A 56,123-nucleotide genomic window follows, 5' to 3' on the forward strand; every position below is an offset into this window, starting at 1 on the left:
ACCTCTTCATTAACCACCACAAAACCATCTTCGCGCTTGTGCATTGCCCCGCTCGGGCAGACCTTGGTGCACGCCGGGTCTTCGCAGTGGTTACAAGCGATGGAAAGGTAGTAGGCAAAAACGTTCTGATTCCAGACGCCGTTGTCCTCCTGCCAGTCGCCGCCGGCATACTCGTAGATACGACGGAAGCTGACGTCCGGCGTCAGGTTCTTGTAGTCTTTACAGGCCAGCTCGCAGGTTTTGCAGCCGGTGCAACGGGCGGAATCGATAAAAAATCCGTATTGAGCGCTCATGGTTTACTCCTTAAACCTTCTCGATTTCGACCAGGTTGGTATGCTGCGGGTTTCCCTTCGCCAGCGGTGAAGGCCGCTGGGTGGTGAGGGTGTTCATGCAGGCGCCGTAGTCGACGCGATCGCCGGCCATATTGGCATCGTGCCACGCTCCCTGACCCATCGCCGTTACCCCTGGCATAATGCGCGGCGTGACCTTTGCCGGAATACGCAGCTCGCCGCGCTGATTAAAGACGCGCACCATGTCGCCGTTTTTAATTCCGCGTTTTTCAGCATCGATGGGGTTAAGCCACACTTCCTGACGGCAGGCCGCTTGTAAGACATCGACGTTGCCGTAGCTGGAGTGGGTACGCGCCTTATAATGAAAGCCAAACATTTGCAGCGGGAACTGGTTGCGTAACGGATCGTCCCAACCTTCAAAGGTGGAGGCATAGACCGGCAGCGGGCTGATGACTTCGCCTTTTTCCAGTTGCCAGCGGGCGGCAATCTCGGCGAGGCGGCTGGAGTAAATCTCAATTTTGCCGGAAGGTGTTTTTAGCGGATGCGCTTCAGGATCGCGACGGAAATCGCGATAGGCGACGAAATGGCCGTTCGGATCTTTACGCTTGTAGATGCCCATTTTTTTAAGCTCGTCATAGCCCGGCAGCGCTGGGTCTTTGGCGACCATTTTGGCGTACAGATACTGTAACCACTGCTCCTGAGTCCGTCCTTCGGTGAAGCGCTGATGCACATCGTCGCCAAGGCGTTTTGCCACTTCACTTAAGATCCAGTAGATAGGCTTGCGTTCGAACTTCGCCTTAGTGGCGGGCTGGATGAAAATCAGATAGCCCATATTGCCGGCATAGTCGTTAGGAATAATATCTTCCTGTTCTACGGTCATCAGGTCCGGCAGCAGAATATCGGCATATTTTGCCGACGAGGTCATAAAGTTTTCGATAACCACGATCGTCGAGCATTTGCTCTCGTCCTGCAGGATATCGTGGGTTTTATTGATGTCGGAATGCTGATTAATGATGGTGTTGCCAGCATAGTTCCACAGAAATTTGATAGGGACCGTCAGCTTCTCTTTGCCGCGCACGCCGTCGCGGGTTGCGGTCATCTCCGGCCCACGGGCGATAGCGTCGGTCCAGCTAAAGCAGGAGATGGCGGTTTTTACCGGATTCTCCAGTACCGGCAGGCGCTCAATGGTGATGGTATAGGTCGATTCGCGGGCGCCGCTGTTGCCGCCGTTAATGCCGACGTTGCCGGTTAAAATCGGCAACATGGCGATAGCCCGCGCGGAGAGTTCGCCGTTCGCCTGGCGCTGCGGGCCCCAGCCCTGGCAGATATAGGCGGGTTTGGTCATACCGATTTCGCGCGCCAGCTTAATGATGCGATCGGCGGGAATACCGGTAATACGCGAGGCCCACTGCGGCGTCTTGGCGGTAGCGTCGTCCCCCTGGCCGAGAATATAGGCTTTATAGTGGCCGTTGGCCGGGGCATCGGCCGGCAAGGTTTTCTCATCGTAGCCGACGCAGTATTTATCGAGGAACGGCTGGTCTACCAGATTTTCATTAATTAATACCCAGGCGATACCGGCGACCAGCGCGGCATCGGTACCGGGACGAATCGGGATCCACTCATCTTCACGCCCTGCCGCGGTATCGGTATAGCGTGGGTCGATGACGATCATACGGGCGTTGGAGCGCTCACGCGCCTGCTCCAGGTACCATGTAATGCCGCCGCTCATGCGGGTTTCCGCCGGGTTATTGCCGAACATCACCACCAGTTTACTGTTTTCAATATCCGAGGTGCTGTTGCCGTCGTTGCTACCGTAGGTATAGGGCATGGCGCAGGCGATCTGCGCCGTACTGTAGGTGCCGTACTGGTTGAGCGATCCGCCGTAGCAGTTCATCAGCCGCATCACCGGCGAGGCGGAAGGGGAAGAGCGGGTCATATTGCCGCCGACAATTCCGGAAGAGTAGTTAATATAGACCGCTTCGTTGCCGTACTCTTTAACCACGCGTTTCAGACTTTCTGCGATGGTATCCAGCGCTTCGGTCCAACTAATGCGCTCGAATTTTCCTTCGCCGCGTTTGCCGACGCGTTTCATTGGGTAGTTTAGGCGATCGGGGTGGTTGATACGCCGGCGAATAGAGCGCCCGCGCAGGCAGGCGCGAACCTGATGATCGCCGTAGATATCGTGGCCGGTATTATCGGTTTCCACCCACACCACTTCGTCGTCGCGGACGTGCAGGCGCAGCGCGCAGCGGCTGCCGCAGTTAACCGAGCAGGCTCCCCAGACGGTTTTTTCTTCTGCCCAGGTGGCTTGCTGCACGGCGGCGGCCGCGGCGCGTAGACTGAAAGGCAGGGACAGGCCGCCGGCGGCCAGGGCCAGTGAACCGATTGCTGAGGATTTTATGAGGGTGCGACGGCTGACGCCGCCGGGATGTTCAGGGTTGGACATTGTGCTCACTCCATGATTTTTATTATGCAAAATGCCGCTGGCAACCGCGGGGCTGCTGGCGCATGGGTGAGGAATAATACTTAAATAGGGGTAGGCGAATCTTATCTCCGGTCAACCAGAGATAAGATCCTTCACTCGAAAGCGGCGGTTATTGCCCGTCTGAATCGGTCGCCGCCGCGTCGCCGCTGCGGGTATAGATTATCTTGAAGGTGTCGTTAGCGCAGTGGCCCACCACCTGAGCGCCGGGTTGGTCAGGCTGATCGTTCGGCACTATGGCCAGGCTAAAACCGTCGGCCGGTACGCCGTTGTTGATAATCTTCTGCTGGATCTCGCCTTTTACCCGCTCGCAGGAGTCCGGCGCTGCCAGTGCGGATGCCGAACCCAGCAGCAGGGCCGCGCACAACCATGGGGATAGTTTCATCATAAGCTCCTTATTGATGTCATCCAGTTTTAAGCATAGCAGAATTGGTGTAAACAATTGTATTTGCTAAAATGATTGGAATGTTCCCAAAAAGGTAGCGGCTGTGAATAAACTGTTTTTGCTGATCCCGGCGGCGTTGCTGCTCAGCGCCTGTGACAAGCCGTCAACGCCGGCGGCGTTTACCCCGGAGATGGCCAGTTTTTCCAATGAGTTTGAGTTCGACCCGCTGCGCGGCCCGGTTAAAACCTTTACCCAAATTCTGTTTGATGACCAGGGGGAAATGGTGAAGCGGGTGCGTGCCCAGGTGTCGGCAGAAGGCTGTTTCGATCTGCTGGATTTTACCGACCTCGAAAACAAAACCGGCGCCACGCTAGTACTGGACGCGAATTACTATCTCGATGCGCAAACGCAGGAGAAACGCCTGCGGCTGCAGGGGAAATGCCAGCTCGCCGAGATGCCGGCGGCGGGCGTCAGCTGGGAGACTGATGACAACGGGTTTGTGGTGAAGGCTCTTGGGAAAGAAAGCACTTCCAGCTATCGCTACGACAGCGAAGGCTATCCGCTGGGCAAAACCACCACCGCGAAAGATGAGCGCTTCAGTGTCGTATCGACGCCGTCCACCGATCCGCGTAAAAAGCTCGATTACAGCGCGGTGAGTGTATTTAACGATCGCGCGTTAGGTAAGGTGAATCAAACCTGTGACTATGACGATCACGACAACCCGATCCGCTGCGAGATGCAGGTTGTCGATGAAAGCGTCCAGCCGGCGGTGACGCGACACTACAGCATCAAAAACACTATCGACTACTACTGAGCCGTGGGCTTGAGTAGCGTCTGGCCTTGAGGACGATGTTTCTCAAGGTACTGATGCTGGAACAGGCACATGCGAATGGTATTGCGGTATTCGCCGTTGATAAAGAACTCGTGAATCAGCTCGCCTTCGACCATAAAACCGAGTTTGCGGTAGATGTGGATCGCTTTTTCGTTTTCTTTATCGACAATCAGATACAGCTTATACAGATTCAGAACGGTAAAGCCGTAGTCCATTGCCAGCTTAGCGGCGCGCGTCGCCAGCCCTTTGCCCTGATATTCCGGGGAGATAATAATCTGGAACTCGGCGCGACGGTGAACGTGGTTTATCTCCACCAGTTCAACCAGCCCGGCTTTTTCGCCATCGCATTCGATGACGAAACGGCGTTCACTTTGATCGTGAATGTGTTTGTCGTAAAGGTCAGAGAGTTCGACGAAGGCCTCGTAAGGTTCTTCAAACCAGTAACGCATTACGCTGGCGTTATTATCAAGCTGGTGGACGAAGCGCAGGTCTTCGCGCTCAAGCGGGCGGAGTTTGACGTGAGGGGCGTCAGACATGGGAAATCCTGTGTGCATTAATAGAGGATGGCGCCCACGGGCGCCGGGGAATTATGGCGTAATAACGCGACCGGTGCGGCGGTCAAGACAGCGCAGGGTGTTGGGTTCCCAGTAGGCGTTGACGTTGGCGCTCTTCTGGCAGTTATCCTGCGCATCGAAGGCGACGTCGGTTTTGTCCCACTCTTTCTCCGCGCGTTTATTTACCTTCTGCCGTAGCGAGCGGGTATCGTTCCACTGCTCTTTTTCCATTGCGGCTTGCTGACGGCTCTGCGCGCTGTCGCCGGACTCGATCACCAGTTTGTCGGTTTGCGCGAAGGACGAAGCGGTATAGACCATTGCGCTTGCCGCCAGCAGGGCGGTCAGGCACCAGCGTTTATTGCGTGTCATTTTCATCACGATTTCCTTTGAGTGATAAAAAGGGTTAACCAGTTGGACAAGTTTACTACAACTCGCTACCCGCGCCTACCGGACAAAATGGCATGGGTGCCTGCGCATTATCGCGTACACTAGTGCAACAAATTGTCTCATTTACCAAACTTTAATGCTGAAAACCACGTTACTTTTCTTTGCTACCGCGCTGTGCGAAATCATCGGCTGTTACCTGCCGTGGCTATGGCTGAAGCGGGGAGGTTCGCCGCTGCTGTTGATCCCAACCGCGATGGCGCTGGCGATGTTCGTCTGGCTACTGACCCTGCACCCGGAGGCCAGTGGCAGAGTGTATGCCGCTTATGGCGGCGTCTACGTCTGCACCGCGCTGCTGTGGCTGCGTTTCGTCGATGGTGTGAAGCTAAGCCACTTTGACTGGGCGGGGGCGGCGATTGCGCTATGCGGCATGCTGATCATCGTTGCAGGCTGGGGGCGGGCTTAACGTCGCGCATCAGGATAAAAAATCGCCCTTTGTGATCTTCCACGCTAATTTTAACCTTGATTCTTGTATGGTAGCCGACTAGTTGCCTTACTTACTCTAACCGCATCGTGCTGTTTATCGTAAGAGGCAATTATGGCTACACAAACCCTTGCCAGCGAAGCTGGCGCCAAACCCGTGCGCATTGGCCGGGTGCAAAAAGTCACCCTGACGCTGCTGTTCATCGCCGGTATCGTCAACTTCCTCGATCGTTCGTCATTAAGCGTTGCCGGTGAGGCTATTCGCGGCGATCTCGGGCTTAGCGCGACGGAATTCGGCGTGCTGCTGTCGGCGTTCTCTCTGTCATACGGCTTTGCTCAACTGCCCTCGGGTATTTTGCTCGATCGCTTCGGCCCGCGAATTGTATTGGGGGCAGGGCTGATTTTCTGGTCACTGATGCAGGCGCTAACCGGGGTGGTGAACTCCTTTAGCCACTTTATTTTGCTCCGTATTGGCCTCGGGATTGGCGAAGCGCCGTTTATGCCGGCGGGGGTAAAATCCATTACCGACTGGTACGTACAAAAAGAGCGCGGTACCGCGGTCGGCATCTTTAACTCCTCAACGGTGCTTGGCCAGGCGATCGCGCCGCCGGCGCTGGTGCTGATGCAGATAGCCTGGGGCTGGCGCACCATGTTCGTGGTTATCGGCCTTGCCGGGATCGTTGTGGGCCTGTGCTGGTACGCGTGGTATCGCAACCGCGCGCAGTTCGATCTGCAACAGGAGGAGCGCCAGTATCTGGCGGCGCCGGAAAAAGCGCGCCCAACGCTGGTATTCAGCGAGTGGCTGGCGCTGTTCAAACGACGCACCACCTGGGGCATGATTTTAGGCTTCTCCGGGGTTAACTATACCGGCTGGCTGTATATCGCGTGGCTGCCGGGTTATCTGCAGGCGCAGCAGGGATTGAGCCTGGCGAAAACCGGCTGGGTGGCGGCAATCCCGTTTCTGGCCGCGGCGGTGGGCATGTGGGTCAATGGGCTGGTGGTCGATGCGCTGGCGCGCCGCGGTTACGATTTGGCGAAAACGCGCAAAACGGCCATTGTGGTTGGCCTGACGCTTTCTGCGCTCGGCACGTTGCTGGTGGTGCAATCTAACTCGCCGACCCAGGCGGTGGCGTTTATCTCCATGGCGCTATTCTGCGTCCACTTTGCCGGAACCTCGGCCTGGGGGCTGGTTCAGGTGATGGTTAGCGAGAATAAAGTCGCGTCGGTGGCGGCGATCCAGAACTTCGGCAGCTTTGTTTTCGCCTCTTTTGCGCCGGTTGTCACCGGTTGGGTAGTGGATACCACGCACTCCTTTAACCTGGCCTTAGTCATCGCCGCCTGTGTGACCTTTACCGGCGCGCTGTGCTATTTCTTCATCGTAAAAGACCGCATTAATTAATCGCTAACGGGGGGCGCCTGGCGCCCCCCGCAACCACATCCGTTTGTGATCCTTCGCATCTTTTTTAAATATCATACTTGTATGGTAGTAGGTCTGGTGATTTAATTTTGATCACTAACCGCACAGATGTAAGGAATTACCCATGAAGATCGTTGCTGCCGACGTGTTCGTTACCTGCCCAGGGCGTAACTTCGTCACCTTAAAAATCACCACCGATGACGGGATTGTCGGCCTCGGTGATGCCACGCTCAACGGCCGTGAATTGTCGGTCGCCTCATACCTGAAAGATCATCTTTGTCCGCAGCTGATTGGCCGTGATGCTCACCGCATCGAAGATATCTGGCAGTTCTTCTACAAAGGCGCCTACTGGCGCCGCGGCCCGGTGACCATGTCGGCTATTTCCGCCGTTGATATGGCGCTGTGGGATATCAAAGCCAAAGCCGCCGGAATGCCGCTTTACCAACTGCTGGGCGGCGCCTCGCGCGAAGGGGTGATGGTCTACTGCCACACCACCGGTCATTCCATTGATGAAGTGCTGGACGACTACGCCCGCCATCAGGAAATGGGTTTTAAGGCGATCCGCGTGCAGTGCGGTATTCCGGGGATGAAAACCACCTACGGCATGGCCAAGGGCAAAGGTCAGGCATACGAGCCGGCGACCAAAGGCGTGTGGCCGGAAGAGCAGCTGTGGTCGACGGAAAAATATCTCGATTTTACCCCGCGGCTGTTTGCCGCCGTGCGCGAACGATTTGGTTTCAACGAGCACTTACTGCACGACATGCACCATCGCCTGACGCCGATCGAGGCGGCGCGCTTTGGTAAAAGCGTTGAGGAGTATCGTCTGTTCTGGATGGAAGATCCGACACCGGCAGAGAATCAGGACTGCTTCCGCCTAATTCGCCAGCATACCGTCACGCCGATTGCCGTCGGCGAAGTCTTTAATAGCATCTGGGATTGCAAACAGCTTATTGAAGAGCAGCTCATTGATTATATCCGTACCACCATTACCCACGCTGGCGGGATCAGCGGCATGCGGCGTATCGCCGATTTTGCTTCGTTGTACCAGGTACGTACCGGTTCTCACGGGCCGTCCGATCTCTCTCCGGTATGCATGGCGGCGGCGCTGCATTTCGACCTGTGGGTGCCAAATTTCGGCGTGCAGGAGTACATGGGCTATTCCGAACAGATGCTGGAGGTCTTCCCGCATAGCTGGCGTTTTGACAATGGCTATATGCATCCGGGCGATAAACCGGGGCTGGGCATCGAATTCGACGAGAAGCTGGCGGCGAAATACCCCTATGAACCCGCCTGTCTGCCGGTGGCGCGCCTCGAAGATGGCACGCTGTGGAATTGGTAAGGAGAGAAAAATGAAAAGCATTGTTATCCAACAGCCAAACGCGCTGGCGATTGAAGAACGGCCGCTGCCGCAGCCGGGAAATGGAGAAGTACGGGTAAAGGTGAAACTGGCGGGAATTTGCGGCTCAGATAGCCACATCTATCGTGGACATAACCCGTTCGCCAAATATCCGCGGGTCATCGGCCACGAGTTTTTCGGCGTGATTGATGCCGTGGGCGAGGGCGTGACGGATAAAATCGTAGGCCAGCGGGTGACGGTTGATCCGGTTATCAGCTGCGGCCACTGTTATCCCTGCTCGGTCGGTAAGCCCAACGTCTGCGCTTCGCTGGTGGTGCTGGGCGTCCATCGCGATGGCGGGTTTAGCGAATACGCGGTGGTACCGGCCAAAAACGCCTGGCCGGTACCGGAGAACGTGAGCGACCATCACGCGGTAATGGTGGAGCCCTTTACCATTGCGGCGAATGTCACCGGCCAGGCTAAACCACGCGAACAGGATATCGCGCTGGTCTACGGCGCCGGGCCAATGGGGCTGACCACCATTCAGGTGCTCAAGCGCGTCTATAACGTGCAGCAGGTGATCGTCGCCGATCGGATCCCCGAGCGGCTGCAGATGGCGCAGCAAAACGGCGCCGACTGGACCATCAATAATCATGAACAGCCGCTGGCGCAGGCGCTGGAAGCGCAGGGGATCCGACCGACGCTGATTATCGACGCCGCCTGCCACCCGGCGATTTTCGCAGAGGCCATCGCACTGGCCTCGCCGGCGGGCAGGATCGTACTGATGGGTTTTTCTACCGAACCTTCAATGGTGGCTCAGCAGGGGATCACCGGCAAAGAGCTCACTATTTATTCGTCCAGGCTCAATGCCAATAAATTCCCGCTGGTTCTTGAATGGTTGGCAAACGGATTAATTAATCCGGATCGGCTAATCACCCATCAGTTTGCTTTCGAGCATGTTGTCGATGCCATGACGTTATTTGAAGAAGACCGCAAGCATTGTTGTAAGGTGTTATTAACCTTCAACGCATAAATATAAATAACCTCGCTGTATCCTACTTTAGAGATTATTATTATGACGACAGCTAAAAATGAGAGAAGTACCACGGATCTTATCCGCGCCGCGGTATCCGGTTGGCTTGGCACGGCGCTGGAGTTTATGGATTTCCAGCTTTATTCTTTAGGCGCCGCGCTGGTCTTTCATGAGATATTTTTCCCGGAACAGTCGGCGGCCATGGCGCTGATATTAGCGATGGGAACCTATGGCGCAGGATATATTGCGCGGATCGTCGGCGCTTTTATATTCGGTAAAATGGGGGACCGCATCGGGCGTAAAAAAGTTCTGTTTATTACCATCACCATGATGGGAATTTGTACCACGTTAATCGGCGTTTTACCTACCTATGCGCAGATTGGCATTTTTGCTCCAGTGTTACTGGTGACCCTGCGTATTATTCAGGGGCTGGGGGCGGGTGCTGAAATTTCCGGCGCCGGCACCATGCTGGCGGAGTATGCGCCAAAGGGCAAACGCGGCATCATCTCTTCTCTGGTGGCGATGGGCACCAACTGCGGGACGCTGAGCGCCACGGCCATCTGGGCGATAATGTTCTTCCTGCTCGATCGCGAACAGCTCATCGCCTGGGGCTGGCGTATTCCGTTCCTCGCAAGCGTCGTGGTAATGATCTTTGCCATCTGGTTGCGTTTGAATCTGAAAGAGAGCCCGGTATTTGAACAGGTCAATGAAGCCGATGAAATTCAGGCTAAAGCCGCCGCCGCGCAAAACACGTTCGGCGCGATGTTAAAAAGCAAATCATTCTGGTTGGCGACCGGGTTACGCTTTGGACAGGCCGGTAATTCCGGTTTGTTGCAAACATTTCTCGCTGGATATCTGGTACAGACTCTATTATTTGATAAGGCTATTCCGACCGATGCCTTAATGATTAGCTCAGTGATTGGTTTTATTACTATCCCGCTGTTAGGCTGGCTGTCGGATAAAGTTGGGCGCCGTCTTCCTTATATTATCGTGAATATTTCCGCCATTATTCTGGCCTGGCCGATGCTGGCTATTATTGTCGATAAAAGTTATAGCGCCAGCACGATTATGCTATCGCTGATTGTCATTCATAACGTGGCGGTGCTGGGCTTGTTCGCGCTGGAAAATATCACTATGGCGGAAATGTTCGGCTCGCGTAATCGCTTCACCAGAATGGCTATCTCAAAAGAGGCCGGCGGTCTGGTGGCGGTGGGATTCGGGCCGGTACTGGCCGGTATCTTCTGTAACGTAACCGGTTCGTGGTGGCCGATTGTCGCGATGCTGATTTGCTATTCAGCTATCGGTCTTATCTCGTCATTACTGATGCCGGAAGTGTGCGACCGTGACCTGAGGCTGGACCATGATGCGGCGGACGCCGGTACACGTCAGGCGCTGAGCGCGAACCGCCAATACGCGAAATCATAATCATATCGTTAACCCTTGATAGCCGGGTTTACTCCCGGCTCCTTCCCGCCATTGCGCGCAGGATCACGAAACGCGACAGCGCTGAATCTTCTTGTATGGTAGTTGATGGAAATCAAAGATGTCATACCAATTGCGTGCGATGGTTTACCTCACCAAAACATTCTGTTTGAGAATGATTTATCAGTCATCATAAAAATGAGAGACACCATGGAAAACACGCTTTTAAACGCCAGGGCAACGCTTCCTTCTTACGATCGCAGCAAGCTGGTTTCTCGCATCGTTCATCTCGGTTTTGGGGCTTTCCACCGCGCCCATCAGGCGGTATATGCTGATATCCTTGCCGCCGAACACGGCAGCGACTGGGGCTATACCGAAGTGAACCTCATTGGCGGTGAGCAGCAGATTGCCGATTTGCAGCAGCAGGACCTGCTCTATACGGTGGCTGAAATGTCCGCCGATGCCTGGACCGCGCGCGTCGTTGGCGTGGTGAAGCAGGCGATGCATGCGCAGGTCGACGGCCTGGAAAGCGTGTTGGCAAAAATGTGCGAACCGCAGGTGGCGATTGTCTCGCTGACCATCACCGAAAAAGGCTACTGCCACTCTCCGGCCACCGGCCAGCTGCAGCTCGATAACCCGCTGATTGCCGCCGATCTGCAAACTCCACACCAGCCGAAATCGGCTCCGGGCGTGGTGGTAGAAGCGCTGGCGCGCCGTCGCGCCGCCGGTCTGCCGCCTTTCAGCGTCATGTCCTGCGATAATATGCCGGAAAACGGCCACGTAATGCGCAACGTAGTTTGTGCGTTTGCCCGCGCCGTTGATGACGAACTGGCGCAGTGGATTGAGCAAAACGTAACGTTCCCTTCCACGATGGTTGACCGCATCGTTCCGGCCGTGACCGCAGATACGCTGGATAAAATTGAACAACTCACCGGAGTGCGCGACCCGGCCGGTGTGGCCTGTGAACCGTTCCGCCAATGGGTTATCGAAGATAACTTCGTGGCTGGTCGTCCGCAGTGGGAGAAAGCCGGTGCAGAGCTGGTCACTGACGTAGTGCCGTTTGAGGAGATGAAGCTGCGTATGCTCAACGGCAGCCACTCGTTCCTCGCTTATCTGGGCTATCTCGCCGGTTATCAGCATATTAATGATTGCATGCAGGATGATAACTACCGCCGCGCCGCGCAGGCGTTAATGTTGCAAGAGCAAGCGCCGACGCTGAGTGTACAGGGCGTGGATCTGGCGCGTTATGCGGGTTTGCTCATTGAGCGTTATAGTAATCCGGCGCTTAAGCACCGCACCTGGCAGATTGCGATGGACGGAAGCCAGAAGCTCCCGCAGCGTATGTTGGATTCCGTGCGCTGGCACCTGGCGCATCACAGTGATTTCAGCCTGCTGGCGCTGGGTATTGCCGGCTGGATGCGCTACGTGAGCGGCGTCGATGATCAGGGGCAGGCAATTGAAATCAGCGATCCGCTGCTGCCGGTCATTCAACAGGCGGTGCAGGGCAGTAAAGAGGGGAGCGAACGCGTGCAGGCGCTGCTGGGTATTAAGGCCATTTTCGGCGAAAGTCTGCCGCAGGAACCGCGTTTTGTCGATGCGGTGACGGCGGCGTATCTCTCTTTACAGATTCACGGCGCGAAGGCGACCGTTGCCGAATGGGCTAAAGGCCAGTAAAAACGTCCGACGATGAATAGCCCGGCAACGTATTGCGTGCTGGGCTATTTTTGTATTAGCAATACGAATATCTTGTGATATTCCCCGCCTGTACATAACTCTAAATATCTATAATTAATTATATATTGTTGAAGTTTATTTTTATTACTGAAGTATTTATTTGGGTGATTGATCGTATTCCCATACGTTTAAATATGGCAGAATAAAATCATCCCAACGGTTTCTTCAGGACTAAGGAGCTCAGGCTATGTACAAAAAAATACTGTTGCCGGTCGATGTTTTTGAAATGGATTTAAGCGATAAGGCCGTTCGTCACGCGGATTTTTTAGCATCTGCCGAAGAGGGTGAAATCACGTTGCTGAACGTGCTGCCAAACAGCACCAGTTCCCTGCTGCGCGGCTTCACGGCGGATATTCGTAAATTTGAAGCCTTCATGAAAGAGGAGTCGGAAAAGAAAATGCGCGATCTCTCGCGGTTGTTTTCTACCCCGGCTTCGCGGATCCATACCCGCATTGTTTTTGGCAATGTGCGCGATGAAATATTAGCGCTGAGCGAAAAAGAGAATTTTGACGTTATCGTTATTGGCTCTCGCAAACCGGGTATTTCAATCCATCTTCTTGGTTCAAACGCCGAATCCGTTTTACGCTATGCCAAAGTTCCGGTGTTAGTGGTGCGGTAATCTATTTTACGGCAGCTGACGCAACGTTGGCTGCCGTTTATCCCATTATTCTTCGCTGAACCACTCGCTATTTTCCTGACGAATCAACAATACCGACTCGCTAATTTCATGTAGATGGATATTCATCGCCTGTTCGACGGCATCAAGATCGCGTTTTTCCAGCGCTTTAAAGATATCGAGATGTTGACGCAGCAGCATATCCGGCGGGGTCACGTGATCGAGACTCATATAGCGCACCCGGTCGATGGTTGCTTTGATATTTTCAATGGTGTCCCACGCCAGCTGGCAGTCGGCGATAAGGGACAATTTCTGGTGAAATTCGTCATCGAGCTGGAAAAAATCATTGAGCTGCTGACGCTCTACCGCCACCCGCTGCTGATTGAGGTTTTGCTCCAGCTGATAGAGCTGTTCATCGTTTATCATCGATCCCGCGCGGCGCACTACCGCGCACTCAATGGCCTGGCGCACGAAACAGCCGTTACGCACCTGGGCCATCGAGATTTTATTCACATAGCTGCCGCGCTGTGGGCGGATCTGAATCAGCCCGTTTTCCGCCAATTTGATAAAGGCTTCGCGTACCGGCTGGCGGGAGACATCAAATCGCACCGACACCTCTTTCTCCGACAGCGGGGTTCCCGGCGGGATCAGGCAATGGACAATATCCCGGCGAAGGATGCGATAGATTTGCTGATTGACGGGCTGGGTCGGATTCAGTTGCGTTTCTGCGGCCATTGATGATTACTTTTTAATGGGTTATGAGCATTATTTTACTCGTTTTTTGCCGTTCCGCCCAGACCTGGCCCGCAGGCCAGGCCGCAGAGGACGTTAGCCCTCACGATGGACGCTGAGACCGGCAAAGCTCTGGCTGACCGGCATCATTTCCAGCGTGTTAATGTTGACGTGTTTCGGCAGATTCGCGACCCACCACACCGCTTCGGTGACATCTTCCGGCGTCAGCGCCTGGGTGTTCTCATAAGTTTTACCGGCTTTCGCATCGTCGCCTTTAAAACGCACGTTGGAGAACTCGGTGCCGCCTACCAGGCCCGGCTCGACATCGGTGACGCGAATCGCGGTACCGTGCAAATCGGTGCGCAGATTCAGACTGAACTGGCGCACGAACGCTTTGGTCGCGCCGTAGACGTTACCGCCAGCGTAGGGCCAACTGCCGGCGGTCGAACCGATATTAATAATATGGCCGCGATTACGCTCAACCATCCCCGGCAGCACCGCGCGGGTCATGTACACCAGGCCTTTATTATTGGTATCGATCATGTCTTCCCAATCTTCAACGCTGGCGCGATGGGCGGGTTCCAGACCTAACGCCAGGCCGGCGTTATTCACCAGAACATCGATAGCCTGCCACTGTGCAGGCAACCCGGCGATCATCTCTTCGATGGCGGCGCGATTACGCACGTCGAGTTGCGCGGTATACAGGTTATCGCCAAGCTCCTCTTTGAGCGTCTTCAGGCGCTCTTCACGACGCCCGGTGGCGATAACTTTGTGGCCATTAGCGATAAAACGACGAGTAATACTTTCGCCAAATCCAGCAGTTGCACCAGTCACCAGAATAATCATCTTACTGTTCCTCAACGCTTTTTGTGTTGTCATAACATAGCACGCGATAACGCCGCGCGGTAAAGGAAAATCGTATCGTCATCTGTTGGTATAACGCGCTGGCTGGATAAATCATTGCGGCCAATCAATGAGTTGCCTAATCTTAGTGGATACCCGCGTTCAGGAGAGAATGATGTCGGACAATAACCCCTTTTTACACGTCAGCCTGCTGCCGTACCAGGCGCCGCATTTTGATTTGATTGAAGATAGTCATTATCGCCCGGCTTTTGATGAGGGCGTACGGCGCCAGCGCGAGGAGATTGCGGCGATAATCAATAACCCGGCGCCGGCGGATTTTGACAATACCCTGGTTGCGTTGGAACAGAGCGGCCAACTATTAGGCCGGGTAACCCGAGTCTTTTTCGCCATGGCCGGGGCGAATACCAATCCGCTGATACAGCAACTGGACGAACAATTCTCAGCCGAGCTCGCCGAGCTTGGCAACGATATCTGGCTTAACGAGGCGCTGTACCAGCGTGTTAAACAGGTCTGGCAGCAACGCGACGCCCTGAGTCTGGATCCGGAGTCGCGTCGTCTGCTCGAGGTGAGCTGGCAGCGTTTTCAGCTGGCGGGAGCCGCGCTGGCGCAAGAGCAGAAAACCGCGCTAAAAGCGTTGAATACCGAGGAAGCGTCACTGCAAAGTCAGTTCCAGCAGCGTCTGCTGGCGGCGGTGAAGTCCGGCGGTCTGGTCGTTGATTATCAACACCAGCTTGACGGACTGGCCGCGGATGAGATTGCCGCCGCCGCCGATGCCGCGCGCGACAAAGGCCTGCAAGACCGTTGGCTGCTGGCGCTGACCAATACCACCCAGCAACCGGCGCTGCAGGCACTTGCCGATCGCCAGACCCGGCGCAATTTGTTCGCCGCGGGCTGGACGCGTAACCAGAAGGGCGATGCCAACGACACCCGTGAACTGGTTTTGCGGCTGGCGGAAATCCGCGCGCGTAAGGCTGAATTGCTGGGCGTCGCCGATTACGCGAGCTGGTCGATGGCCGACCAGATGGCGAAAACGCCGTCTGAGGCGCTTGCCTTTATGCGCCGCATCGCGCCTGCGGCCCGCCGCCGCGCCGAACAGGAGCTTGCCGACATCCAGCGGGTTATTGATGAAGAGGGCGGCGATTTTCAGGCTGCGGCCTGGGACTGGTTATATTACGGCGAGCAGGTGCGGCGCGCTAAATTCGCCATCGATGAAGCGCAGCTAAAACCCTATTTCGCTCTGGACCGGGTGCTGGAAGATGGCGTTTTCTGGACCGCCTCCCAGCTGTTTGGCATCCGTTTTGTCGAACGTTTTGATATTCCGCTTTACCATCCCGATGTGCGGGTATGGGAAATCTTTGATGCCAACGGCGAAGGCATGGCGCTGTTTTACGGCGATTATTTCTCGCGTGACAGCAAAAGCGGCGGCGCCTGGATGGACGTGTTCGTCGAGCAATCGACGCTGCGTGCCCAGCGTCCGGTAATTTACAACGTTTGCAACTACCAGAAACCAAAAGCCGGCGGCTGCGCGCTGCTATCGTGGGATGACGTCATCACGCTGTTCCACGAATTTGGCCATGCGCTGCACGGCCTGTTCGCTAACCAGCGCTATGCGAGCCTTTCAGGCACCAACACGCCGCGCGATTTCGTCGAGTTTCCGTCGCAGATTTATGAACATTGGGCCCGCGAGCCGCAGGTCTTCGCCCATTATGCGAAGCACTACCAGACCGGCGACGCTATGCCGGACGATCTGCGCGACAGCATGTTCCGCGCCTCAACGTTCAATAAGGGTTATGACATGAGCGAACTGCTGGCGGCGGCGCTGCTGGACATGCGCTGGCACAGCGTCATCACGCAGGCGCTGCCGCAGGATGTCGATGCTTTTGAACAGCAATCGCTGCGCGAGGAGCAGATGGATCTGGCGGCGGTTCCACCGCGCTATCGCAGCAGCTATTTCTCACATATTTTCGGCGGCGGTTATGCGGCGGGCTACTATGCCTATCTGTGGACGCAAATGCTCGCCGACGACGGTTATCAGTGGTTTGTCGAGCAGGGGGGATTAACCCGGGAAAACGGCCAGCGCTTCCGCGAGGCGATCTTATCGCGCGGTAACAGCGGCGATCTCGACGCGCTGTATCGCGACTGGCGCGGGCACGATCCGCTGATCGAGCCGATGTTGAAAAATCGCGGCTTGTAGATACTGTGCGACCCGTCGCCGCCAGGGTTTTTCCCCGGAGGCGACGCTTTGCGCCTTGTACGGGCTATCAAAACGCACGGCATGCCACTGTAACCAATGTACATTTTGCGACCATTCTCAATGCCCGGCGCAACAAATAAGAGTTGTTAAGATTCACAATTCCACTTTTTTCCTTCATCATTTGTCGGCCTTTACTACTAATAATGCGTGCTTACAAAGTGCAATTTGTTTTTTTTTATATTCCAGGCCGCTATGAACTATAAAAAAGTACTTACGACGATGTTTTTTCCTGCGACGCTTGGGCGTGGCCTGGGACTTGTTCAATGACATTTTTGACCCCACTCGGGAGGAACACTGTGCACCCGTTAATTAAGGTCATGCTGGTAGGCGGCAAAGCAGATGGTCTGCTGGTCAGCGTCGCCGACACCGCGACGGAAGTTTCCGTCACCCCTGCGCAGTACGGCGCGCCATCCGGGCTGCCGCTGAACTACCGGGTGGTGTCGCAGGTTATTGATAATGAACGTCTGTTTTTTGGCGTATTTAGTGATTCACATCTGGATGCCGATAAGCTCGCCAGAGTCGCGCTAACGCGTGGGATGAAAAAATCGCTCAGTTGAGCGTCGGCGCGCCTGAGGAATGGCATGATTAACCGTATTCGTATTAACAACTTCCGTTCAGTCAGAGAGATTGAACTGGAACTGGGGCCGCTGAACATTGTGTTCGGCCCTAACGGTTGCGGAAAATCGAATATCTACAAAGCGATCCATCTGTTAACCGCCTCGGCTGACGGCCAGTTTTCCAGCTATGTCAGCGAGGAGGGCGGACTGGAGAATATCATGTGGTCGGGAAAGCAGGCGCCAACCGATCGCCATCCGCGGCGTCTGCAAATCGCCTGCCTGACCGATGAATTTGAATATGAATTGCAGGTCGGATTTCCGGAAAAACTGCCGTATCCGACGCAATTCATGCTCGATCCGATCGTTAAAGAAGAGAATATCTGGCTGTCGGGCTTTAACCGCCGGCCGTCGTCGCGTGTACTGCAGCGGAAAAACCAGGCGGCGTTCCTGGTCGACGTCAACGGTGAAAAAAGTACCTTCACCGATACTATTTACGAAAACGAGTCTATTTTCGGCCAGCTAGGCGAGCCGCATCGTTTCCCGGAAGTGTCGCGCGTGCGGGAGACCATGCGCCGCTGGCGTTTTTACCATGAGTTTGCCATCGGTAGGCTTTCACCGCTACGCCAGCCGACGGTCGGCTATCGTTCGCCGGTGCTCGATAGCGATGGCGGCAATCTGGCGGCCGCCTTTCAGACTATCGTCGAAATCGGCGCTGAGGAGTTGCTGCATGAAATCCTCGGCGAAGCGTTTCCCGACTGTACCTTTTTCTGCGAGAACGAAAACTCGCGTTTCGTGATGAAGATGCGCCGGGAGGGGATTTATCGGCCTCTGCTGGCGGCGGAGATGTCTGACGGCACCCTGCGTTTTTTGTGCCTGGCGGTAGCTTTGCTCAGCCCACGGCCGCCGGCGTTTCTCGCCATTAATGAGCCGGAAAACAGCCTGCATCGCCAGATGTTCCCGGCGCTGGCGCGACTGATTGTCGAAGCATCACGCTATAGCCAGATCTGGCTCACCAGCCACTCGGCGGAACTGGCGCAATTGATCTCGGCGCGTGCGCAGAGCCGCCTCTACGAACTGGAAAACAACGGTGGGCAAACGCAAATTAAAGCGGCGTTGCCGTCATCCCTGACGGAACGTTAATCTCTCAGGCCGCGTTGTTATACTCTGCCGCGGGTAGCAGCGTCTTACCGCCCTTTAAGGTAAACAGCGATATCAGGGTAAAGCTCAGGGTGATTGAGCCGAGGATAAGGTAGGCCTGGTGAAAACCCACGGTGTCGTACATCCTCCCGACCCAGGCCGAAAGCACTACGCCGGAAAGCTGTTTCGACAGGTTAAAGCCGATTAAAAATAGGGTGGCGGAAAGCTTAGGGTTAAATGCGGAAGATATATATTTGAAGGTCCCGACCAGCAGGAACGGTAATTCAAACATGTGCAGCATTTTTAAAATGACCACTTCCACCGCCGAAGTCGCAAATGAAGATCCGAGAATGCGCATCGACATAATTATGCCGGCCGTCAGCAGGGCGTTTTTCGCACCGATACGGTTAATAATTGCCGGGGCGCAGAACATAATCATCGCGTTGAGTAATTCACCGCCGGTGGTGACAAAGCCGAAGACCTCGGTCCCGCGCTGCGGCGTGGCGAAAAAGCCTTTAAAAAAGTTTGCGAACTGCTGGTCGAAAACGTCATACACGCTGGCGACGCCCACCACATAAATAATAAATCCCCAGAAGCGCGGCATTCGCAGCAGTTCGGCCGCCGTACGTAGAGAAAAGGCCTGGCGGTTGGCGCCGATGGCGTCAATAACCTGCGCGCTGCTGCTGGCTTCCGGACGCGATAGCCATAACAACACGCCAAGCACCAGCGCAAAACCGGAGGCTATCCAGAAGGTAATATTCGGGTCGATGCCGAATAAGATACCGGTAATTGACGCGCAAAGCGCCCAGCCGACGCAGCCCGAGACGCGCACTTTGCCATATTCAAAACGGTTGGCGCGGCTGACGCGTTCAATATAGGCCTCGACAGCGCCAGAACCGCTGGAAAATACCACGCCTAAATAAACGCCCCCCACCAGAGCGCCGGCGATAATGTTTATTTGCAGCAGCGGCGAGAAGACAAAAATAAAGAACGGGGCGAATAAAATAAGCAGTACGGTAATGGTCCACAGCAGATGTTTACGCAGCCCGAGCTTATCGGAAATCAGGCCAAACACCGGTTGGAAAATTATCGCGAACAGCGAAATGGAGGAGAAAACAATCCCTGTTTCGGTTTTCGTTAAATGGTTTACTTCCGCCAGCCACACCGGAAAAAAGGGAAAGTAAGCCGACATAATGAAATAGTAAAAGAAAAAGAACAGCATGAAATAGATAAAATTGTGCCGTTCGCGGGGCGTGAGTTCAGAGAGTTTCATATCTTATTATACCTGTGCGGTGGGGGCCGAAGCCCCCGTTATTAGTGACAATGAAGCGTAACCTGATAGCGCCATTGGGCCTCGAGCAGCAGCCACTGTGGCAGAACGCTTGGTGTCCAGGAATCATCGCCGCCCACGCCCATATGCTGGCCGTCGAGCGTGATCCAGACGCCTTTTTCCGGCGCCATGCGATGCCAGTGATCGGTCGTCATCAGCTGTTCCGTACTGTACGGCTGCACCGAAAAGTGGAACTGGCCTGCGACGTGCCAGCGTCCCCAGTCCAGCGCTTTGCAATCGCAGCGCAGACCGTTTTCGCTGGGGAAGATATAGGGCGTGCTCATCTCGCGCAGCGGCTGTTGCCAGCGTGAAAAACAGGCGCTACTTTTGCGATCCGGATAGTTTTCGTGCGGCCCTAATCCCAACCAGCTGACCTCAGCGTGCTGATCGGCGACCTGGAAGCGCAGCCCGACGCGCGCCAGCGGCGGTAACGTTGCGGCTCGTTCGCCATCAACGGTGAGCTGGAGCTTGCCGTCGGCGGTGAAGGTCATGCGCCAGTGGCTGGCAATGACGGTCTCTTCGCCGCGCAGATAGTGCCAGTAGCTATCAACTATCACCTCCCGCGCCAGCTGTTGCGCCTCGCATTTCGCACAGCGGGTCGTCGACTGGTACAGACCGGCGCTCTTCCAGCGCTCGACCCAGGCGTTCGGATCGATACGTTCGACTTCGCTGACGCCAATATCATTGTCCAGCGGCGCACGGACAAACTGATCCTCCAGCGGCGTCAGCAGCTGCTGTTCTCCCGCGCAATACCATTCGCTTAAACGTCCGCTTTGGCGATCGATAACCCAGCGCTGGGATCCGACGCTGACCTGATAGAGCGTGGGCTCAATCGTCAGGACGGGCGCCGGGCCTTCGGCGGAGGTCTCTGATAGCGCCAGCGGCGCGGCAAGCGTTAGCTGCTGCCAGGCGACGCGATGACCGGGCACAGACCATGACGTCGCCTGTGGCTGGATCACTTCGAGCTGCAGCCAGACATCGCGGGCGCCGCGCGGCAGGGACAGGCTGTCGCTAAGGGTGAATTCCGCCCGTTCTTGCGGCGCCAGCGTCAGCGCTAAGTCGCCGCTGGCTATCGTTTCTCCGGCGCACTCTACGCGCCAGCGCAGCGTTTCGTTATCGGTGGCGCGGAACAGGTATTCGCTGGTGATAGCAATCCGCAGCGGATTTTGTTCGAGCAAGACGAATTGGAAATACTGTTGCGCATGTTTGGCCTCGATAAGCGAAGGATGGGCGCGCCGGTCGGGGAATACCAGGCCATTCATGCAGAACTGCCGGTCGTTAGGCTTATCGCCGAAATCGCCGCCATAGGCCCAGCCGACGCTACCATCCGGGAATGTTTTCTCGATTGCCTGGTCGGCCCAATCCCAGATAAAACCGCCCTGCAGGCGAGGATAGTCGCGGAAGGCTTGCCAGTAATCGGCGAAATTGCCCAGGCTATTGCCCATCGCGTGGGCGTATTCGCAGAGGATCAACGGACGCTGCTCGCCAGGCATCCCGATCCACTTTTTAATCGACCATTTGGGCACCGCCGGGAAGGGCTGGTCGCGCTCTACGCGGGCGTACATCGGGCAGATAATATCGGTGGCGCTGCTGTCGGCGCCGCCGCCTTCATACTGTACCGGCCTCGAAGGATCGTTGTGCTTCAACCATTGGTACATGGCCTGATGGTTGTCGCCGCAGCCGGACTCATTACCCAGCGACCAGATAATGATCGAGGGATGGTTGCGGTTGCTTTGGACCATACGGGTGACGCGCGCGCTGTAAGCGGCAAGCCAGGTCGGATCGTCAGACAGCCGATTCATCGGCACCATGCCGTGAGTTTCGATATTGGCTTCGTCTACCACGTACAGGCCGTAGCGGTTGCATAGCTCGTACCAGCGCGGGGCGTTGGGGTAGTGCGAACAGCGCACGGCGTTGAAATTGTTCTGCTTCATCAGCAGAATGTCCTGCACCATATCCTCTTCGATGACCACCTGGCCGCGCTGATGATGATGTTCGTGGCGGTTGACGCCGCGAATCAGCAGCGGCTTGCCGTTGAGCAACAGTAGGCCATCACGGATTTCGACCTGGCGAAAACCCATGTCCCAGGCTTCCGCTTCCAGAAGCGTCTCGCCGCGCCATAGCGACACCACCGCGCGGTAGCAATGCGGCTGCTCGGCGCTCCACAGTCGCGGGCGCTCGACGTCGAGATTGACGATTGCCCGCTCGGCGTAGCTGCCGCGTTCATCAACAATCGGCGTACCCAGCGGCTGGCGCTGGCTGGCAATCCGTGTCTCGCCATCCCACAGCGCGACCTCCACTTCCAACGCCGCCAGCGCTTCAGGCGCGGCCTCGACGCTAAGTTTGACCTGCAATTGCGCGTCGCGATATAGAGCATCGAGCTGCGGGGTTAATTGCACATCGCTGAAGCGGGCCCGCGGTTTATGCAACAGCCAGACTGAACGGAAGATACCGCTCATGCGCCACATATCCTGATCTTCAAGCCAACTGCCCGCGCTCCAGCGCATCACCATCACGCACAGGCGGTTGGCGCCTGGCTGCAGATACGGGCTTAAATCAAAGGCGGCGGGCAGGCGGCTATCCTGGGAGTAGCCGACCCACTCGCCGTTGCACCACAGATGAAAGGCGGAGTTGACGCCATCAAAGATAATTTGCGTTTGCCCTTCGGCCCGCCACCCCTCATCGACGGTCAACTGTAACGAATAGCAGCCGGTAGGGTTGTCTTCGGGCACCCGCGGCGGCACGGTATCAATCGGATAGCGGACGTTGCTGTATATCGGCGCGTCATAACCCTCCATTTGCCAGTTTGAAGGCACCGGCGTCGGGCGGCTGTCGGGCAGGTCATGCAGTAGCCAGCTGGCATCCACCTGAAATGGACTGCGGGCATAGGAAAATTGCCATTCGCCGTCCAGTTGACGACGGCGGTCAGAAGGGCGGTTGTCGCGCGCCGCATCGGCATCGCGCCAGCTGGCAAAAGAGGGATGAGCGGGCAGTCGGTTGAGGTGAGTGATAGTCTGGTTCTGCCAGTCCTGGCGGGCCAGAACTTCGTGAAAAGCGGGGCCGCGAGCGGCGCCTGAATCATATCGTTGCATACGCATACCTGACGGATAATGGTAATAAATGTTATTCGCTAAACAATCTCATCGGGTTATCGGGTATTTTTCACCGGCCCGCAATATTGGTGAAAATGAAACCCCTTCACGATCACGAATCACGGCTGAAATAGCAGATTTCTGTCGTAAGGAAGACATAAAATGTTAGCGTTAGACATTAAGCCTTTTCACTGACAGGAGTATGCGATGCAGCGCCGTTCAGCCACTTTAGAAGATGTCGCCCGCGAGGCGGGCGTATCGCAGCAGACGGTTTCGCGGGTGGTGAATAACCCGCAGATTGTGGCGCAGCGCACCCGTGAAAAGGTGCTGCGTGCGATGCAGACGCTGCACTATGTGCCTAACCGTTCGGCACAGCTATTGGCGGGCAAAGCGGCGGCATCGATAGGGCTTATCACCGCGTCGTTGACCTTACACGCGCCGTCGCAAATTGCCGCGGCGGTGAAACGGTATGCCGGTGAGCAGGGGCTGGAGGTCGCCATTGCCATGCCGGCGCAAAGTGATTATCCGGCGCTGCAGGCGCGGCTGGATGAGTTTCGCGCCCAGAATATTCGAGGCGCCATTATCAGCCTGCCGCTTGAGAGCAGCGTCGCCGAACGGCTGGCCGCGGAAAATACGGATATCGCCTGTCTGTTTCTCGATGTCTCGCCGGAGACGGATGTCTCCTGTGTGCGTTTCGATCATCGTGATGGCTGCGGCGCCTGCGTGCGCCACCTTTGGGAATTAGGACATCGCGAGTTCGGCCTGTTGGCCGGGCCGGAAAGCTCGGTGTCGGCGCGGATGCGCCTTGGCAGCTGGCGCGAGACGTTGCACCGGCTGGGGGTCAGTCAATCGATCACGGTATTCGGCGACTGGAGCGCCGCAAGCGGCTGGCAAAAAACCTTCGAGTTGCTGCATAAAAACCCGAAATTAAGCGCGATTGTGGTCGCCAACGATCAGATGGCGCTTGGGGTGTTAAGCGCGCTGGCGCAGCTTAATCGACGCGGCAGCCAGGCGATTTCGGTGACCGGTTATGACGATACGGCCGATAGCCTTTACTTTCAGCCGCCGCTTACCACTGTCGCCCAGGATTTTGATCTGTTAGGCCGCCGGGCGGTGGAATTACTGATGCAGCAGATGGCGGCGCCGACCGGCCGCCTGCGCGAACTGCTGCCGGCGCGGCTGGTGGTACGCCAGTCGACGTGGCCGCTCGGGACGCAGGATAATACCGCGCCGCTGATCGCGGAACTTAAAGCGCTGGTGGAGAAGCTATGAGTACGTCTGCGGTTTAAGATTTATTGAACAAGGGCGTGCTAGCCTGCGAGTCAGACGTAGGAAGTCCCGACGCTTTTCTACGAAAACGCTAAATACAATCTACGATCTATCCATGCAAGCATTTATTCACCGCCAGTCACATGGCGGTTTTTTTTTGCCCATTCGCCCCGGTCTCGTCGCTTGTCGATTTTATTATCTTCTGCTGGTTGCCGGTAATTTGCGCTGATAGCAGCGTAAACACGTTGTTTTTTATGGCGTAGGTCTCGGGTTTTCCGCGGGCTGTATTTTTGCAGGCAGCATAAAATGCTGATAGCTATTGGGATGGAAAAAACGGCCAGTGCTAACCATACTGATGACAATGTAACAGGAGGTGGTGCTCTCAATGAACGATGATTTTCAGGCGATTAAGAACGAATTTGCTAAGTATGCCGATACGGCGCAAGGGACCGCGGTGGCTTTCGCCATGTATGAAGATTTAGCCCGACGGCTGGCAAATTACTTCCACAACCTCGATCAGCTCAATAAACGCCGTTTTCTGCTGAAGCTGGAGGAGGGGGAACGCGAAATTGGTACCCAGGGCAGCTATGACTGGTATGGGGCGCTGACGCGCTTTTCATCTGCTGCTCATTAATCCCGCCACCTGATTTTTTCGCTTTATTGCAATGAGGTTTTATGAAATTCCCTGGCGTACCGGAAAATGAAGAAGAAAGACTGAAATCGCTGTATCTGGCGGACCTGCTGGATACCCGTGATGATGAGCGTTTCGAACGCCTCACCCGGCTGGCTAAAAAAATTTTTCAGGTGCCGGTGGTACTCATCAGCCTGCTCGACCGTGAACGGCAGTGGCTGCTCGCCTGTCAGGGATTGGGGATTCGCCAGACCCGGCGCGATATCTCTTTTTGCGCCCACGCCATCTTGCAGGACGGCGCCTTCATCGTTAACGATGCGGTCAATGACGATCGTTTTTATGATAACCCGCTGGTGACGGGCGAACCCTATATCCGCTTCTACGCGGGCTATCCTGTCCATCTGCCCGATGGCGCCGTGGCCGGCACGCTATGTCTGATTCATACCACGCCGCGCGATTTTAACGATGAAGAGATCGCCGTACTCAAGGATCTGGCGTATATCGTCGAGGATGAGTTCCAGGTGATTGGCATGGCGATGACCGACAGTCTGACCGGCATCGCTAACCGACGCGGCTTTTACCGCATCGGCGATAAACGTTTCCGTACGCTTACGAGTAACTCAACCCCGTTTAGCCTGGTCTTTTTTGATCTCGATAAATTCAAACCCATTAACGATCTGTGGGGGCATGCGGAAGGTGACGAGGTGCTAAAAACCTTTGCGGCGTTTCTGGCGCAACATCTGCTGCCAGGCGAGGTTGTCGGCCGTTTAGGCGGCGATGAGTTCGCCGCGATGATTACCCGCAACGGGCGTGCCGACACATTCTTGCAAAAGCTGCGTGAGAGTGTCGATCATTACAACCAGACGTCAGGTAAGCCCTATAACATTAATTACTCTTACGGCGAGCTACAGAGCGATGCCAGCCGTTATCCGACGCTTGGGGATATGCTTAAACAAAGCGATGAAGTGATGTATTCGCGCAAGCGTAGAAAAACCTTATAAGCGGCAGTAAACAGGCGGTGGGGATGATGTGGCAGGCGTTCGAAGAAGTGACTTAAAGCAGAACGCCCCCTGGTGCAACAGCAGCAGGGGGCGCTTACGGGTGGGGATTATCGTCGTTCATCAGTCATCCCATTTGTGGCTTAGATACGCGGCCAGAAAACCAAAGAACAGGATTGTTCCCAGTACGGCCATAAAAACATGCATATTTCCCAGCATGGTCTACCTCCATCTTATTTATGCGCTAATGTTGTCCTCATTGAACAGGGTTTACGGTTGTTGGATAGATAGTATCCTGGTCAATCTAAACAAACGATTAACCAGAATGGCGTTATGTTATATGAAATAAATTAACGCATCAGATGGCGCGTTCGAGCACAAATAAATACGCTTCGCGCGACCAGAACAGGGCGCTGCGGCGGCGTTCGACCGCCATGGTTTTGACTTCCCAGCCCTGCTGCGTGTACTCAGTGAGGAACCGGCTCATTTTATCGGGATCGGCCTTGGCTTCGCCGAAAAACATACTGCCCAGCAGCCCCTCTTTATAGATAACGACGCGGCACTCTTTTTTCATCAGCTTAATCCTTGCAGGTGTAATTCAACGACGCGAATTATTGTCGCAGGCCATCTTAATATTACCACTGACCGGTGGAAAACTTTTTTCGATATTGCAGCGGGCTCACGGCGAATTGCTGGCGAAAGTGATGACGTAGCGTACTGGCATTAGCGAAACCGCAGATTTCGGCGATTCTGTCGATGCTGAGACGGCTATCGGTGAGATGCTGGCGGGCGCGAAGCAAGCGCTCATCAAGCAGCCAGCGGGCCGGTGATTTGCCGGTCGCCTGCTGAAAACGGCGCAAGAAAGTACGCGGGCTCATATCCATTCGCTGCGCCAGCGAGGCAAGGGTATGGCTCTCAGCGAGATGCTGATGCAGGTAATCAAACAGCTGGCCGAGGCGCTGGCTTTCACGCGCTGTCGCCACCGGGCGAATCACCTGCTGCGCTTGCCCACCGTCGCGGTGCGGCGACACCACCAGCCGCCGGGCGACGATATTCGCCGCTTCATGGCCGAAATCTTCACGCACCAGATGCAGACAGAGATCGATGCCCGCGGCGCTGCCGGCGGAGGTCATCAGCCGCGCATCGCCGACGTACAGCACGTCTTCCACCACCTCAATCAACGGAAAACGCTCCTGCAGCCGGGCAGTATAACGCCAATGGGTGGTGGCCTGCCGTCCATTGAGCAATCCGGCGGCGGCGAGCACAAATACACCGGAACAGATAGAGACGATTCTGCAGCCGCGCGCATACGCTGCCGCCAGCGACTGGCACAAAGCCTGAGGAACATCGCTTTCTATGCCTCGCCAGCCGGGTACGACGATGGTGTCCGCTTCATCAAGCAGCGCCAGTCCGCCATCGCTGACGATACGGATACCACCGGTGGCGCGAAGCTCGCCATCATCGACGGCGGCGACCGCGAACCGATACCAACTTTCGCCCATTTCCGGGCGCGGGAGGCCAAAAATCTCCACCGCCACGCCGAACTCAAAGGTACACAGGCCGTCATAGGCCAGAACGACGACTTTTGGTGGTGACAGTGTCACATTGTGGGTTGTCAGGATTTCAGCGTTTTCTGTCATCAATGGGGGCGGTGGTCCGGGTACGGTGGTGGTTAAAGTAGTGTTACCACAGACAAGGAGAATACGCCATGAGTGTTGTAAGCCAATTTACGCCAGCCGCCCCGGCCGATGCCGCTGCCTGGTTTGCCCATAAACTGAGTGTCGAAACCGACTGCGCGGATGTCCATCACGCCATGCAGCATGGCGAACAGGACTTTGTGCTGCTGCACGTCATCGGCAGTCAGGATGTTTTCGCCCGTCGCCACCTGCCTGGCGCGCTGCATCTGCCGCATCGCGAGATCAATGCCGCGCGAATGGCGCAGTGGCCTGCGGAAACGCTGTTTGTTGTCTATTGCGCCGGGCCGCACTGCAACGGCGCGGATATTGCCGCCTTAAAGCTGGCGCAGCTTGGCCGACCGGTAAAAATGATGCTCGGTGGACTGACCGGTTGGGCGGATGAGGGGTTCGCATTTAGCGTCAGCGAAACGAGCAACATGAAATAAATTCAATAGCCATGAATTTTTCTCGTTTGCTGATGCTCCCTCTGCATGACAGTATCTGGACATATAGACATCCAGAAGTCTAAAAATTCAAATAATGAATTATCACGGCGGGCAACTACCTGTCTGCCGTTAAGGAGAGAACATGCAACGTCACCAGGCCCCGTTCCGCGCAGATATCGTCGGCAGTTTTTTACGTCCTAACGCCATTAAGCAGGCGCGCCTGCAGCTGGCGGAAGGCAATATTGATGCCGGCCATCTGCGTGAAATTGAGAATGAAGCCATCCGCCAACTGGTTCAGCAGCAGTGCGATTGCGGCCTGCACGTGGTGACCGACGGTGAGTTCCGGCGCGCGTGGTGGCACTTCGACTTCTTCGACGGTCTGGAAGGCGTTGAACGTTACGATTCAGAGAAAGGTATTCAGTTCAACGGCGTACAGACTAAAGCGCACGGCGTACGCGTGACCGGTAAACTGGGCTTCGGCAACCATCCAATGCTGGAAGATTTCCGCTTTTTGAAAAGCGTCAGCGGTAATGCGCAGCCGAAAATGACCATCCCCAGCCCCAGCGTGCTGCACTTCCGCGGCGGGCGTAAAGATATCGATAGCACGGTATACCCGGACCTGGCCGAATACTTCGACGATCTCGCAACCACCTGGCGTGACGCGATCCGCGCTTTCTATGACGCTGGCTGCCGTTATCTGCAGCTTGATGATACCGTCTGGGCCTATTTATGTTCAGACGAACAACGCCAGCAGGTACGCGAGCGCGGTGACGATCCGGACGAACTGGCGCGTACCTATGCCCGGGTGCTGAATAAAGCGCTGGAAGGGAAACCACAGGATCTGACCGTTGGTCTGCACGTTTGTCGCGGTAACTTCCGTTCGACCTGGATTTCAGAAGGCGGCTACGAGCCCGTGGCGGAGATCCTCTTCGGCGGCGTCAACATCGACGCGTTTTTCCTTGAATACGACAACGATCGTTCCGGCGATTTCGCCCCGCTGCGTTTTATTCGTCCAGGGCATCAGCAGGTGGTGCTTGGGCTGATCACCACCAAAAACGGCGAACTGGAAAACCCGGAAGGCGTGAAGGCGCGCCTGCAGGAGGCGGCGCAGTATGTGCCGCTGGAGCAGATTTGCCTCAGCCCGCAGTGCGGCTTTGCCTCCACCGAAGAGGGCAATTCGTTAAGCGAAGCCCAGCAGTGGGATAAAGTGCGGCTGGTCACAGGGATCGCCGCCCAGGTCTGGTAAGGAGATAGCCCGCATTAAGCGGGCTTTTTCTATTTGCGCAGCAGGCGCTGTAGTCGCGCCTGTCGCCACTGGCGGATCCACCCGGCAAAGACAAACAGACGTAATCCCCGCAGCAGCAATAACGCGCCCCAGACGATCGCCACCCACACTGACCAGTAGACATCGGGTTGGGTAAAACGGTTAATCACCAGCAACAAAACGCAAACCGTGACCGCCGCGCTCAGAGAGCGAAAAAAACGGCTCTCCTGATGCAGGCGGCTTTTCGCTTCTTCGATACGTAAATCGAGCGATGCTTCGTGACCGACGGGAGCATCGTCGCTGAGTTCGGCCACATTTATCTCAAACACTGCCGCCAGGGCGCTCAGGGTTTCTAACCCCGGACGATCGCCGTTTTCAATCCGTTGGATAGTGCGAACGCTGACGCCAGCCAGTTCGGCAAGCTGTTCCTGGGACCAGGCGCGCTGCAGACGTAATTGCTTTACTCGGGTGCTGCTGTTCATGATGTTAATCTCCGGATGGGAACCTGAGACCAGTGTGGTTTTTTAGCCTGCCGGGCGCCACGACGGGCACCTGACAGACAGGCGACAGCAACCCGACAGCCGCATGACGCCTGGGTTTACGCCTGTACGGTTTGCCAGGGACGCACGTTCATCCCGCGGAAAATCATCAGCCAGGCGGCGACTATCGCCAGCATTAAAATGAAGAATAGCGACCAGTGCGGCAGATGGGTAAGGATTATCCCCGTTAGCATCGGATTGAACGCCGCGCCTAACCAGCCTAACGACTGGGCGGAAAAATAGCTGGCTTTCATGCCGGGTGGGGCAATCTGATCGATCAACATATATTCGCCCGGTGCATAAATAACTTCGCCAAGGGTAAAGATAGCGGCGGAAACGCCCCACATCACCAGATTATTACCGGAGAGGATAAATCCGCCGAGTCCTACTACATAGCACAGGGTGCCGAAGGTCATCAGCGGGCGGATGTTTCGCGCCGAAAGCCGTCGCCCGACGGCATATTGCAAGGCGACGACCACCGCGGCGTTGACCGGCAGCACTACCGCGACCACCTTTTCCGCGAAGTCGCTGGTGCCTGCGGCCAGCACATACTGTGAAATGCAGGAGGCGAAAGAGCCGCCGACAAACGACGCCAGCAGGCCGGAAAAGGTAAACCACAGCAAGGCGCGGTCGCGCAAAAGCACCGACGGCGTCCACTGCGGCGCGGCGCCTTCCACGCAGGCGGCAGAGGTACGCTCGACGAAGAGCTGGATAAACACCAGCGGGAAGGCGGCGCACAGCGCGGCCAGCCAGAAAGGCAGGTTAATGCTCTGCATCACCAACAGGGTGCCGATTGGCGGCCCAACGGTCCAGCCGATATTGAGGAAGGTATAGTTGAGCGAAAAGATGCGCGCTTTTTTCTCCGGCGTCAGCACGTCGGCAAACCAGGCTTTCAGCACGGTAGAAAAAACCGAATAAGCGCAGTTGATTAATGAGAAAAAGAACACCACCAGCGCCACGCTATTGACCGCGGGGATGGCGATAAATCCCGCGATAAACGCCGCGATGGCGATCAGCATATAGCGTTTTTTGTCGAACTTATCGGCAAGAATACCGAAGCCCATGCTGAAGATAACGCCGACGACCAGCGCGACGGAGAGCGCATAGCCGATGACATCGACTTCCAGCTGGAACCGACGGGTGAGATAAATCGTCATAAAAGGAAGCGTTGCGCCGCGGCCGATGGTTAACAGCAACGACGACGCCAACAGCGCTATCGTTGAGCGCCTGATGGTGGTTGTCATTTTTTCCTTGCCCGATGTTGTGTTTTATTTTTGTTGTGCCCGATCACAAATAGCATGCTAACTGAGCCTTGTATAGCGGGCTCCGTGTCGGAAAGTGCCTTCAGTACCTGCTAAAAATAATGATCTGTTCGAGCGGCGGGAATTTGGTTACTTTGACGTTGGTCATCGTTGACCAGAAAGACAGGGGCATCGTATGACGCGCAGAGATGGACTGCTGGCAATGCTGGTAGTGGTGGTGTGGGGGCTTAATTTTGTGGTGATTAAGCTCGGATTACACAATATGCCGCCGCTGATGCTGGCGGGGTTACGTTTTTTGCTGGTGGCGTTTCCGGCGCTGCTGTTCGTTGCGCGGCCCAAAATACCGCTGCGTCTGCTGTTGGGTTACGGCCTGACCATTAGTTTTGGCCAGTTCGCCTTTTTATTCTGCGCGATCAACCTCGGTATGCCAGCCGGGTTGGCATCTCTGGTGCTGCAGGCTCAGGCCTTTTTCACTATCGTGCTGGGCGCTTTTGTCTTTGGCGAGCGGTTACAGGGAAAGCAGGTCGCCGGTATCGCGCTGGCGATTTTTGGCGTACTGGTACTGGTTGAAGCCAGCCTTGGTGGCCAGCATGTGCCGCTGGTCGGCTTTATGCTGACTCTGGCGGCGGCGTTTAGCTGGGCCTGCGGCAACATTTTTAACAAAAAGATTATGTCTCAGCAGCACAAGCCGCCGATTATGTCGCTGGTGGTGTGGAGCGCGTTGATTCCGGTGTTACCGTTCTTGCTGGCATCGAGTATTATTGATGGGCCGCAGGCGATGGCGGCAAGCCTGGTGAATATCGACGCGACGACCGTGCTATCGCTCATGTATCTGGCGTTTGTCGCCACCATCGTCGGTTACGGCATCTGGGGGGCGCTACTCGGGCGTTATGAAACCTGGCGGGTGGCGCCGCTGTCGCTGTTGGTGCCGGTAGTCGGTATGGCCAGCGCGGCTCTGCTGCTCGGCGAACGGCTCAATGGTCTGCAGCTGCTGGGGGCGACGCTGATAATGGGCGGGCTCTATATTAACGTGTTTGGCCTGCGGCTTTTGCGTACCACGGCAGGGCGGGGATAAATCAAGCCCCGGTATGTGCCGGGGCTTGACGCTGTCGACCCTTTAATACTTGTTTTGGGCAGCAGATTTTGCCTGGGCTATTGCTCCGGCATTAAATATCGGTTGCTCATAATGATGGCTTACATCCCTTACGCGATATATCTTCCACTTACCATTTTCGCAGCGCATATATGCTTCAAGGTGTAAAACATCACCGTTTTCAATACCGATCCATACCGGAATAACCGTTCCCCCCATTAAAGCGCGGGCATGACCAATCTTAAGATTTGCTATCCAGGACGAATCATAATCCTGAACATAAGTAAAATAATCAGATCCGACAATCTCTTGTTCAGGAATAGCCTCGATATTACCAAGTCTGCTCAGAGTATCAGCCGAAATATATTCTTGCAGCTGATAATATTCATCATTACTGCTTGCCAGAAACTGCAGATACGATGAATAAAACGCCTCAGCGCGGTTAGCTGGACTCTCTTGAGGATGGCCCACACACGCTGTGAGTAAAAATAGTATCATTAAGGGGAGAGTTCTCATTGATTCATCCTGTATACCTTGAACGCTGGCTGTAGACGACGATAGCCAGGACCTGGATACATGCTTCGTTGGGTGAAGTCGGATATCCACTGCTTGCCGTCATACATTGTCATGTGCCCGCTAGGGTTGCCTCCCGCATAAGGCTGAATCACTGCGACATCGCCGCGCAGTATCGTCGAACCCGGTGGCACTTCTTTAAATCCGGCGCGCAATAATATTGGCCCATAATCTTTGGCGTCGCGCGTGCGCTCAAGTTTAATTCCTCCGGCTTCTATAGCCTGGCGGATGTATTTTGCACATTCATAATGAGATTGCTTATGGGCATGCGAGCGGAGATGAGTAATAGACGTTTGCTTATTCCAAGCCACTTTTATTCTTCCCTGTATCAAATTTACAAACAGGGAATTAATACATAAATGACCGCGTCAGGATATCTGAAAATGCAAAAAAGCGAGCAAGACTAAAAAAGCTGATGCGCTAAGGAGTGGAGAACCCTCAGCACATCAGCCGAATCAATAATTATTGGTGAATGATATGGGCGTCAGTTGTAATACGGTACGCCCAGCTCATCCGATTTGTCATTGCCGGCAGCCATGTGATTAAAATCAAACGGCGAGTCGTTATGTTCGGAAGGGATAATCATCGCATCCCGGTTATTGTGGCGAACCGGAGTGGTGGTTTGCTCCGCATAACTCTGACCGGTGGCCAGCGCCATTAGCACGATGGCGGCGGTAGCGAATAATTTCATGATTTCCTCAATACGTCTTTTGCAGGCGATTAACAACAATAATTATTTAGCGGCATCAGGTAGCGGGATTCACCCGGAACGTTGGTGATGCGATATTTATGGGGCGGTACATCGAAATAGTTTTTAAACGTCCGCGTCAGCGTCTGCTGCGATTCAAAGCCGTAGCGCTCGGCCAGATACAAAATCGGCTCATTACTCTGCTTGAGTTTTTGCGCGATTTCCGTCAACTTGCGGCTGCGGATATACTGGCCCAGCGAGTGGCCGGTCTCTTTCTTGAACATTCTTTGCAGGTGCCATTTGGAGTAACCTGAGCGCTCCGAAACTTTCTCCAGCGACAATGGAGATTCCAGGTTCTCTTCGATCCACGACAAAATACTATGGATAGTGATGGCGTCGTTATTGCGTCTGGACATCATCTTACCTCTTCTTATTACGGCAGGACTTTCTTGAGAAGTTGCTCAAGCATGACCACTTCGTCTGCCGTTAGATTTTTTGTTAGTTCCTGGTGCAATTTTTGACCCACAACCTGATGACAGTGCTCACAAAGGGCTGCGCCTTCTGGAGTCAGTTGCACCAGAATGCCGCGCTTGTCATTGGGGTTGGGCAACCGTTCTATCCAGCCTTTGCAGACGAGTCTGTCGAGCATGCGCGTCATTGCGCCTGGATCGACCGACAGAACGGTCTTCAGCTCAACGGGTGTCGTACATACCTCGCAGCGAATGGAACAGAGCACCCGAAATTGGGTAGCGGTGATATCCATGGGTGAAAGGTAGTCGTTGAGCAGTCGATCTTTTTTCTGGTTAACCATCTGGATCAATCGGCCGAGAGGGATCATCTCGTTGAACAGATTGTTAGTGTTTTCCATGATAGTTGCCCAGGCAATTATTTAGTTGCGATGGATATTATTGCCGCGGCAATCATAAGTCAACATTATGAATTCGCCGATGCCACGATTTGCTAAAGATTGATAGTTTGATGGCGGTCACTTTTTTTCATTTTACTAACGCTTGTTATTTTTTATCGACGTGATTTTTTCAGTGGGTGTGGCATCTGAGTCGCTGCTGTCGATATACTCACGGGGTGAAACTGTACTGAAAAAATGATACTTAACGGGATGTTGACTCACTATGCTGGAACTCTTTAAAGCAATAGGGCTCGGTCTGGCGGTGATTTTACCGCTGGCGAATCCGCTCACCACCGTGGCGCTGTTCCTCGGCCTGGCGGGCAATATGAACAATGCCGAGCGTAACCGGCAATCGTTGATGGCATCGGTATATGTCTTTGCGATCCTGATGGTGGCGTGGTATGCCGGCCAGGTGGTCATGAATACCTTCGGCATTTCCATTCCCGGCCTGCGTATCGCCGGCGGTCTGATCGTAGCATTTATTGGTTTTCGCATGCTGTTTCCGCAGCAGAAAGCCCATGATTCGATGGAAGCGAAAATCAAATCGGAAGAACTGCAGGATGAACCCACGGCGAATATCGCCTTCGTGCCGTTGGCGATGCCCAGTACCGCCGGGCCAGGCACCATCGCGATGATTATCAGCTCCGCCTCGACGGTAAAACACGGCGTTGATTTCCCGGAATGGGTCGTGCTGGCCGCGCCGCCGATTATTTTTGCGCTGGTGGGGATCATTCTGTGGGGCTGCCTGCGTAGCTCAGGGGCGATCATGCGACTGGTGGGTAAAGGCGGTATCGAGGCGATTTCCCGCCTGATGGGTTTTCTGCTGGTCTGTATGGGCGTGCAGTTCATCATTAACGGCGTGCTGGAAATTATCACCAACTATCACGCCTGATCGCGGTAACTTTCTGAAAGGCCCGGCGACGTGTCTGTTTCGGGCCTTTTGGGGATAGGATGTCGGCGCCGCGAGCGGCATTGACCGCCCGCGGCGTTATCATGAGTGATGCGCTTGTTGTTCATCCAGCGGCGAAGGCCAGCGGCGAAAAATCATCACTGCCCAGACCAGCGCTACCAGCGCCGGCACTGCGCCAACGTAGCCTATCGCCGACATTGACAGCTGCGTACTCACCTGGCTGCCGACCAGCGCGCCGGCGCCAATACCAATATTGAAAATCCCCGAAAACAGCGACATCGCGACATCGGTAGCATCCGAAGCCAGCGCCAGCACTTTCACCTGCATGCCGAGGCCGATGACCATAATCGCGATCCCCCAGAATACGCTGAGCAGCATGAGCTGATTGGCGTTCCTTGAGGCGGGTAGCAGCAACAGCAGGCATATCAGCAGCATGGCGATAGCGGTCGTAATCAGTCCGGAAGCATGTTGATTGCCCAGCTTGCCGAAGACAATACTGCCGATAATACCCGCGCCGCCGAGCACTAACAGCAGTAGGGTGGCGAAGTTACCGCTAAGGCCTGCGACGGTTTGAACGAAGGGTTCAATATAGCTGTACGCCGTGTAGTGGGCGGTTACCACGATAACCGTCAGCAGATAAATGCCGAGCAGCGCCGGACGGCGGAACAGCACCGGCAGGCTCTTCAGCGAACCGGAATGTTCGCTTGGCAGCGCCGGCAATAGTTTCGCCAGGCACACCAGCGTCGCTAAAGCGCCAAGACCAATGGCCAGGAAGGTGGTGCGCCAGCCAAAATATTGCCCGACGATACGGCCAATAGGGATGCCGAACACCATGGCCAGCGCGGTACCGGTGGCGATAAGACTTAGCGCCTGTGCGCGCTTGCCGGGAGGGGCCATACGAATAGCCAGCGCGGAGGTGATCGACCAGAACACCGCGTGGGCGAACGCAATGCCAATTCGACTCACCACCAGCACCGTGAAGTTCCACGCGAAAAATGACAATACGTGGCTGGCGATAAATAAGACGAACAGGCCAATGAGCAGGCGACGGCGCTCCATCTGGCTTGTCAGCAGCATGAACGGTAGCGACATCAATGCCACTACCCAGGCATAAATGGTCAGCATGATCCCGACCTGGGCCGTTTCCATGCCGAAGCTGTCGGCGATATCAGACAGCAAACCGACAGGAGCAAATTCCGTGGTATTAAAGATAAAGGCGGCAATTGCCAGCGTGACGACCCGCAGCCACGCGACTCTGCGTGAGACCGTATTTGTAAGCATAAATTCCGGGCTGGTAGTAATGAGAAGAAGAGAAGGCGATCTTAAAACGAATGCTGCTGAAAATACAATCACTTTGTGATCTGTGTCTCATTTTATGCTGACACCTGTGCCTGCTAACAACTTAATTTTTCAGCTAATAGTGTGCACCCGCGCTTTCTGTGTCATGTTGATAGACGATAAAAAAGGGGAGCACGATGAAAGAAATTAGTTTTTACCTGGTCGATGCCTTCAGCGATCGCAATTTTGGCGGCAACGCGGCGGCGGTGTGCCCGCTCAGCGAATGGCTGCCTGATGAAACGCTTTTAAAAATGGCGCAGCAGCATAATCAATCCGAAACGGCGTTTTTTGTCCGCACTGATAGCGGCTATGAGCTACGCTGGTTCACGACCCTTGATGAGATTAACCTCTGCGGCCACGCCACGCTTGCGGCATCGCACGTGATTTTTGAATATCTCGATCATCCCACGGCAACTATCGTATTCAGCACCCGTTTTGTCGGTGAACTGCGGGTGACGCGCAGCGGCGATTGGCTGACGCTGGATTTCCCGGCCTGGCAAACGACGCCGGTACGTGACGTACCGCCGGCCCTGTTCGCCGGGTTGGGCATCGATGACGCGCTGGAGGTACGGGAAGGGCGTGATTATCTGGTGGTTCTGCGCGACCGGGCGCAGGTTGAAGCGGTACGCCCTAATATGGCGCTGCTGGAGACGCTGGATAAAATGATTTGCATTAGCGCCGCCGACGAAGAGTATGACTTTGTCAGCCGCTTTTTCTGCCCCGGTGAAGCGGTACCGGAAGATCCGGTAACCGGTTCTACCCACAGTATGCTGATCCCCTACTGGGGAGCGAAGCTCAATAAAACCGAACTGCTGGCGCGGCAGGTGTCGGCGCGCAGCGGCGAGCTGCGCTGCCAGTGGCGTGATGACCGTGTATTGATTAGCGGCCAGGCGACCACCTATCTGCGCGGCACGGTCTATTTGCGCGAAGGTTGATGATAGTTTCCCCCGGCTGGCGCGACGTTGAGCCGGGTTCACCTAGCCAAGCGAGGCGCCGCCACACATCACCAACTCTTGTCCGGTCATCGCCGCGGCCCCTTCGCTAAGTAGCCAGCTTACCAGCGACACCACCTCCTGTGGCTTAATCAATCTACCGAGCGGCGGCGTCTTCGGCGGCGAACTCTCCCGCCCTGGCTGGCGCAGCATTGGCGTATCGGTGGCGCCGGGGGCGACCACGTTAACGGTAATGCCCGCCGCGGCAAGTTCCGCCGCCCAGCTTCTCGCCAGCGCCACCAGCGCCGCTTTGGTTGCCGTATACTGAGAACGGCCTGCCGCTCCGCGAGAGGTTCGGCTACCCAAAAGGATAATCCGACCGCCGCGGCTCATAACGGGCGCAAAGCGGTTGGCTAAGGTCTGCGCCGCATCCACATGCAGACGCCATAACGTCTCGCCACGCTGTGCGTCAAGTTCTCCTAGCGGCGCCGCCGCCATCACACCGGCGGCATGGATAATCGCCTGCGGCGGCGGTACTGACGACAGAGCATCAACCAGCGCCTGGCGGTCGCTCACATCGACCGCCAGATGCGTGAAGCCTTCATGGGTAAATGGCGGCGCGGAGCGGCTTAGCCCGAGCACCTGCCAGCCCTCCGCCAGCAGTTGCCCCACAATCGCCGCGCCGATCCCCGAACTGGCGCCCGTGACCAGTGCCTGTTTCATGGCGCCTCCAGCATGCTGCGCGGCACTTTAAACACCGCTTTCCTCACCGGGGCGGGTGTTGCAAAGGCGCATAGCGCCTGGTGCGGTTCGCCGGGGAGAAAGACCGCGAAGTCGCCGACGCGCAAATGCAGCGTGACGCTGTGCGGCGTCTGCTGGCTGATAAAGAGATCCGGTTTGCGCTGTTCATCCTCGGGTTGGCCGCTGTACAAGGTACCGGCATGAATTATCTCCTCGCCGGCTAAAATGACCTGAATATCGGCCCATTGGAGGTGATATTCGGTATGTCGCTGTTCTGCCGCCTGGGTTTGCGCGGTGCCGATGGTGCAATACCAGTCGCCATCACCAGGTTGGAAACGGCCGTCTTCATGGGTTGTCAGGGCGCTAAGAGAACATTCAGGACGGCTGAGGATTTGCCGTAACGCCAGTGGCAACCCCGCCTGAGGCAGGGCGTTCAGATTACCGATGATCATGCGATTTCTCCTTTCACCCACTGCGGCGACACGCGGACATACTTAATGGCCTGCCGGTACCAGGTATAGGCAATGTGTAAATCACCATCTTCACCCTGTTTAATACTGGGATAGGAGAATTCACGGTTTAGTTTTTGCTCTGAATTGTTGGTCATACAGTAGCCGTCGCCCTCATCAAGGTTGCGCATCCACGGCCAGCTTCTGCCGCCGTCGTCGGAGATAGCCACGGTCATTGGCGCACGCGGCGCGCCCCAGAAGGCGGTTTTGCCAGTGCATTCAGGCTCTTTACGGCCGTCATCATCTTCTATTTCATCGTATAACGACGCCCGACGCTCGCTGGCGCCTGCTGCGCTCATGTTATTGAATACCAGCGCCAGATCGCCGTTGCTCAACGTGGTCGCCTGAATGGACGAGTTATTGTTTGGCAGCGTGGTGGGGATAGGCGCTGACCAGCTTTCGCCAAAATCTGTCGACCGGCTGTACCAGATATGATCGGCCCAGCGGCTGCGGAAGAAGGCGGCCAGCGAGCCATCGGCCAGCGGGGTGATATTCATATGCACGCAGCCGAGGCTCTGCGGTACCGCCACGTCGCGCCAGCTCTTGCCGCCATCGGCTGAGATTTTTACCGCGCTCACATCATCGTTACCGACCCATTTCTCCCCCGGCCGGGTACGACAATAGAAAACCGGCAGCAACCAGTTACCGTTGGGCATTACGGTTATGGGCTGCCGGATAAAGGTGCCGGGTTCATCGAGCAGGGTGGCGATTGCGCCCCAGTGCTTTCCGCCATCGCGCGACTGGCGATAACGCACAATAGCGGTGTCCTGATTACCGGCATACTGCGCGGTCCATAACAGCCACAGTACGCCATCAGGATCCTGAAACAGTACCGGGTTTTGTTCCGAACGCTGCGGATCGTCGGATAACTTTGTCGCTTCACTCCACGTTGTGGCGCCCGGCGCTAAACGCGCCCCCCAGACTGAAATATCCGCTTTTCCTTCCTGCGAACCGCCGAACCACACGCACATCAGCGTGCCATCGGGCAGCGGCAGAAGATTGGCGGCATGGTTTTGCGGGCAGCCGGAGGGCAACATTGCCCATGCCAGATGAGGATCCAGTTGGTGTTGGCGAATTACGCCGTCAAAAGTTGGGGTGGTGGTCATTTTTACACTCCACGTTGTTCAATGGGGGCCGGGGATGATTGTTGCGTTTTATTGGGGATCAGACGGTCGATAACCATAATCAGGGCCGGGGTGATCAGCGCGATGTACATGTTATTGATGCCGAACGGATCGCCGAGCAAATACCACACCGAGGTCACCACACAGGCGCCAATGAGGCCCGCGTTCGCGCCGCGGGCGCTTTTAAAGAACGGCGCATAGAAGGCGATGACCGCGACCACGGTGATAGAAAGCCTGATGGCGCGGGTAAAGAAGGAGAGCTTCAGCACTTCCGGTACCAGCAGCACAAAAATAAGCGGCAGAAAACCGATGATAAGCGAGGCCCAACGGGTGGCTTTAAACTCCTGCTCCGGCGTTGGATTGCGCCACGGCACGTAAAAATCTTTTACCACCAGCGAGGCAATCGCCAGGGCAACGGTACTGACGCTAACGAAAATTGAAGCAACAAGTGACGTTGTCACTAACCCGGCAAGCCACGGGTTCATATCTTGCAGGAACACCGGCAGGGCGTACAGGCTATTGATTTCCGGGTGTAAAAACTTCGCCGCCACGCCGATAATGGCGATCGCGAAGGCGATAGGCAGGCAGAAGAAAAAGGCAATCCAGGTAGAGCGTTTCGCCGATTTTACGTTTTTTGTCGAGCTGATAGCCTGAATGACAAACTGGGTGCAGAAGATGGAGCCGATGGTGCCGATAAGCCAGGCGCAGATCGTGCCGGCGCCAAAATTACCATCCCAGGTCCAGTAGTAATCAGGCATCTTCTCGATCATCGGCGTGAAACCGCCGGTTTTTGCCAGCGCGAAACCCATAATAATGAGTAGACCGGCATATTTTAATGCGCTGTGCAGCATGGTGACCCAGGCTACGCCTTTCATACCGCCGAAGGCAAAATAGAAAGTACTGACAATGGCGGTAATAAACGCCGCGAGGGGTAAATTGATCTTTAATACCGTGGAAATTGCCGCCGCGCCGCTGACGTAGTTGCCGACGTTCACCAGCAACAGGGCGTAAATCATAATGATGGAAATAATATTCTTGGTGCTGGTGCCGTATCGCTCGGCAATCGCCCCGGAAATAGTAATTTTGCCAGTGTTATAGATGCGTTTAACCAGTATCAGGCCAAACAATGGAAAGCCAATAGCGGCGCCCAACACCGACCAGGAAGCGGCAATCCCGCTCTCAAACGCGGCCTGTGCGGTTCCGATAGTCGACTTGGCGCCGATATATTCCGACATCAGCAGGATACCGACGATAAAGGCCGGCATCGCGCGCGAGCCCTCCATAAAATCCCCGGAGTTTTTACTTCTAATGCGGAACGTCAGCCAGGTGGTAAATAAGATATAGGCGATGACAATGCCGACAATAATAAAGGTATCTTCAGTGGTAAAATGATTCATCTTAGCCTCTCTTTGGGCGTACGAATCCTGGGCACACAGGTACCCGGTCTATTTTGTTGAAGAAACGCAGCGTTTAATTAAGATACTGCGCGATGATTCCACGTATTTGCTGCAGTTGAGATGCGCTAAACTGAACCGCGTAGCGGCTATCGCCGACCTCATGGCCCATCAGCTGCAATGCTTTTTTCACCGCGGCGGGGGAAAAGGCGACTTTGTAGAGATCGGTACGCAGGCCGGTGACGTTTTCCTGCGCCAGCCTTGAGGCTTCAATATCGCCGGCCTGGAAGGTTGACCAAATCGCGTTAATCTCCCGTGGCGCAACGTTAGCCAACCCGGAAATGCACGCTGAACAACCATCAACGAACCCCTGATGAATCAGCGAATCCGGCCCGTTCAGGACATTAAAACCGTCGATACCCTTCACCGCATCAAGAAAGCCCTTCAGGCTGTCATAACTACCGGCGCTATCTTTTATGCCAATAATGTTGTCATGCGCAGCTAGCTGACGTGCGGTTTGCGGTTCAATGGTGTTGCCGGTGCGCGCCGGGATGTTATACAGAAATACCGGAACGCTTAGCGCATCGGCGATTGCCGTGTAGTGACTCAGCAACTCATCTTGCTTCAGCGGCACGAACCACGGGGTGATGACCGACACCGCGTCGACGCCTGACTTTGCTATCTGCTGGCCAAGACGAATGGTTTCCCGCGTCGACACTTCGCCAATATGCGCCACCACCGGCGCGCGTCCGGCAACCGCCTCGACGCAGGTTTCGGCAACCGCAATTTTTTCCGCCTCATTAAGGACGAAAAACTCGCCGTTGGTTCCGCCGCAGAAAATGCCATTACCGGCGGCCAGCTGACGTTCTACCTGTTGGCACAGCGCCGTCAGGTTCAGTTCACCGCTGGCGGTAAAGGGGGTAACAATGGCGGTTAACACGCCGCGAATGGAATGATGCATTTATTTCTCTTCTCCCTGATGAGATGACTGTGGAAACAGCGTCTGGTAAATCGCCTGGACTTCGTCCTGGTTCACGCTGCATGGGGCATTGTTCATTAATCGTTTTACTTCCAGCGCCGCGGCGCTTAGCGTTTCAATACTCTCTGGCGGTACACCCAGCGCAGCGAGGTTGTCCGGCAGCGCCAGGCGTTTCACCAGTTGCGCCAGCCAGCGGACCAGCGCATGAGATTTCTCTTCGTTATTCAAGGTCAGATCGGCGTCCGGGATCAGATCCCAGACCTGAGCGAATTTATCCACCGCGTGCGGGCGTACGACCTGCATACAGGGGGCCAGCAGAATGGCGTTTGCGACGCCGTGTGGTAAATGCCAGGTGCCGCCAAGCGGGTAGGAGAGCGCGTGCACCAGATGCGTGCCGGCATGATTGATAGCCACGCCGCCATAGTACGAGGCCCACAGCATCTCCAGTTTCGCCGTGAGATCCTGCGGGTGGGTCACGGAACGCTCAATATGCCGCACCAGCTTATGCAGGCCGATTAAGGCGGCGTTATCGCTCACCGGGTTCGCGACGGTTGAAGTAAAGCACTCCAGTAGATGACACAGCGCATCGATACCGGTGGAGGCGGCAATGGCCGCAGGCATGCTGGTAGTCAGTTCCGGCAACAGGGCCACGAAATCCGGCAGCAGTACCGGGGAGATAATCCCCACTTTGGTATTACGTTCGGGAATAGCCAGGATGGCATTTGGCGTCGCTTCCGAGCCGGTGCCGGCGGTGGCGGGTATCAACAGTGACGCCAGACGCAGACGCGGTTTCTCGCCGTCAATCAGCGCGTTGAGCGTAGGGGATGCGGGGTGTAGTAGTACCGAGAGCAGCTTAGCCACATCGAGGACGCTGCCGCCGCCGATACCGACGACCATCTGTGGCTGCGTTCCCGCGAGTTGGGCAACAATCTGCGCCACATCATGTTGACTGGGCTCTGCCGGCACGGAATCCACGATCCTCACATCAACGTTATTCTCGCCCAGCAGATGTTGGATCTGTTTGGTCGCTGCCAACTTACCGACGTTCGCATCGGTGACCAGTAAAATGCGCTTTTTACCTGCCAGCACTGGCTTCAGGGCTGATATGGCGCCCGCGCCGCTGATAATCGTGCTGTTAATCGTCGCCACGTCTCACTCCTCTATTGTTATGATTGAATTCAATCAATGTGCGTAGTGTTCACTCATTTCAATGAGCAAAAGTTATAATTTATACGGACGTTTAATAACTTGAGCTTGCTCACATTTAATCAAATATGATTGAATATAATCATTAACGGTTCGGATAAGCGATGAAGGAAAGAGAATGAGCTGCGGCGATAATCCTGTTCTGGTGCTGGCAGATGACTTTACCGGGGCCAATGATGCCGGTGTCAGTCTGGCAGAAGCGGGCCTGGCGGTTGAGGTGGCGTTTAGCGCCGGCTATCAGCCGACCACCCGGGCGTTGGTTCTCAATAGCGATAGTCGGGCGCTTTCCGGGGCGCAGGCAGCAGAGAAAGTGAACGCGATACTCCGTGATGCGGCAAATTTCGCCGCCGTCTGGCAGGTGAAGAAAATCGACTCCACCCTACGCGGCAACCCCGGCGCGGAACTGGAGGCGATGATGCGTGCGCGGGGCTGCGTCACCGCGGTCGTCGCGCCGGCCTTTCCGGCGGCAGGGCGCATAACCCGCGGCGGACGATGTTATGTCCACGGCGTGGCACTCGATAAAACGGAATACGCCAGCGACCCCAAAACCCCGGTCAGTAGCGCCGATATTGGGCAATTGCTCGCCATGCAGAGCCAGCTGCCGTGCCGTTCGCTTGACGTACAGCAGTTGACCGCCGCCCTCGCGGAAGAGAGCGACCAACCGCGTGTATTGATTATTGATGCTGAAGAAGACGCGCAGCTGGATGAGGTTATCGCTGCGGTAGCCAGCCGCGCGCGGCAAACGCTGCTGGTGGGCTCTGCGGGGATCTGCGAGGCGCTTTCGCGCTACCTGCGCCGGGATGCGGCCGGGCCGTTGCTGGCGGTGGTCGGCTCAATGAGCGAAATAGCGCAGGCTCAGGTCGCCGCTTTGGCCGGCCATCCGCGAGTCGGGCGGATCGGGATTGATGTTGCCCGCGCCTTTAACGGCGATGCGTTGGCCGATGCCCGGCGAATCGCCGAGGTACTGGCGGCAAATCATCATTGCGTGGTCACCACCTGCGCGGATAACGCTGTCCGGCACGGTATTGAGGCGCAGTGCCGTGAACGCGGCTTGAGCCGCGCTGCGCTGGGAGAACAGATCTGCGCTTATCTCGCGCAGGTCACCCAACTTGCCGTTGAGCTACATGCGCCGGGGGCGCTGTATCTATCCGGCGGCGATGTCGCGATCGCCGTCGCTCATGCGCTCGGCGCGCAGGGGTTTCATATAACCGGCCGGGTGGCGCAATGCGTGCCGTACGGCCATTTTCTCGGAAGTCGCTGGCCGCGTCCGGTGATGACCAAAGCAGGGGGATTCGGTACGGAGACCACGCTGCGGGATGTCGTGAATTTTATTGAGGAGAAACTGAGTGTCTAACATGATTGCGGTAACGATGGGCGACCCGGCGGGCATTGGTCCGGAAATTATTATTAAATCGCTGAGCGAAGGCGAACTGAGCGGCGCGCCGGTGGTGGTCGTGGGCTGCGCGCAGACGCTGCGGCGGATCCTGGCGCTGAACATAACCCCGCGCGCGGAGTTGCGAATTATCGAACACCCGCGCGAAGCGCAGTTTTCACCCGCAACGATTAACGTGATTGATGAACCGTTAAGCGATCCTCAGGCCCTGCGGCCCGGCGCAGTCCAGGCTCAGGCCGGCGATTTGGCGTATCGCTGCATCAAGCGCGCCACCGCGCTGGCGCTGGCGGGGGAAGTTAAAGCTATCGCCACCGCGCCGTTAAATAAAGAAGCGCTACATCTGGCCGGGCACCATTTCCCGGGACACACTGAACTGCTGGCCCATCTGACGCAGACCAAAGATTATGCCATGGTGCTGTACACCGATAAGCTTAAGGTGATCCACGTCACCACCCATATCGCGCTGCGCCGCTTCCTCGATACCCTAAGCCAATCGCGGGTAGAGACGGTTATCCGGGTCGCCGATCATTTTTTACGCCGCGTGGGGTATTCGCAGCCGCGCATTGCGGTCGCTGGCGTGAACCCGCACGCCGGTGAAAACGGTCTGTTTGGCGATGAAGAAATCCGTATTGTCGCCCCGGCCGTCGCGGCGATGAAGGCACAGGGCGTTCATGTCGTCGGACCGTGCCCGCCGGACACCGTCTTCATGCAGTGCCACGAAGGTATGTACGATATGGTGGTGGCGATGTATCACGATCAGGGGCATATTCCGCTCAAGCTGCTCGGGTTCTATGATGGGGTGAATATCACCGCCGGGCTGCCGTTTATCCGCACCTCCGCGGACCACGGCACCGCCTTTGATATTGCCTGGACAGGTAAAGCGAAGTCTGAGAGCATGGCAACCTCCATTGAGCTCGCCATGCAAATCGCACAGGAATAACATGAAGGGATATAATCGGTTAGAGCAGATTATGGACTTCCTGAAAAGCCATAATCTGGTAACGGTCGACCAACTGGTTGCGGTAACTAACGCCTCGCCGGCGACCATTCGTCGCGATCTGATTAAACTCGATCAGGAAGGGGTCATTAGCCGCACCCACGGCGGCGTGACGCTCAACCGATTTATTCCCACACAGCCGACGACGCTGGAAAAAGCGCAGCGTAGCCCTCAGGAGAAATACGCTATCGCCAGGGCGGCGGCGTCGCTTATCAAGGCCGGCGATGCCATTGTGCTGGACGCCGGTACCACTATGATTGAACTGGCGCGACAGATTACGCATCTGCCGCTGCGGGTCATCACCAGCGATCTGCATATCGCGCTGTTTCTGGCTGAATTCAAACAGATTGAAGTGACGATTATTGGCGGTCGCATTGATGACAGCAGCCAGTCGTGTATTGGCGAACATGGGCGACGCTTGCTGCAGAATGTGTGGCCTGATCTGGCATTCGTCAGCTGTAACGGTTGGGATTTGCAAAAGGGCATTACCGCGCCGACGGAAGAGAAGGCGGCGCTGAAACGCGATCTGATCGCCAATGCCCGGCGGCGGATCCTGCTGGCCGACAGTTCGAAATACGGCGCCTGGTCGCTGTTCAATATCGCGCACCTCGACTCGCTCACGGACATCATCACCGACGGGCATTTGCCGGGGGAAACCCGCGATGCGCTTAAGGAACTCTCGCCGCGGCTGATTATCGCCGATTAACGTCCGGCCATCATGTCGCGCTAGCCGCCTGACGATCCTCGTTCAGCAATTCAATAAATGCCTCCAGCTGGCGCGTCTTCGCGCCGCGTCGCCACACAAGCCAGGTCGTCAGCCAGCGCCACTCTTCGGCGAGCGGCCAGGCGGAAACCTGCTGATGCCCTGGCATACTCTCCAGCATACTGCGTGGGATAAGCGCCAACCCGGCGCCGGCGATCACGCAGGCTAACATGCCGTGATAGGACTCCATCTCATGGATCCTTCCGGGCGTCGCGCGGTCGGCGTGAAACCAACTCTCAAAATGACGACGGTAGGAGCAGTTGGCGCGAAATGCGTAGACGTTCGCGCCGTTGACCTCGCTGGCGCGGGTTACCGGCGCATGGCCATAAGGGGCGACGATCATCATCTCTTCCGGGAACACCGGTAGCCCCTCCAGACCGGGATGAACCAGCGGCCCGTCGACAAACGCCGCGCTGAGCGCGCCTTCCAGCACGCCGTCAATCATGGTGCCGGAAGGGCCTGTGGACAACGCCAGGTGGATTTTCGGGTAGCGCTGGTTGAAAAGGGCTAACGTGGTTGGGATGCGCACCGCAGCGGTGCTTTCCAGCGAGCCGAGGGAAAACAGCCCCTGCGGCTCATCGCCGGCGACCACCATCCGCGCTTCATCGACTAACGCCAGGATTTGCTGGCTGTAGCGTAAAAAGCTGTGCCCGGCGGGCGACAGACGCAGCCGTTGGTTCTCGCGAATAAATAGCTCGACGCCGAGGTCGGCCTCCAGTTGGCGAATACGGGTGGTCAGATTCGACGGGACGCGGTGCACCTTCTGCGCGGCCTGGGTAATACTGCCGGTACTGGCGACGGCGTTAAACATCTCAAGTTGGGTAAGGTCCATAATATTCTTCTTTTGTGAATGCGTTGCTTAATATTATTCATTTTCAATGAAAGGAAGGGTAGGCCACAATATCCACACTTCGCAATCCCTACAGAGAGAATAACCATGAATTTATCTGCCACCCATGCGGTTTCCGTTAACCCGACCACTGGTGAAGTCGTGTCGTCTCTGCCGTGGTCAACCGAACAACAAGTAGATTCAGCCATTGCCCAGGTGCAACAGGCTTTTCGCCAGTGGCGCCAGGTCGCGCTCGCCGATCGCGCCGCCGCGCTGCGTAAAGTCGGCAGCGTAATGCGCGCCCGCGGCGAAGAGCTTGCGCAAATGATTAGCCTTGAAATGGGTAAGCCCATCGCCCAGGCGCGCGGTGAAGTGAGTAAGTCAGCCAACCTCTGCGACTGGTATGCCGAACATGGCCCGGCGATGCTGGCGACCGAAGCCACCCAGGTAGAAGATAATAAGGCGGTGATTGAATACCGGCCGCTGGGGCCGATACTGGCGGTGATGCCGTGGAACTTCCCGGTATGGCAGGTTCTGCGCGGCGCGGTACCGATTCTGCTGGCAGGGAATAGTTATCTGCTGAAACACGCGCCGAACGTGATGGGCAGCGCGCAGCTGCTGGGCGAACTGTTTGCCGAAGCGGGACTGCCGACGGGCGTCTTTGGTTGGATCAACGCCACCAATGAAGGCGTCTCGCAAATTATCAATGATGATCGTATCGCAGCGGTCACGGTGACCGGTAGCGTACGCGCCGGGCGGGCAATCGGCGCTCAGGCCGGCGCAGCGCTGAAAAAATGCGTGCTGGAACTCGGTGGTTCCGATCCCTTTATCGTGCTCAACGATGCCGATCTGGACGAAGCGGTGAAAGCCGCCGTTGTCGGCCGTTATCAGAACAGCGGGCAGGTCTGCGCGGCGTCGAAACGCTTTATCGTTGAGGCGGGTATTGCCGACGCTTTTACTAAAAAATTCGTGGACGCCGTGGCGGCGCTGAAAATGGGCGACCCGCGCGACGAGCAAAATTACATCGGCCCGATGGCGCGTTTCGATCTGCGTGACGAACTGCATCAGCAGGTTGAAGCCACGCTGAAGGAAGGGGCGACCTTATTGCTTGGCGGCGAGAAAATCGCCGGCGCCGGTAACTACTACGCGCCAACGGTGCTGGCGAACGTTACCCCGGAGATGACCGGTTTCCGTCAGGAGTTGTTTGGTCCGGTGGCTACCATTAGCGAAGCCCGCGACGCGGCGCATGCTCTTGAACTGGCTAACGATAGCGAGTTTGGTCTTTCGGCAACAGTATTTACGGCAAGCAACGCGGAAGAGGAGCGCTTTTCTCGTGGTCTGGAGTGCGGCGGGGTGTTTATCAATGGCTATAGCGCCAGCGATGCCCGCGTGGCTTTCGGCGGCGTGAAGAAGAGCGGCTTTGGTCGGGAACTGTCGCATTTCGGTTTGCATGAGTTTTGCAATATTCAAACCGTATGGAAAGACCGTCGCTAATCGACGTTAGCGCCTGACGTCCGTCGTCACGCTCTGCTATACTCGCCACCCGAATTTCGATGGTGGGCAAGGAGCCGAGTGTGGCGACGGTTATTAATAATGCAATGCTGGATGCCGTTCTGGCAGAAATCAGGCCGCTGATAGGGCGCGGCAAGGTAGCGGACTACATTCCTGCCCTGGCGCGCGTCAGCGGCAATAAACTTGGCGTCGCCATCTGTACGGTTGATGGGCAGCACTATAGCGCCGGCGATGCCCACGAACGCTTCTCGATCCAATCTATCTCGAAAGTGCTAAGTCTGGTGGTGGCGATGAACCATTATCAGGAAGAGGAGATCTGGCAGCGCGTCGGTAAAGATCCTTCCGGCCAGCCCTTTAACTCCTTACTACAGCTGGAAATCGAGCAGGGCAAACCGCGTAATCCTTTTATCAACGCCGGGGCGTTAGTGGTCTGCGACATGCTGCAAAGCCGCCTGAGCGCGCCGCGTCAGAGAATGCTGGAGATCGTGCGTCGGCTGAGCGGAGTGGACGATATTGCCTATGATTCAGTGGTCGCGCGCTCCGAGTTCGAACACTCCGCGCGTAATGCCGCCATCGCCTGGCTGATGAAATCTTTCGGCAATTTCCATAATGATGTCGCCACGGTGCTACAAAACTATTTCCACTACTGCTCGCTTGAGATGAGTTGCGTCGAACTGGCGCGGACCTTCCTGTTTCTCGCCGATCGGGGGATTGCCCCGCATCTGGCGGACCCGGTTATCGCGCCGATTCAGTCGCGGCAGGTTAATGCGCTGATGATGACCAGCGGGATGTACCAGAACGCCGGAGAGTTCGCCTGGCGTGTCGGGCTGCCGGCAAAATCCGGCGTCGGCGGCGGCATTGTGGCGATTGTGCCACAGGAGATGGCGATAGCGGTGTGGAGTCCGGAACTTGATGAAGCGGGTAACTCGCTGGCGGGGATCGCTGTACTCGAGAAGCTTACCCAACGTTTAGGAAGATCGGTGTTCTGATGTCTGCAATGGAAAATCTGTTCGCCCGGCTTGGGCGTTCAACGTTCCGCTCTCGCTTCCACCTCGGGGCGAAAGAGCGACAGTATTGTTATGATAAAGGGCCGGAGGTTATCGACAGCCACGCGGCGGATTTTATCGCCAAAAGGCTGGCTCCGGCGCAGATTGCTAATGATGGTAAGCAAACTCCGATGCGCGGGCACCCGGTATTTATCGCCCAGCACGCCACGGCCACCTGCTGCCGCGGATGTCTGGAAAAGTGGCATGCGATCCCGCGCGGGCGGGAACTGAGCGGCGAGGAGCAGCGTTATGTCGTACAGGTAATTCACCACTGGCTGGTGATGGAAATGAACGCGATTACCAACCGTTAACCTGTCTCGCTCAGGCATGGCAGTATGCCTAACAAATATTCTCATGCTATGATAATCCGCTAACTAATTATTTACATAATAATTGCCTGAAACAATTAGACGGATAATTACTGAATGTCTTCACTGTCGATTCGGTCATTCACGCTATTTCGCGAGGATCAACCGGTGCGCGATGCGCTGGTGTTATTCACGCTGACGATTCTGCTGCACTTTATGGGCGCTATGTTGCGTCTGGTGCAGGAGCTTTCGTTTTTTTGGCCGCTCAATGCCGTTATGGCTGGTATTTTCGCACGCTACGTCTGGCTAAATCGCAGCTATTTCTACGCTATTTGTTTTGCCGCGATGCTGGTTTATGACGGCCTGACTTCCCGTTGGGGCATGGGCTTTGCGTCGCTGCTGATTAACTTCTCCAATATCGTCTTTATCGTCATTCTGGCGCAACTGGTGCTGTGGGATAAGCGGCGCGCCGATTCGATGCCGGGGCCAATTAACGCTCTGAATCTTTTTTGTTATTGCCTGCTGGCGGCGCTGGTGTGCGCCGCGGTAGGCGCATTGGGCTCGGTTGATGTTGAACGGGCGACTTTTATTCCGCAACTGGCGGACTGGTTTAGCGAGCAGTTCTCGACCGCGGTCCTCATCTTGCCGTTTATTCTGACCCTGACGCTGCCATCGGTTCTGGGCCGCTTTCGCTTTAGCCAACTACTGCCGGTAATAGCGCTGGTGCTATCGATGGCGCTTGGGGTGGCGGTAGGCGGCGCCGGAAGCCTTACTTTCCCGCTGCCGGCGCTGATCTGGTGCGCGATTCGCTATCCGTTGCCGCTGACCTGCCTGCTGACGTTTATTACCGGTATCACTGAGATTTTGCTGGTGGCGAACTCGCTTATCCATCTGTCGCCGGATGCGCGTCCGCAGCCGTGGCAGCTGTTTTCAACCCGTCTTGGCATGGCGGCGATGCTGATAAGCCCGGTTATCGTGGCGACCAGCGTCGAGGCTATCAACAACCTCGTCAAACAGCTGGCGCTCCGCGCTGACTTTGATTTTCAGACCCGCGTTTACTCTCGTTCCGGTTTGGGCGAAGCATTGAAACGCCAGGCGCCGCAGACGGATAAACTGCTCTCGGTGATGGTGCTGGACATCGATGGTTTTAAACGAGTGAATGATACCTGGGGTCATGAATGCGGCGACTGCGTGCTGGCCCAGTTCGCCCAGCGGGTGCGTGAACTGGCGGGCGATGAGGGAATGGTGGCGCGTATCGGCGGGGAAGAGTTTGCCGTCGCGGCGCTGCTCGATAATGCTCAACAATCCCATGTGCTGGCGGAAAAAATTCGCCAGGGGATAGAATCGGAAACGTTCACCTGGGGGCAGCAGCGTATTCGCCTGACGGTGAGTCTCGGCCTGCAGTGCCGTGAAGTCGGTGAAGGACGAATCGCCGAGCTGTTTAATCAGCTGCTAATGGAAGCGGATGACCTGTTAGTCAACGCCAAGCAGGCCGGGCGCAATCGCGTTTGCGTACAGGCGCTGCCTGACGGCGTGTGATAAGAAAATCCAATGGTCTTTTTGCTTGAGTTAAATATTAGTTAAAAACATAGTGATGTGGTCATTTTCAGGGAGCAACCTATGGCCACACCTATTTCACTTCGCACGCTGACGCGTGAATCTATTCTTGAATCTCTTCCACAATTAAATGAAATCCTCGCCAGCTGCGTGAACGGCGGGGCTTCGGTCAGTTTTATGCAGCCGTTTTCGTCGGACACCGGCGAGCGCTTCTGGCAGCGGATGGCGCAAAGCGTCGCCGCCGGTGAGCGGATTGTGCTGGCGGCCGAAAACCAACAACGGCAGATAGTGGGGACCGTCCAGTTGATTATCGACCAGCCGGAAAACCAGCCGCACCGCGCCGATGTCGCCAAGCTTTTGGTTCACCAAAATGCGCGCCGACAGGGAGTCGCCGGGTTGCTGATGAGCGAGCTTGAGGCTATTGCACTGACGCACGGGAAAACGGTACTGGTGCTGGATACCGCCACCGGCAGCGGCGCGGAACGCTTCTATCAGCAGTGTGGCTGGCAAAAAGCGGGGGAAATTCCGCAGTTTGCCTTAATGCCTGACGGGGAAATGACGGGCACCACGCTGTTCTATAAGATCCTCCCGGCGACAGAATAATGCGACGAGGTTTGATCAAAACGGGGTTTCGCCAACCATAAAACCTGATAACTTATTGGACCAATTACTCAGGTTGTATGACTACTCTAAGAGGGAACCCATTGTGAAAACCTTAAACCGTCGTGATTTCCCCGGCGCGCAGTACCCTGAACGTATCATCCAGTTTGGCGAAGGTAACTTCCTGCGCGCGTTTGTTGACTGGCAAATTGACCTGCTTAACGAGCATACTGACCTGAATGCTGGGGTGGTCATCGTCCGACCCATCGCCAGCGATTTCCCGCCGTCGCTGAGCACTCAGGACGGCCTCTACACCACAATTATTCGCGGACTGAATGAAAAGGGCGAAGCAGTCAGCGATGCGCGTCTTATTCGTTCGGTAAACCGCGAAATTAGCGCCTACGCCGACTATGAGGAATTTCTGCGTCTGGCGCACAATCCGGATATCCGCTTTGTCTTCTCCAACACCACCGAGGCGGGTATCAGCTACCATGCCGGGGACCGTTTTGACGATGCCCCGGCGGTGAGCTATCCGGCGAAACTGACCCGGCTGCTATATGAGCGTTTCAGCCATTTTGCCGGCGCCGCTGATAAAGGCTGGGTTATCATCCCTTGTGAGCTCATCGATTATAACGGCGAGGCGCTGCGTGAACTGGTGCTGCGCTATGCGCATGAATGGGCGCTGCCGGCAGCTTTCGCCGCCTGGCTTGCAGAGGCGAACACCTTCTGTTCGACGCTGGTGGACCGCATCGTTACCGGCTATCCGCGCGATGAAGCGGAGCAGATTGAAACGCAGCTTGGCTATAAAGACGCCTTTCTTGATACCGCTGAGCACTTTTACCTGTTCGTGATCCAGGGGCCGAAATCGCTTGCCGCCGAACTGCGCCTCGATAAATTACCGCTCAACGTGCTGATTGTTGACGATATCAAACCCTATAAAGAACGGAAGGTAGCGATTCTTAACGGCGCGCATACCGCGCTGGTGCCGGTAGCCTGGCAGGCAGGCCTGGATACCGTCGGTGAAGCGATGAACGACGCGGAAGTCTGCTCATTTGTCGAAAAAGCGATATATCATGAGATTATCCCGGTTCTCGATCTGCCGCGCGATGAGCTGGAATCATTCGCCAGCGCGGTAACAGGACGCTTCCGCAATCCCTATATCAAACACCAACTCTTATCCATCGCCCTCAATGGCATGACGAAGTTCCGTACACGTATCCTGCCGCAGCTGCTGGTAGGGCAGAAGCAAAGCGGTAAATTGCCACCGCGCCTGACTTTCGCGCTGGCGGCATTGATTGCCTTCTACCGCGGAGAGCGTAACGGTGAAGTCTACCCGGTTCAGGACGACGCGGAGTGGATCGCTCGCTTTCAGACGCTGTGGGCGCAGCATCGCGACGGCCAGCTTGCAACGCGGGACCTGGTAACGTCGGTGTTGTCGGTAGAATCGCACTGGCAGCAGGATCTGACGCAGGTGCCAGGACTGACGGCGCAGGTAACGGCCGATCTGGATGCTATCTTACGTGACGGCATGCGCAGCGCCGTAAAACCGCTGTGCTAACACGCCAACTGAAGCGACCCGGCATGTAGCCGGGTTAATTTCTGTCATTAGTTACAACATTCTGGTTGTTACTAGCAAGAAGCCGTTACAGTAACATCGTACCGGCATCGCTTTGCAGCGGGGAAAGGGATGAAATGTGCACTCGGCGCTTGAAGTCATTTTCAGAAAGCAAAATAATGACTTAACGATGACGTTTAGCGTGCGGAGATCCCATCAATGAATATCGACATACGTGAACCTACTGACCGGGATTACAGCGCCTGGCGAGCGTTATGGGAGGGGTACACGCAGTTCTATAATAGCCCGCAGCCGGACACCGTCACCGAACATACCTGGCGGCGTCTGCTGGATCCGCAGTCTCCGGTAATAGGCCGGGTAGCCGTGGTTGATGGTGAGGTACTGGGGTTTGCTATTTGCGTACTGCACGAAGGCACCTGGGTGACGACGCCTATCTGTTATCTGGAAGATCTGTTTGTCGCGCCAAAAGCTCGCGGACGGGGAGTCGCGAGAACGCTGATTCAAACCCTGCAGGCTGAAGGTAAAATTCAGGGATGGTCGCGGCTGTACTGGCATACCCGTCACGATAATCCTGCCCGCCGTCTGTATGATGAATTTACCCCTGCGGACGATTATGTTCGATATCTGATGAAGCTCTAGCTGTGCGACACAGGAGAAGCAACATGGAAAAACGAATCGAAACTACCGTTAATCTGATTATGTTTCTGTCGTTATTGGCCACCGCCTGGGATCTTTCGCTGGTTCACGACTTCCCCTGGTAACATGCAGCGGCGCCGTCGGGCGCCGCTGATACCGAACCTATTTGAGGTAATCCGCCATATACTCTTCGATCATTTCGCTGAAGCTGTGGTTGGCGCTAAACCCAAGACGCTGAGCATAGCGCGTGTCGAAATCGCCGGGCCACGAATTGACAATGCGTTCAATGGCGGCATCGGGCGTGAAGGTGATACGCTGCGCGACTTCACTGCCGGCAACCTGGCGCAACGCCACGATCATCTGTTCGACGCTGACCGACAGCCCGCAGAGATTAATCACCCGACCGTCCGTCAACTGTGCCTCAGCCAGTTCGTGCCCGTGAATTAAAGCCTTAATTGCGTTACGGGGCGACAACAGCCACAGACGGGTATCCGCTGTGACCGGGCAAACGGCGGATTCCCCATTAAGTGGCTCGCGGATAATACCGCTGGCAAAACTCGATGCCGCCTGATTGGGCCTCCCCGGGCGCACGACGATGGTGGGCATGCGCAGGCTTCTGCCATTAAGCCAACCGCGACGGCTGTAATCCGCCAGTAACAGATCGCAAATGGCTTTTTGCGTGCCGTAAGAACTTTGCGGCAACCATACCTGTGAATCACTGACTTTTTCCGGTAAGTCGCCGCCGAAAACCGCCACCGAACTGGTGGTCACCAGTTTGACGTTCTTCGGCAACTGACGCAGATGCTCCAGCAGTTGACGGAAGGCATCAACGTTGATTTTCATCCCCAGCTCGAAGTCTTGTTCAGCCTGGCTTGAAACGATGGCGGCTAAATGGAAGACGCTATCGACCTGCGCTGGAATCGCGCTACGTAACCATTCGCTATCGCTGATGTCGCCGGTTAATACCTGTAAACGGCTATCGTCGATCCCCTGTAACGCCACGCGGTCGATAGCGATCAGTCTACCGATTTCTTGCGTTTCGCCCTGCGGGTCGCTCAACGAACCGCGCTGAAGCAGCGCCTTGACCAGTTGGGTGCCGAGAAATCCGGCGGCGCCGGTGACGGCAATCGTTAATGTATTATTCATGGTGATTTTCTCAATATTATTAATGGTTAACCATACGGGCAGGAATACGGAATATCGCAGCAGCGCCGATAAACAGCGTCGCGGAGATGATTAAGGTGCCGGTTAGCGTCGAATGGGTCATATCGGTGAGCAGGCCCATAATCCACGGCGCGACAAAGCCGGCAAGGTTGCCAAAGGAGTTGATTACCGCGATACCGACCGCGGCGGAAGCGCCGCCAAGGAAGGCCGTCGGCAGGCTCCAGAATAACGGTAGGGTGCTTAATCCGCCCGCTGCGCCAATTGTTAAACCGATCATCGCAATCACCAGATCGTGGCTGAACAGCGCCGCAATAATCATCCCCAGGCCG

At 55.9% G+C, this 56,123-nt stretch carries 57 protein-coding genes and 1 pseudogene (1 of these 58 running past the window's edge); 29 read left to right on the top strand and 29 right to left on the bottom strand.

The window, feature by feature from the left end; translation table 11 throughout:
• The 3 genes from PGR79_RS00005 to PGR79_RS00015 form a co-directional block, all read right to left on the bottom strand.
• Positions 1-293: 4Fe-4S dicluster domain-containing protein (locus PGR79_RS00005; protein WP_430920722.1), on the bottom strand; the 293-nt coding region annotated here is incomplete at its 3' end.
• A gap of 10 nt (positions 294-303) precedes the next feature.
• Complete coding sequence (gene ynfE / locus PGR79_RS00010) at positions 304-2,736, bottom strand: selenate/tellurate reductase subunit YnfE (protein ID WP_430920724.1); 2,433 nt, start codon at positions 2,734-2,736, stop codon at positions 304-306.
• A gap of 148 nt (positions 2,737-2,884) precedes the next feature.
• Positions 2,885-3,157, bottom strand: coding sequence for a DUF1161 domain-containing protein (locus PGR79_RS00015; protein WP_087860674.1), 273 nt, complete (start codon positions 3,155-3,157; stop codon positions 2,885-2,887).
• Positions 3,158-3,260: 103 nt separating this feature from the next.
• Here PGR79_RS00015 and PGR79_RS00020 point away from each other — a divergent pair, with 103 nt between their 5' ends.
• Positions 3,261-3,971 (top strand): YnfC family lipoprotein, encoded by a 711-nt coding sequence (locus PGR79_RS00020; protein ID WP_087860675.1) that lies wholly within the window; start codon positions 3,261-3,263, stop codon positions 3,969-3,971.
• Here PGR79_RS00020 and speG read toward each other — a convergent pair.
• Together speG and PGR79_RS00030 are read right to left on the bottom strand one after the other, a co-directional pair.
• Positions 3,965-4,525: a spermidine N1-acetyltransferase gene (gene speG / locus PGR79_RS00025; RefSeq protein ID WP_015366764.1), complete on the bottom strand. Its 561-nt coding sequence runs from the start codon at positions 4,523-4,525 to the stop codon at positions 3,965-3,967. The two genes, PGR79_RS00020 and speG, sit on opposite strands and share 7 nt — an antisense overlap.
• A gap of 51 nt (positions 4,526-4,576) precedes the next feature.
• Positions 4,577-4,918 (bottom strand): DUF1283 family protein, encoded by a 342-nt coding sequence (locus PGR79_RS00030; protein ID WP_015366763.1) that lies wholly within the window; start codon positions 4,916-4,918, stop codon positions 4,577-4,579.
• A gap of 86 nt (positions 4,919-5,004) precedes the next feature.
• On the opposite strand from PGR79_RS00030, the pseudogene PGR79_RS00035 reads away from it, so the two are divergent.
• From PGR79_RS00035 to PGR79_RS00065, 7 genes and pseudogenes are all read left to right on the top strand, one after another.
• Positions 5,005-5,393, top strand: a pseudogene (locus PGR79_RS00035) (YnfA family protein).
• 132 nt (positions 5,394-5,525) lie between these two features.
• A complete protein-coding gene (locus PGR79_RS00040) occupies positions 5,526-6,809 on the top strand; it encodes an MFS transporter (RefSeq protein ID WP_113373463.1) in 1,284 nt (427 codons plus the stop codon).
• A 142-nt stretch (positions 6,810-6,951) separates the two neighbouring features.
• Positions 6,952-8,166, top strand: coding sequence for a D-mannonate dehydratase ManD (manD, locus tag PGR79_RS00045; RefSeq protein ID WP_113373462.1), 1,215 nt, complete (start codon positions 6,952-6,954; stop codon positions 8,164-8,166).
• Between the two features lie 10 nt (positions 8,167-8,176).
• A complete protein-coding gene (locus tag PGR79_RS00050) occupies positions 8,177-9,196 on the top strand; it encodes a Zn-dependent oxidoreductase (RefSeq protein WP_113373461.1) in 1,020 nt (339 codons plus the stop codon).
• A gap of 42 nt (positions 9,197-9,238) precedes the next feature.
• Entirely contained in the window at positions 9,239-10,621 is a 1,383-nt protein-coding gene (locus tag PGR79_RS00055) for an MFS transporter (protein ID WP_113373460.1), read from the top strand.
• A gap of 207 nt (positions 10,622-10,828) precedes the next feature.
• Complete coding sequence (locus tag PGR79_RS00060) at positions 10,829-12,292, top strand: mannitol dehydrogenase family protein (RefSeq protein ID WP_113373459.1); 1,464 nt, start codon at positions 10,829-10,831, stop codon at positions 12,290-12,292.
• Between the two features lie 247 nt (positions 12,293-12,539).
• Positions 12,540-12,971, top strand: coding sequence for a universal stress protein (locus tag PGR79_RS00065; protein WP_113373458.1), 432 nt, complete (start codon positions 12,540-12,542; stop codon positions 12,969-12,971).
• 45 nt (positions 12,972-13,016) lie between these two features.
• On the opposite strand, the gene PGR79_RS00070 is transcribed toward PGR79_RS00065, so the two are convergent.
• Both PGR79_RS00070 and ydfG read right to left on the bottom strand, forming a co-directional pair.
• Positions 13,017-13,703 carry a GntR family transcriptional regulator gene (locus PGR79_RS00070; RefSeq protein ID WP_113373457.1) on the bottom strand — a complete coding sequence of 229 codons (687 nt, stop codon included), beginning with the start codon at positions 13,701-13,703 and terminating at the stop codon, positions 13,017-13,019.
• Positions 13,704-13,796: 93 nt separating this feature from the next.
• Positions 13,797-14,546, bottom strand: a complete 750-nt coding sequence (gene ydfG / locus PGR79_RS00075; RefSeq protein WP_113373456.1) for a bifunctional NADP-dependent 3-hydroxy acid dehydrogenase/3-hydroxypropionate dehydrogenase YdfG — start codon at positions 14,544-14,546, stop codon at positions 13,797-13,799.
• Between the two features lie 172 nt (positions 14,547-14,718).
• Between ydfG and dcp the strand changes: the two genes are divergently transcribed.
• From dcp to PGR79_RS00090, 3 genes are all read left to right on the top strand, one after another.
• Positions 14,719-16,758 carry a peptidyl-dipeptidase Dcp gene (gene dcp / locus PGR79_RS00080; RefSeq protein WP_430920728.1) on the top strand — a complete coding sequence of 680 codons (2,040 nt, stop codon included), beginning with the start codon at positions 14,719-14,721 and terminating at the stop codon, positions 16,756-16,758.
• Between the two features lie 356 nt (positions 16,759-17,114).
• Entirely contained in the window at positions 17,115-17,375 is a 261-nt protein-coding gene (locus PGR79_RS00085; RefSeq protein WP_087860683.1) for a hypothetical protein, read from the top strand.
• A gap of 24 nt (positions 17,376-17,399) precedes the next feature.
• Positions 17,400-18,515 (top strand): AAA family ATPase, encoded by a 1,116-nt coding sequence (locus PGR79_RS00090; RefSeq protein ID WP_113373454.1) that lies wholly within the window; start codon positions 17,400-17,402, stop codon positions 18,513-18,515.
• Positions 18,516-18,519: 4 nt separating this feature from the next.
• Here the strand turns inward: PGR79_RS00090 and PGR79_RS00095 are convergent, their stop codons facing one another.
• On the bottom strand, positions 18,520-19,785 hold the full coding sequence (locus tag PGR79_RS00095; protein WP_087860685.1) for an MFS transporter: 1,266 nt from the start codon (positions 19,783-19,785) through the stop codon (positions 18,520-18,522).
• Between the two features lie 41 nt (positions 19,786-19,826).
• Positions 19,827-22,934, bottom strand: coding sequence for a beta-galactosidase (locus PGR79_RS00100; RefSeq protein WP_430920730.1), 3,108 nt, complete (start codon positions 22,932-22,934; stop codon positions 19,827-19,829).
• A gap of 207 nt (positions 22,935-23,141) precedes the next feature.
• Here PGR79_RS00100 and PGR79_RS00105 point away from each other — a divergent pair, with 207 nt between their 5' ends.
• The 3 genes from PGR79_RS00105 to PGR79_RS00115 all read left to right on the top strand — a co-directional run bounded on the left by PGR79_RS00105 (position 23,142) and on the right by PGR79_RS00115 (position 25,835).
• Positions 23,142-24,206, top strand: a complete 1,065-nt coding sequence (locus tag PGR79_RS00105) for a LacI family DNA-binding transcriptional regulator (protein WP_430920732.1) — start codon at positions 23,142-23,144, stop codon at positions 24,204-24,206.
• 382 nt (positions 24,207-24,588) lie between these two features.
• Positions 24,589-24,837 carry a hypothetical protein gene (locus PGR79_RS00110; RefSeq protein ID WP_087860688.1) on the top strand — a complete coding sequence of 83 codons (249 nt, stop codon included), beginning with the start codon at positions 24,589-24,591 and terminating at the stop codon, positions 24,835-24,837.
• A 41-nt stretch (positions 24,838-24,878) separates the two neighbouring features.
• Complete coding sequence (locus PGR79_RS00115) at positions 24,879-25,835, top strand: sensor domain-containing diguanylate cyclase (RefSeq protein ID WP_316423851.1); 957 nt, start codon at positions 24,879-24,881, stop codon at positions 25,833-25,835.
• A gap of 120 nt (positions 25,836-25,955) precedes the next feature.
• On the opposite strand, the gene mgtS is transcribed toward PGR79_RS00115, so the two are convergent.
• The 3 genes from mgtS to ftrA all read right to left on the bottom strand — a co-directional run bounded on the left by mgtS (position 25,956) and on the right by ftrA (position 27,472).
• Positions 25,956-26,051, bottom strand: coding sequence for a protein MgtS (gene mgtS, locus PGR79_RS00120; RefSeq protein ID WP_004102377.1), 96 nt, complete (start codon positions 26,049-26,051; stop codon positions 25,956-25,958).
• A 139-nt stretch (positions 26,052-26,190) separates the two neighbouring features.
• On the bottom strand, positions 26,191-26,406 hold the full coding sequence (locus tag PGR79_RS00125) for a DUF4177 domain-containing protein (RefSeq protein ID WP_015366741.1): 216 nt from the start codon (positions 26,404-26,406) through the stop codon (positions 26,191-26,193).
• A gap of 61 nt (positions 26,407-26,467) precedes the next feature.
• Positions 26,468-27,472 (bottom strand): transcriptional regulator FtrA, encoded by a 1,005-nt coding sequence (gene ftrA, locus PGR79_RS00130; RefSeq protein WP_087860691.1) that lies wholly within the window; start codon positions 27,470-27,472, stop codon positions 26,468-26,470.
• 68 nt (positions 27,473-27,540) lie between these two features.
• Here ftrA and PGR79_RS00135 point away from each other — a divergent pair, with 68 nt between their 5' ends.
• The gene (locus PGR79_RS00135; RefSeq protein ID WP_113373449.1) at positions 27,541-27,954 is read left to right on the top strand and encodes a rhodanese-like domain-containing protein; all 414 of its coding nucleotides are present in this window, start codon (positions 27,541-27,543) and stop codon (positions 27,952-27,954) included.
• A 142-nt stretch (positions 27,955-28,096) separates the two neighbouring features.
• Positions 28,097-29,200 carry a cobalamin-independent methionine synthase II family protein gene (locus PGR79_RS00140; protein WP_015366738.1) on the top strand — a complete coding sequence of 368 codons (1,104 nt, stop codon included), beginning with the start codon at positions 28,097-28,099 and terminating at the stop codon, positions 29,198-29,200.
• 29 nt (positions 29,201-29,229) lie between these two features.
• Here the strand turns inward: PGR79_RS00140 and PGR79_RS00145 are convergent, their stop codons facing one another.
• Positions 29,230-29,700: a helix-turn-helix domain-containing protein gene (locus PGR79_RS00145; protein ID WP_113373448.1), complete on the bottom strand. Its 471-nt coding sequence runs from the start codon at positions 29,698-29,700 to the stop codon at positions 29,230-29,232.
• A 116-nt stretch (positions 29,701-29,816) separates the two neighbouring features.
• Positions 29,817-31,001, bottom strand: a complete 1,185-nt coding sequence (gene ydeE, locus PGR79_RS00150; RefSeq protein WP_113373447.1) for an efflux MFS transporter YdeE — start codon at positions 30,999-31,001, stop codon at positions 29,817-29,819.
• 193 nt (positions 31,002-31,194) lie between these two features.
• Here ydeE and eamA point away from each other — a divergent pair, with 193 nt between their 5' ends.
• On the top strand, positions 31,195-32,094 hold the full coding sequence (eamA, locus tag PGR79_RS00155; protein WP_087860695.1) for an O-acetylserine/cysteine exporter: 900 nt from the start codon (positions 31,195-31,197) through the stop codon (positions 32,092-32,094).
• 42 nt (positions 32,095-32,136) lie between these two features.
• Here the strand turns inward: eamA and PGR79_RS00160 are convergent, their stop codons facing one another.
• The 5 genes from PGR79_RS00160 to marR form a co-directional block, all read right to left on the bottom strand.
• On the bottom strand, positions 32,137-32,628 hold the full coding sequence (locus PGR79_RS00160) for a YbjP/YqhG family protein (protein ID WP_087860696.1): 492 nt from the start codon (positions 32,626-32,628) through the stop codon (positions 32,137-32,139).
• Complete coding sequence (locus PGR79_RS00165) at positions 32,625-32,996, bottom strand: NlpC/P60 family protein (RefSeq protein WP_087860697.1); 372 nt, start codon at positions 32,994-32,996, stop codon at positions 32,625-32,627. Before PGR79_RS00165 ends, PGR79_RS00160 begins: the two co-directional genes overlap by 4 nt.
• 173 nt (positions 32,997-33,169) lie before the next feature.
• Positions 33,170-33,376 (bottom strand): multiple antibiotic resistance protein MarB, encoded by a 207-nt coding sequence (gene marB / locus PGR79_RS00170; RefSeq protein ID WP_087860698.1) that lies wholly within the window; start codon positions 33,374-33,376, stop codon positions 33,170-33,172.
• Positions 33,377-33,405: 29 nt separating this feature from the next.
• Complete coding sequence (marA, locus tag PGR79_RS00175; RefSeq protein ID WP_015366733.1) at positions 33,406-33,789, bottom strand: MDR efflux pump AcrAB transcriptional activator MarA; 384 nt, start codon at positions 33,787-33,789, stop codon at positions 33,406-33,408.
• 17 nt (positions 33,790-33,806) lie between these two features.
• Complete coding sequence (gene marR / locus PGR79_RS00180) at positions 33,807-34,241, bottom strand: multiple antibiotic resistance transcriptional regulator MarR (RefSeq protein ID WP_015366732.1); 435 nt, start codon at positions 34,239-34,241, stop codon at positions 33,807-33,809.
• A gap of 262 nt (positions 34,242-34,503) precedes the next feature.
• Here marR and PGR79_RS00185 point away from each other — a divergent pair, with 262 nt between their 5' ends.
• Complete coding sequence (locus tag PGR79_RS00185; protein ID WP_045394562.1) at positions 34,504-35,172, top strand: MarC family NAAT transporter; 669 nt, start codon at positions 34,504-34,506, stop codon at positions 35,170-35,172.
• 99 nt (positions 35,173-35,271) lie between these two features.
• Here PGR79_RS00185 and PGR79_RS00190 read toward each other — a convergent pair whose 3' ends face one another.
• Positions 35,272-36,471: a sugar transporter gene (locus PGR79_RS00190; RefSeq protein WP_087860699.1), complete on the bottom strand. Its 1,200-nt coding sequence runs from the start codon at positions 36,469-36,471 to the stop codon at positions 35,272-35,274.
• Positions 36,472-36,665: 194 nt separating this feature from the next.
• Between PGR79_RS00190 and PGR79_RS00195 the strand changes: the two genes are divergently transcribed.
• Entirely contained in the window at positions 36,666-37,463 is a 798-nt protein-coding gene (locus PGR79_RS00195; protein WP_113373444.1) for a PhzF family phenazine biosynthesis protein, read from the top strand.
• 42 nt (positions 37,464-37,505) lie between these two features.
• Here PGR79_RS00195 and PGR79_RS00200 read toward each other — a convergent pair whose 3' ends face one another.
• From PGR79_RS00200 to PGR79_RS00225, 6 genes are all read right to left on the bottom strand, one after another.
• The gene (locus tag PGR79_RS00200) at positions 37,506-38,183 is read right to left on the bottom strand and encodes an SDR family oxidoreductase (RefSeq protein WP_113373443.1); all 678 of its coding nucleotides are present in this window, start codon (positions 38,181-38,183) and stop codon (positions 37,506-37,508) included.
• The gene (locus PGR79_RS00205; RefSeq protein WP_113373442.1) at positions 38,180-38,653 is read right to left on the bottom strand and encodes a YhcH/YjgK/YiaL family protein; all 474 of its coding nucleotides are present in this window, start codon (positions 38,651-38,653) and stop codon (positions 38,180-38,182) included. Before PGR79_RS00205 ends, PGR79_RS00200 begins: the two co-directional genes overlap by 4 nt.
• The gene (locus PGR79_RS00210; protein ID WP_113373441.1) at positions 38,650-39,816 is read right to left on the bottom strand and encodes a sialidase family protein; all 1,167 of its coding nucleotides are present in this window, start codon (positions 39,814-39,816) and stop codon (positions 38,650-38,652) included. The genes PGR79_RS00205 and PGR79_RS00210 overlap by 4 nt, the downstream gene beginning before the upstream one ends.
• A 2-nt stretch (positions 39,817-39,818) precedes the next feature.
• Complete coding sequence (locus PGR79_RS00215) at positions 39,819-41,231, bottom strand: sodium:solute symporter family protein (RefSeq protein ID WP_113373440.1); 1,413 nt, start codon at positions 41,229-41,231, stop codon at positions 39,819-39,821.
• A gap of 73 nt (positions 41,232-41,304) precedes the next feature.
• The gene (locus PGR79_RS00220; protein WP_113373439.1) at positions 41,305-42,189 is read right to left on the bottom strand and encodes a dihydrodipicolinate synthase family protein; all 885 of its coding nucleotides are present in this window, start codon (positions 42,187-42,189) and stop codon (positions 41,305-41,307) included.
• Complete coding sequence (locus tag PGR79_RS00225) at positions 42,190-43,356, bottom strand: iron-containing alcohol dehydrogenase (protein WP_113373438.1); 1,167 nt, start codon at positions 43,354-43,356, stop codon at positions 42,190-42,192.
• Positions 43,357-43,531: 175 nt separating this feature from the next.
• Between PGR79_RS00225 and dtnK the strand changes: the two genes are divergently transcribed.
• Genes dtnK through PGR79_RS00240 form a run of 3 tightly spaced genes read left to right on the top strand, consistent with a single transcriptional unit; the run spans position 43,532 to position 46,509 of the window.
• On the top strand, positions 43,532-44,767 hold the full coding sequence (dtnK, locus tag PGR79_RS00230; protein ID WP_113373437.1) for a D-threonate kinase: 1,236 nt from the start codon (positions 43,532-43,534) through the stop codon (positions 44,765-44,767).
• Positions 44,760-45,746, top strand: a complete 987-nt coding sequence (locus tag PGR79_RS00235) for a D-threonate 4-phosphate dehydrogenase (RefSeq protein WP_113373436.1) — start codon at positions 44,760-44,762, stop codon at positions 45,744-45,746. Before dtnK ends, PGR79_RS00235 begins: the two co-directional genes overlap by 8 nt.
• 1 nt (position 45,747) lies before the next feature.
• Positions 45,748-46,509, top strand: a complete 762-nt coding sequence (locus tag PGR79_RS00240; protein WP_113373435.1) for a DeoR/GlpR family DNA-binding transcription regulator — start codon at positions 45,748-45,750, stop codon at positions 46,507-46,509.
• Between the two features lie 10 nt (positions 46,510-46,519).
• Here PGR79_RS00240 and ptrR read toward each other — a convergent pair whose 3' ends face one another.
• On the bottom strand, positions 46,520-47,398 hold the full coding sequence (gene ptrR, locus PGR79_RS00245) for a putrescine utilization regulator PtrR (protein ID WP_015705323.1): 879 nt from the start codon (positions 47,396-47,398) through the stop codon (positions 46,520-46,522).
• A 105-nt stretch (positions 47,399-47,503) separates the two neighbouring features.
• Between ptrR and sad the strand changes: the two genes are divergently transcribed.
• The 7 genes from sad to PGR79_RS00280 all read left to right on the top strand — a co-directional run bounded on the left by sad (position 47,504) and on the right by PGR79_RS00280 (position 54,633).
• The gene (gene sad, locus PGR79_RS00250; RefSeq protein ID WP_113373434.1) at positions 47,504-48,889 is read left to right on the top strand and encodes a succinate-semialdehyde dehydrogenase; all 1,386 of its coding nucleotides are present in this window, start codon (positions 47,504-47,506) and stop codon (positions 48,887-48,889) included.
• 80 nt (positions 48,890-48,969) lie between these two features.
• The gene (glsB, locus tag PGR79_RS00255; RefSeq protein ID WP_045394518.1) at positions 48,970-49,896 is read left to right on the top strand and encodes a glutaminase B; all 927 of its coding nucleotides are present in this window, start codon (positions 48,970-48,972) and stop codon (positions 49,894-49,896) included.
• Positions 49,896-50,264: a DUF4186 domain-containing protein gene (locus PGR79_RS00260; protein WP_087860711.1), complete on the top strand. Its 369-nt coding sequence runs from the start codon at positions 49,896-49,898 to the stop codon at positions 50,262-50,264. Before glsB ends, PGR79_RS00260 begins: the two co-directional genes overlap by 1 nt.
• Positions 50,265-50,378: 114 nt before the next feature.
• Entirely contained in the window at positions 50,379-51,800 is a 1,422-nt protein-coding gene (locus tag PGR79_RS00265) for a GGDEF domain-containing protein (RefSeq protein WP_162750147.1), read from the top strand.
• A gap of 81 nt (positions 51,801-51,881) precedes the next feature.
• Positions 51,882-52,421 (top strand): GNAT family N-acetyltransferase, encoded by a 540-nt coding sequence (locus PGR79_RS00270; RefSeq protein WP_113373433.1) that lies wholly within the window; start codon positions 51,882-51,884, stop codon positions 52,419-52,421.
• Between the two features lie 103 nt (positions 52,422-52,524).
• Entirely contained in the window at positions 52,525-53,976 is a 1,452-nt protein-coding gene (locus PGR79_RS00275) for a tagaturonate reductase (RefSeq protein ID WP_113373432.1), read from the top strand.
• A gap of 216 nt (positions 53,977-54,192) precedes the next feature.
• Positions 54,193-54,633 carry a GNAT family N-acetyltransferase gene (locus PGR79_RS00280; protein WP_113373431.1) on the top strand — a complete coding sequence of 147 codons (441 nt, stop codon included), beginning with the start codon at positions 54,193-54,195 and terminating at the stop codon, positions 54,631-54,633.
• Between the two features lie 159 nt (positions 54,634-54,792).
• Here the strand turns inward: PGR79_RS00280 and denD are convergent, their stop codons facing one another.
• Together denD and PGR79_RS00290 are read right to left on the bottom strand one after the other, a co-directional pair.
• Positions 54,793-55,776: a D-erythronate dehydrogenase gene (gene denD / locus PGR79_RS00285; RefSeq protein ID WP_113373430.1), complete on the bottom strand. Its 984-nt coding sequence runs from the start codon at positions 55,774-55,776 to the stop codon at positions 54,793-54,795.
• Between the two features lie 19 nt (positions 55,777-55,795).
• Positions 55,796-56,123: the end of an MFS transporter gene (locus PGR79_RS00290; protein WP_113373429.1), read on the bottom strand. Its footprint extends 989 nt past the window's final position; 328 of the gene's 1,317 nt are visible here — the last part of the coding sequence; the start codon falls outside the window, past its right edge — the gene reads right to left on this strand; its stop codon occupies positions 55,796-55,798.

The sequence above is a fragment of the Klebsiella sp. 141161 genome (assembly GCF_050600815.1).
Lineage (GTDB): Bacteria > Pseudomonadota > Gammaproteobacteria > Enterobacterales > Enterobacteriaceae > Klebsiella > Klebsiella aerogenes.

What these genes read in the sequence shown, in the direction of transcription:
- PGR79_RS00160 (WP_087860696.1), bottom strand. Translation starts at nt 32,628, where the DNA reads ATGAGAACTCTCCCCTTAATGATACTATTTTTACTCACAGCGTGTGTG.
- PGR79_RS00190 (WP_087860699.1), bottom strand. Translation starts at nt 36,471, where the DNA reads ATGCTTACAAATACGGTCTCACGCAGAGTCGCGTGGCTGCGGGTCGTC.
- PGR79_RS00015 (WP_087860674.1), bottom strand. Translation starts at nt 3,157, where the DNA reads ATGAAACTATCCCCATGGTTGTGCGCGGCCCTGCTGCTGGGTTCGGCA.
- marR (WP_015366732.1), bottom strand. Translation starts at nt 34,241, where the DNA reads ATGGAAAACACTAACAATCTGTTCAACGAGATGATCCCTCTCGGCCGA.
- PGR79_RS00065 (WP_113373458.1), top strand. Translation starts at nt 12,540, where the DNA reads ATGTACAAAAAAATACTGTTGCCGGTCGATGTTTTTGAAATGGATTTA.
- PGR79_RS00110 (WP_087860688.1), top strand. Translation starts at nt 24,589, where the DNA reads ATGAACGATGATTTTCAGGCGATTAAGAACGAATTTGCTAAGTATGCC.
- PGR79_RS00100 (WP_430920730.1), bottom strand. Translation starts at nt 22,934, where the DNA reads ATGCAACGATATGATTCAGGCGCCGCTCGCGGCCCCGCTTTTCACGAA.
- PGR79_RS00125 (WP_015366741.1), bottom strand. Translation starts at nt 26,406, where the DNA reads ATGAAAAAAGAGTGCCGCGTCGTTATCTATAAAGAGGGGCTGCTGGGC.
- PGR79_RS00050 (WP_113373461.1), top strand. Translation starts at nt 8,177, where the DNA reads ATGAAAAGCATTGTTATCCAACAGCCAAACGCGCTGGCGATTGAAGAA.
- PGR79_RS00265 (WP_162750147.1), top strand. Translation starts at nt 50,379, where the DNA reads ATGTCTTCACTGTCGATTCGGTCATTCACGCTATTTCGCGAGGATCAA.
- dtnK (WP_113373437.1), top strand. Translation starts at nt 43,532, where the DNA reads ATGAGCTGCGGCGATAATCCTGTTCTGGTGCTGGCAGATGACTTTACC.
- PGR79_RS00280 (WP_113373431.1), top strand. Translation starts at nt 54,193, where the DNA reads ATGAATATCGACATACGTGAACCTACTGACCGGGATTACAGCGCCTGG.
- ptrR (WP_015705323.1), bottom strand. Translation starts at nt 47,398, where the DNA reads ATGGACCTTACCCAACTTGAGATGTTTAACGCCGTCGCCAGTACCGGC.
- PGR79_RS00200 (WP_113373443.1), bottom strand. Translation starts at nt 38,183, where the DNA reads ATGAAACAGGCACTGGTCACGGGCGCCAGTTCGGGGATCGGCGCGGCG.
- PGR79_RS00030 (WP_015366763.1), bottom strand. Translation starts at nt 4,918, where the DNA reads ATGAAAATGACACGCAATAAACGCTGGTGCCTGACCGCCCTGCTGGCG.
- sad (WP_113373434.1), top strand. Translation starts at nt 47,504, where the DNA reads ATGAATTTATCTGCCACCCATGCGGTTTCCGTTAACCCGACCACTGGT.
- PGR79_RS00220 (WP_113373439.1), bottom strand. Translation starts at nt 42,189, where the DNA reads ATGCATCATTCCATTCGCGGCGTGTTAACCGCCATTGTTACCCCCTTT.
- dcp (WP_430920728.1), top strand. Translation starts at nt 14,719, where the DNA reads ATGTCGGACAATAACCCCTTTTTACACGTCAGCCTGCTGCCGTACCAG.
- PGR79_RS00115 (WP_316423851.1), top strand. Translation starts at nt 24,879, where the DNA reads ATGAAATTCCCTGGCGTACCGGAAAATGAAGAAGAAAGACTGAAATCG.
- PGR79_RS00070 (WP_113373457.1), bottom strand. Translation starts at nt 13,703, where the DNA reads ATGGCCGCAGAAACGCAACTGAATCCGACCCAGCCCGTCAATCAGCAA.
- PGR79_RS00040 (WP_113373463.1), top strand. Translation starts at nt 5,526, where the DNA reads ATGGCTACACAAACCCTTGCCAGCGAAGCTGGCGCCAAACCCGTGCGC.
- marA (WP_015366733.1), bottom strand. Translation starts at nt 33,789, where the DNA reads ATGTCCAGACGCAATAACGACGCCATCACTATCCATAGTATTTTGTCG.
- PGR79_RS00140 (WP_015366738.1), top strand. Translation starts at nt 28,097, where the DNA reads ATGCAACGTCACCAGGCCCCGTTCCGCGCAGATATCGTCGGCAGTTTT.
- PGR79_RS00260 (WP_087860711.1), top strand. Translation starts at nt 49,896, where the DNA reads ATGTCTGCAATGGAAAATCTGTTCGCCCGGCTTGGGCGTTCAACGTTC.
- PGR79_RS00060 (WP_113373459.1), top strand. Translation starts at nt 10,829, where the DNA reads ATGGAAAACACGCTTTTAAACGCCAGGGCAACGCTTCCTTCTTACGAT.
- PGR79_RS00240 (WP_113373435.1), top strand. Translation starts at nt 45,748, where the DNA reads ATGAAGGGATATAATCGGTTAGAGCAGATTATGGACTTCCTGAAAAGC.
- PGR79_RS00270 (WP_113373433.1), top strand. Translation starts at nt 51,882, where the DNA reads ATGGCCACACCTATTTCACTTCGCACGCTGACGCGTGAATCTATTCTT.
- PGR79_RS00145 (WP_113373448.1), bottom strand. Translation starts at nt 29,700, where the DNA reads ATGAACAGCAGCACCCGAGTAAAGCAATTACGTCTGCAGCGCGCCTGG.
- PGR79_RS00105 (WP_430920732.1), top strand. Translation starts at nt 23,142, where the DNA reads ATGCAGCGCCGTTCAGCCACTTTAGAAGATGTCGCCCGCGAGGCGGGC.
- manD (WP_113373462.1), top strand. Translation starts at nt 6,952, where the DNA reads ATGAAGATCGTTGCTGCCGACGTGTTCGTTACCTGCCCAGGGCGTAAC.
- ydeE (WP_113373447.1), bottom strand. Translation starts at nt 31,001, where the DNA reads ATGACAACCACCATCAGGCGCTCAACGATAGCGCTGTTGGCGTCGTCG.
- denD (WP_113373430.1), bottom strand. Translation starts at nt 55,776, where the DNA reads ATGAATAATACATTAACGATTGCCGTCACCGGCGCCGCCGGATTTCTC.
- mgtS (WP_004102377.1), bottom strand. Translation starts at nt 26,051, where the DNA reads ATGCTGGGAAATATGCATGTTTTTATGGCCGTACTGGGAACAATCCTG.
- ftrA (WP_087860691.1), bottom strand. Translation starts at nt 27,472, where the DNA reads ATGACAGAAAACGCTGAAATCCTGACAACCCACAATGTGACACTGTCA.
- PGR79_RS00135 (WP_113373449.1), top strand. Translation starts at nt 27,541, where the DNA reads ATGAGTGTTGTAAGCCAATTTACGCCAGCCGCCCCGGCCGATGCCGCT.
- marB (WP_087860698.1), bottom strand. Translation starts at nt 33,376, where the DNA reads ATGAAATTATTCGCTACCGCCGCCATCGTGCTAATGGCGCTGGCCACC.
- ydfG (WP_113373456.1), bottom strand. Translation starts at nt 14,546, where the DNA reads ATGATTATTCTGGTGACTGGTGCAACTGCTGGATTTGGCGAAAGTATT.
- PGR79_RS00185 (WP_045394562.1), top strand. Translation starts at nt 34,504, where the DNA reads ATGCTGGAACTCTTTAAAGCAATAGGGCTCGGTCTGGCGGTGATTTTA.
- PGR79_RS00055 (WP_113373460.1), top strand. Translation starts at nt 9,239, where the DNA reads ATGACGACAGCTAAAAATGAGAGAAGTACCACGGATCTTATCCGCGCC.
- PGR79_RS00215 (WP_113373440.1), bottom strand. Translation starts at nt 41,231, where the DNA reads ATGAATCATTTTACCACTGAAGATACCTTTATTATTGTCGGCATTGTC.
- PGR79_RS00205 (WP_113373442.1), bottom strand. Translation starts at nt 38,653, where the DNA reads ATGATCATCGGTAATCTGAACGCCCTGCCTCAGGCGGGGTTGCCACTG.
- PGR79_RS00210 (WP_113373441.1), bottom strand. Translation starts at nt 39,816, where the DNA reads ATGACCACCACCCCAACTTTTGACGGCGTAATTCGCCAACACCAACTG.
- PGR79_RS00095 (WP_087860685.1), bottom strand. Translation starts at nt 19,785, where the DNA reads ATGAAACTCTCTGAACTCACGCCCCGCGAACGGCACAATTTTATCTAT.
- PGR79_RS00090 (WP_113373454.1), top strand. Translation starts at nt 17,400, where the DNA reads ATGATTAACCGTATTCGTATTAACAACTTCCGTTCAGTCAGAGAGATT.
- ynfE (WP_430920724.1), bottom strand. Translation starts at nt 2,736, where the DNA reads ATGTCCAACCCTGAACATCCCGGCGGCGTCAGCCGTCGCACCCTCATA.
- eamA (WP_087860695.1), top strand. Translation starts at nt 31,195, where the DNA reads ATGACGCGCAGAGATGGACTGCTGGCAATGCTGGTAGTGGTGGTGTGG.
- speG (WP_015366764.1), bottom strand. Translation starts at nt 4,525, where the DNA reads ATGTCTGACGCCCCTCACGTCAAACTCCGCCCGCTTGAGCGCGAAGAC.
- PGR79_RS00195 (WP_113373444.1), top strand. Translation starts at nt 36,666, where the DNA reads ATGAAAGAAATTAGTTTTTACCTGGTCGATGCCTTCAGCGATCGCAAT.